General features: G+C 60.3%; 53 protein-coding genes (2 of these 53 cut by a window edge). 20 read left to right on the top strand and 33 right to left on the bottom strand.

Annotated elements, in window-relative coordinates:
- The 6 genes from MON38_RS15745 to MON38_RS15720 form a co-directional block, all read right to left on the bottom strand.
- Nucleotides 1-262, bottom strand: the start of a protein-coding gene (locus MON38_RS15745; protein ID WP_241937104.1) for a PAS domain S-box protein. 2,954 nt of this gene lie to the left of the window's left edge; 262 of the gene's 3,216 nt are visible here — the first part of the coding sequence; its start codon is at nt 260-262; the stop codon falls past the left edge of the window.
- Nucleotides 263-393: 131 nt separating this feature from the next.
- On the bottom strand, nt 394-1,209 hold the full coding sequence (locus MON38_RS15740) for a mechanosensitive ion channel family protein (protein ID WP_241937103.1): 816 nt from the start codon (nt 1,207-1,209) through the stop codon (nt 394-396).
- A 153-nt stretch (nt 1,210-1,362) separates the two neighbouring features.
- Complete coding sequence (locus MON38_RS15735; RefSeq protein ID WP_241937102.1) at nt 1,363-3,453, bottom strand: peptidylprolyl isomerase; 2,091 nt, start codon at nt 3,451-3,453, stop codon at nt 1,363-1,365.
- Between the two features lie 142 nt (nt 3,454-3,595).
- Entirely contained in the window at nt 3,596-4,705 is a 1,110-nt protein-coding gene (locus MON38_RS15730; protein WP_241937101.1) for a glycosyltransferase family protein, read from the bottom strand.
- Between the two features lie 184 nt (nt 4,706-4,889).
- Entirely contained in the window at nt 4,890-6,464 is a 1,575-nt protein-coding gene (locus MON38_RS15725; RefSeq protein WP_241937100.1) for a T9SS type A sorting domain-containing protein, read from the bottom strand.
- Between the two features lie 140 nt (nt 6,465-6,604).
- On the bottom strand, nt 6,605-7,075 hold the full coding sequence (locus tag MON38_RS15720; RefSeq protein ID WP_241937099.1) for a redoxin domain-containing protein: 471 nt from the start codon (nt 7,073-7,075) through the stop codon (nt 6,605-6,607).
- Between the two features lie 252 nt (nt 7,076-7,327).
- On the opposite strand from MON38_RS15720, the gene MON38_RS15715 reads away from it, so the two are divergent.
- The 8 genes from MON38_RS15715 (at nt 7,328) to MON38_RS15680 (ending at nt 18,052) form a co-directional block, all read left to right on the top strand.
- The gene (locus MON38_RS15715; RefSeq protein WP_241937098.1) at nt 7,328-8,263 is read left to right on the top strand and encodes a hypothetical protein; all 936 of its coding nucleotides are present in this window, start codon (nt 7,328-7,330) and stop codon (nt 8,261-8,263) included.
- 214 nt (nt 8,264-8,477) lie between these two features.
- On the top strand, nt 8,478-8,954 hold the full coding sequence (locus tag MON38_RS15710; protein WP_241937097.1) for a nucleoside deaminase: 477 nt from the start codon (nt 8,478-8,480) through the stop codon (nt 8,952-8,954).
- Between the two features lie 96 nt (nt 8,955-9,050).
- A complete protein-coding gene (locus tag MON38_RS15705; protein ID WP_241937096.1) occupies nt 9,051-10,595 on the top strand; it encodes an FAD binding domain-containing protein in 1,545 nt (514 codons plus the stop codon).
- Nucleotides 10,596-10,606: 11 nt separating this feature from the next.
- The gene (locus MON38_RS15700; RefSeq protein ID WP_241937095.1) at nt 10,607-11,098 is read left to right on the top strand and encodes a hypothetical protein; all 492 of its coding nucleotides are present in this window, start codon (nt 10,607-10,609) and stop codon (nt 11,096-11,098) included.
- Nucleotides 11,099-11,111: 13 nt separating this feature from the next.
- Nucleotides 11,112-13,403 carry a xanthine dehydrogenase molybdopterin binding subunit gene (locus tag MON38_RS15695; protein WP_241937094.1) on the top strand — a complete coding sequence of 764 codons (2,292 nt, stop codon included), beginning with the start codon at nt 11,112-11,114 and terminating at the stop codon, nt 13,401-13,403.
- 223 nt (nt 13,404-13,626) lie between these two features.
- Nucleotides 13,627-16,635: an HsdM family class I SAM-dependent methyltransferase gene (locus MON38_RS15690; RefSeq protein ID WP_241937093.1), complete on the top strand. Its 3,009-nt coding sequence runs from the start codon at nt 13,627-13,629 to the stop codon at nt 16,633-16,635.
- Entirely contained in the window at nt 16,635-17,342 is a 708-nt protein-coding gene (locus MON38_RS15685) for a hypothetical protein (protein ID WP_241937092.1), read from the top strand. Before MON38_RS15690 ends, MON38_RS15685 begins: the two co-directional genes overlap by 1 nt.
- A 212-nt stretch (nt 17,343-17,554) precedes the next feature.
- On the top strand, nt 17,555-18,052 hold the full coding sequence (locus tag MON38_RS15680) for a hypothetical protein (RefSeq protein WP_241937091.1): 498 nt from the start codon (nt 17,555-17,557) through the stop codon (nt 18,050-18,052).
- A 164-nt stretch (nt 18,053-18,216) separates the two neighbouring features.
- Here MON38_RS15680 and MON38_RS15675 read toward each other — a convergent pair whose 3' ends face one another.
- The 7 genes from MON38_RS15675 to allB all read right to left on the bottom strand — a co-directional run bounded on the left by MON38_RS15675 (nt 18,217) and on the right by allB (nt 24,565).
- Complete coding sequence (locus tag MON38_RS15675; RefSeq protein WP_241937090.1) at nt 18,217-19,656, bottom strand: DUF6986 family protein; 1,440 nt, start codon at nt 19,654-19,656, stop codon at nt 18,217-18,219.
- 140 nt (nt 19,657-19,796) lie between these two features.
- Nucleotides 19,797-20,135: a hydroxyisourate hydrolase gene (gene uraH, locus MON38_RS15670; protein WP_241937089.1), complete on the bottom strand. Its 339-nt coding sequence runs from the start codon at nt 20,133-20,135 to the stop codon at nt 19,797-19,799.
- On the bottom strand, nt 20,132-20,641 hold the full coding sequence (uraD, locus tag MON38_RS15665; protein WP_241937088.1) for a 2-oxo-4-hydroxy-4-carboxy-5-ureidoimidazoline decarboxylase: 510 nt from the start codon (nt 20,639-20,641) through the stop codon (nt 20,132-20,134). The genes uraH and uraD overlap by 4 nt, the downstream gene beginning before the upstream one ends.
- 2 nt (nt 20,642-20,643) lie before the next feature.
- Entirely contained in the window at nt 20,644-20,904 is a 261-nt protein-coding gene (locus MON38_RS15660; protein WP_241937087.1) for a hypothetical protein, read from the bottom strand.
- Between the two features lie 76 nt (nt 20,905-20,980).
- Entirely contained in the window at nt 20,981-21,727 is a 747-nt protein-coding gene (gene allE / locus MON38_RS15655; RefSeq protein ID WP_241937086.1) for a (S)-ureidoglycine aminohydrolase, read from the bottom strand.
- A gap of 209 nt (nt 21,728-21,936) precedes the next feature.
- The gene (locus tag MON38_RS15650) at nt 21,937-23,220 is read right to left on the bottom strand and encodes a Zn-dependent hydrolase (RefSeq protein WP_241937085.1); all 1,284 of its coding nucleotides are present in this window, start codon (nt 23,218-23,220) and stop codon (nt 21,937-21,939) included.
- A gap of 4 nt (nt 23,221-23,224) precedes the next feature.
- A complete protein-coding gene (gene allB / locus MON38_RS15645) occupies nt 23,225-24,565 on the bottom strand; it encodes an allantoinase AllB (protein WP_241937084.1) in 1,341 nt (446 codons plus the stop codon).
- A gap of 262 nt (nt 24,566-24,827) precedes the next feature.
- Here allB and MON38_RS15640 point away from each other — a divergent pair, with 262 nt between their 5' ends.
- Both MON38_RS15640 and MON38_RS15635 read left to right on the top strand, forming a co-directional pair.
- Nucleotides 24,828-26,246 carry a urate hydroxylase PuuD gene (locus tag MON38_RS15640; RefSeq protein WP_241937083.1) on the top strand — a complete coding sequence of 473 codons (1,419 nt, stop codon included), beginning with the start codon at nt 24,828-24,830 and terminating at the stop codon, nt 26,244-26,246.
- A 414-nt stretch (nt 26,247-26,660) separates the two neighbouring features.
- Nucleotides 26,661-27,689, top strand: a complete 1,029-nt coding sequence (locus MON38_RS15635; protein ID WP_241937082.1) for an XdhC family protein — start codon at nt 26,661-26,663, stop codon at nt 27,687-27,689.
- Between the two features lie 64 nt (nt 27,690-27,753).
- Here the strand turns inward: MON38_RS15635 and MON38_RS15630 are convergent, their stop codons facing one another.
- The 4 genes from MON38_RS15630 to MON38_RS15615 form a co-directional block, all read right to left on the bottom strand.
- Nucleotides 27,754-28,305, bottom strand: a complete 552-nt coding sequence (locus MON38_RS15630) for a DUF4136 domain-containing protein (RefSeq protein WP_241937081.1) — start codon at nt 28,303-28,305, stop codon at nt 27,754-27,756.
- Nucleotides 28,306-28,508: 203 nt separating this feature from the next.
- Entirely contained in the window at nt 28,509-29,108 is a 600-nt protein-coding gene (locus MON38_RS15625) for a histidine phosphatase family protein (protein WP_241937080.1), read from the bottom strand.
- Nucleotides 29,109-29,293: 185 nt separating this feature from the next.
- Nucleotides 29,294-31,177 (bottom strand): ABC transporter ATP-binding protein, encoded by a 1,884-nt coding sequence (locus tag MON38_RS15620; RefSeq protein WP_241937079.1) that lies wholly within the window; start codon nt 31,175-31,177, stop codon nt 29,294-29,296.
- Nucleotides 31,178-31,306: 129 nt separating this feature from the next.
- On the bottom strand, nt 31,307-31,822 hold the full coding sequence (locus MON38_RS15615) for a HEAT repeat domain-containing protein (protein ID WP_241937078.1): 516 nt from the start codon (nt 31,820-31,822) through the stop codon (nt 31,307-31,309).
- Nucleotides 31,823-32,069: 247 nt separating this feature from the next.
- Here MON38_RS15615 and MON38_RS15610 point away from each other — a divergent pair, with 247 nt between their 5' ends.
- On the top strand, nt 32,070-32,696 hold the full coding sequence (locus MON38_RS15610) for a DUF1349 domain-containing protein (protein WP_241937077.1): 627 nt from the start codon (nt 32,070-32,072) through the stop codon (nt 32,694-32,696).
- A gap of 11 nt (nt 32,697-32,707) precedes the next feature.
- Nucleotides 32,708-33,286 (top strand): sugar O-acetyltransferase, encoded by a 579-nt coding sequence (locus MON38_RS15605; protein ID WP_241937076.1) that lies wholly within the window; start codon nt 32,708-32,710, stop codon nt 33,284-33,286.
- A 198-nt stretch (nt 33,287-33,484) separates the two neighbouring features.
- Here the strand turns inward: MON38_RS15605 and MON38_RS15600 are convergent, their stop codons facing one another.
- Complete coding sequence (locus MON38_RS15600) at nt 33,485-33,763, bottom strand: DUF1294 domain-containing protein (RefSeq protein ID WP_241937075.1); 279 nt, start codon at nt 33,761-33,763, stop codon at nt 33,485-33,487.
- Between the two features lie 525 nt (nt 33,764-34,288).
- Complete coding sequence (locus MON38_RS15595) at nt 34,289-34,717, bottom strand: hypothetical protein (RefSeq protein ID WP_241937074.1); 429 nt, start codon at nt 34,715-34,717, stop codon at nt 34,289-34,291.
- Nucleotides 34,718-34,874: 157 nt separating this feature from the next.
- Here MON38_RS15595 and MON38_RS15590 point away from each other — a divergent pair, with 157 nt between their 5' ends.
- Nucleotides 34,875-36,119, top strand: coding sequence for an MFS transporter (locus MON38_RS15590; RefSeq protein ID WP_241937073.1), 1,245 nt, complete (start codon nt 34,875-34,877; stop codon nt 36,117-36,119).
- A 54-nt stretch (nt 36,120-36,173) separates the two neighbouring features.
- On the opposite strand, the gene MON38_RS15585 is transcribed toward MON38_RS15590, so the two are convergent.
- The gene (locus MON38_RS15585; protein ID WP_241937072.1) at nt 36,174-36,821 is read right to left on the bottom strand and encodes a hypothetical protein; all 648 of its coding nucleotides are present in this window, start codon (nt 36,819-36,821) and stop codon (nt 36,174-36,176) included.
- A gap of 229 nt (nt 36,822-37,050) precedes the next feature.
- Between MON38_RS15585 and MON38_RS15580 the strand changes: the two genes are divergently transcribed.
- The 4 genes from MON38_RS15580 to MON38_RS15565 all read left to right on the top strand — a co-directional run bounded on the left by MON38_RS15580 (nt 37,051) and on the right by MON38_RS15565 (nt 44,607).
- Nucleotides 37,051-39,126 (top strand): DUF3857 domain-containing protein, encoded by a 2,076-nt coding sequence (locus MON38_RS15580; RefSeq protein WP_241937071.1) that lies wholly within the window; start codon nt 37,051-37,053, stop codon nt 39,124-39,126.
- A gap of 67 nt (nt 39,127-39,193) precedes the next feature.
- Nucleotides 39,194-41,215: a transglutaminase family protein gene (locus MON38_RS15575; RefSeq protein WP_241937070.1), complete on the top strand. Its 2,022-nt coding sequence runs from the start codon at nt 39,194-39,196 to the stop codon at nt 41,213-41,215.
- Nucleotides 41,216-41,237: 22 nt separating this feature from the next.
- Nucleotides 41,238-43,178 carry a DUF3857 domain-containing protein gene (locus MON38_RS15570; RefSeq protein ID WP_241937069.1) on the top strand — a complete coding sequence of 647 codons (1,941 nt, stop codon included), beginning with the start codon at nt 41,238-41,240 and terminating at the stop codon, nt 43,176-43,178.
- A 97-nt stretch (nt 43,179-43,275) separates the two neighbouring features.
- Entirely contained in the window at nt 43,276-44,607 is a 1,332-nt protein-coding gene (locus tag MON38_RS15565; protein ID WP_241937068.1) for a WD40/YVTN/BNR-like repeat-containing protein, read from the top strand.
- Between the two features lie 35 nt (nt 44,608-44,642).
- Here the strand turns inward: MON38_RS15565 and MON38_RS22735 are convergent, their stop codons facing one another.
- Nucleotides 44,643-46,784, bottom strand: coding sequence for a ComEA family DNA-binding protein (locus tag MON38_RS22735; protein ID WP_277881522.1), 2,142 nt, complete (start codon nt 46,782-46,784; stop codon nt 44,643-44,645).
- A complete protein-coding gene (locus tag MON38_RS15555; protein WP_241937067.1) occupies nt 46,781-47,728 on the bottom strand; it encodes a PorV/PorQ family protein in 948 nt (315 codons plus the stop codon). Before MON38_RS15555 ends, MON38_RS22735 begins: the two co-directional genes overlap by 4 nt.
- Before the next feature lie 152 nt (nt 47,729-47,880).
- On the opposite strand from MON38_RS15555, the gene MON38_RS15550 reads away from it, so the two are divergent.
- From MON38_RS15550 to MON38_RS15540, 3 genes are all read left to right on the top strand, one after another.
- Nucleotides 47,881-48,615: a M48 family metallopeptidase gene (locus MON38_RS15550; RefSeq protein ID WP_241937066.1), complete on the top strand. Its 735-nt coding sequence runs from the start codon at nt 47,881-47,883 to the stop codon at nt 48,613-48,615.
- A 52-nt stretch (nt 48,616-48,667) separates the two neighbouring features.
- Nucleotides 48,668-48,892, top strand: a complete 225-nt coding sequence (gene yidD, locus MON38_RS15545; protein WP_241937065.1) for a membrane protein insertion efficiency factor YidD — start codon at nt 48,668-48,670, stop codon at nt 48,890-48,892.
- Between the two features lie 62 nt (nt 48,893-48,954).
- Nucleotides 48,955-49,860: a hypothetical protein gene (locus MON38_RS15540; protein WP_241937064.1), complete on the top strand. Its 906-nt coding sequence runs from the start codon at nt 48,955-48,957 to the stop codon at nt 49,858-49,860.
- 113 nt (nt 49,861-49,973) lie between these two features.
- On the opposite strand, the gene rplQ is transcribed toward MON38_RS15540, so the two are convergent.
- The 11 genes from rplQ to rpmD all read right to left on the bottom strand — a co-directional run.
- The gene (rplQ, locus tag MON38_RS15535) at nt 49,974-50,576 is read right to left on the bottom strand and encodes a 50S ribosomal protein L17 (protein ID WP_241937063.1); all 603 of its coding nucleotides are present in this window, start codon (nt 50,574-50,576) and stop codon (nt 49,974-49,976) included.
- Nucleotides 50,577-50,746: 170 nt separating this feature from the next.
- Nucleotides 50,747-51,736, bottom strand: coding sequence for a DNA-directed RNA polymerase subunit alpha (locus tag MON38_RS15530; protein WP_241937062.1), 990 nt, complete (start codon nt 51,734-51,736; stop codon nt 50,747-50,749).
- A 90-nt stretch (nt 51,737-51,826) separates the two neighbouring features.
- Nucleotides 51,827-52,432 carry a 30S ribosomal protein S4 gene (gene rpsD / locus MON38_RS15525; RefSeq protein ID WP_196291021.1) on the bottom strand — a complete coding sequence of 202 codons (606 nt, stop codon included), beginning with the start codon at nt 52,430-52,432 and terminating at the stop codon, nt 51,827-51,829.
- Nucleotides 52,433-52,458: 26 nt separating this feature from the next.
- The gene (gene rpsK / locus MON38_RS15520; RefSeq protein WP_035567868.1) at nt 52,459-52,851 is read right to left on the bottom strand and encodes a 30S ribosomal protein S11; all 393 of its coding nucleotides are present in this window, start codon (nt 52,849-52,851) and stop codon (nt 52,459-52,461) included.
- Between the two features lie 87 nt (nt 52,852-52,938).
- Nucleotides 52,939-53,316, bottom strand: coding sequence for a 30S ribosomal protein S13 (rpsM, locus tag MON38_RS15515; protein WP_196291020.1), 378 nt, complete (start codon nt 53,314-53,316; stop codon nt 52,939-52,941).
- 111 nt (nt 53,317-53,427) lie between these two features.
- On the bottom strand, nt 53,428-53,544 hold the full coding sequence (gene rpmJ, locus MON38_RS15510; protein WP_046246595.1) for a 50S ribosomal protein L36: 117 nt from the start codon (nt 53,542-53,544) through the stop codon (nt 53,428-53,430).
- A gap of 21 nt (nt 53,545-53,565) precedes the next feature.
- Entirely contained in the window at nt 53,566-53,784 is a 219-nt protein-coding gene (gene infA, locus MON38_RS15505; RefSeq protein ID WP_035567874.1) for a translation initiation factor IF-1, read from the bottom strand.
- A 5-nt stretch (nt 53,785-53,789) separates the two neighbouring features.
- Nucleotides 53,790-54,575, bottom strand: coding sequence for a type I methionyl aminopeptidase (gene map, locus MON38_RS15500; protein ID WP_241937061.1), 786 nt, complete (start codon nt 54,573-54,575; stop codon nt 53,790-53,792).
- 8 nt (nt 54,576-54,583) lie between these two features.
- On the bottom strand, nt 54,584-55,903 hold the full coding sequence (gene secY / locus MON38_RS15495; protein ID WP_196286032.1) for a preprotein translocase subunit SecY: 1,320 nt from the start codon (nt 55,901-55,903) through the stop codon (nt 54,584-54,586).
- Nucleotides 55,904-55,918: 15 nt separating this feature from the next.
- Nucleotides 55,919-56,368 (bottom strand): 50S ribosomal protein L15, encoded by a 450-nt coding sequence (gene rplO, locus MON38_RS15490; protein WP_241937060.1) that lies wholly within the window; start codon nt 56,366-56,368, stop codon nt 55,919-55,921.
- A gap of 13 nt (nt 56,369-56,381) precedes the next feature.
- Nucleotides 56,382-56,526 carry the 3' portion of a 50S ribosomal protein L30 gene (gene rpmD / locus MON38_RS15485; protein WP_190925707.1) on the bottom strand. It continues 35 nt past the right edge of the window, so 145 of the gene's 180 nt are visible here — the last part of the coding sequence; its start codon lies beyond the right edge, outside the window; its stop codon occupies nt 56,382-56,384.

The raw sequence follows: 56,526 nt of genomic DNA, 5'->3' as shown, positions 1-56,526 counted from the left end.
GCTGCTGGCCCAGCACCGCCGCCGCCGGCAGTCCCAGCAGAGCCGTGAAACCGGCATTCACCCACTGCACCCGGTAGTCGGCATCGGCCAGAATTACGCCCGTATGCGTTTCGGCAAACAGGTAGCGCCACAGGCTGGCCGAAGCAAACGCGGGCGTGTCCGTCGTCAGCGCCGACTCGTTGAGCGCGTCCAGTTGCGCCCGTAGCGCTTGGTTTTCGGCCTGTTGCCGGGCCAGCTCGGCTTGTAGTTCGGCATTCGTCATACGGCAGCGGGAAAGGCTGATGGCGCAATACGTAATTCCTCGGGCCCGCCCAAGTCAGTGGCAATCACCAGCTAACGGCCCGCCCAGCTAATGGTTAGCTCCGAAGCCGGTCTGGCGTCGGACGGCCTCCCTTAGCCCGGCAGCTGGCGCACGTAGCTGTGCGACACCGGCACCGGCCCGTGCACGCCGTGCTGCGCAAACGCCAGCTGCAGCGCCTCCGTGAGGCGCGCCGTGGCCGGGCCGCCGCGCCCGGCCAGCGTGTAGGCCCGGAACGATACCGCCAGGCTGCCTGGCCGCAGCGCCGTGACGACCACCTGCGGAGCCGGCGCGGGCAGCACGTCGGCATCGGCGGCCAGTAGCGGCACGGCCCAGGCGCGCAGGGCTTCGAGGTCGGTAGGGCCTTCGAGCTCGGCGGCAATGTCGACCAGCGACTTGTTCTGGGTGGTTTTGTTTACGATGACGTTGTTCGAGGTGGCGCCGTTGGGCAGAATCACGGTGTCGCCCTGCGGCGTAAGGAGGATGGTGTTAAAAATCTGGATTTCGCTCACCTCACCGCTTTTGCCCTGGGCTTCAATGGTATCGCCCACCACGTAGGGCTTGAACACCAGAATAAGTACCCCGCCCGCGAAGTTGGCCAGCGTGCCCTGCAAAGCCAGCCCCACCGCCAGCCCCGCCGCCCCCAGAATGGCCACGAACGACGTGGTTTCAAAACCCACCATGCCGGCCACCGAAATCAGCAGCAATACCTTTAGCACGATGTTGACCAGACTGCGCAGAAACGAGCTCAGCGACACATCGAGCCGGGCCGTGGCGCGGCCCAGCAGCTGGCTGGCGCGTCCAATCAGCCACCAGCCGATTATCAGGGCCAGGCCCGCCATCAGCACGCGGGGCAGGTAGAGCACGGCCAGGTTCTGGAGCTGCTGGGCGTAGGAAGTGAGTTGGTTCATTGGGGAAAGGGGACTTGGGGACATGAAAGAACGTCATGCTGAGCTTGTCGAAGCATCTCTACCGTGCAAGTAACTCAATCGATTGGATTAGTTACGCGGTAGAGATGCTTCGGCAAGCTCAGCATGACGTTCTATAAAACTTGCTCCCCGCTCCTACTTCACCAATTCCACGCCCAGAATCTGGTCGCCGATATCGAGCTTGTGCACCACGTCCATGCCGCCCACTACCTGGGCAAAAATGGGGTAGCGGCCATCGAGGTGGGGTGTGGGCGTGTGGGTGATGAAGAACTGGCAGCTCTCGGTGTCCTTGCCGGCCGAGGCCAGGCCCACGCTGCCTTCCTCGTAGCGCAGGTCGCCGAACTCGGAGCGCAGGTTGTAGGGCGCGCTGCCGTTGCCGTCGCCGCGCGGGTCGCCGCCCTGGGCCACGAAATTGGGCACCACGCGGTGGAAATACAGGTTGTCGTAGAACTTTTGATTGAGCAACGTGACGAAGCTAGCCACCGCGCCGGGCGCTTCGTTGGGCTTCAATTCGAGCAAAATAATGCCCTTGCTGGTGCGCAGCCGCACCTGCTGGCCCAGCGGCACGCCCTGCACCACAGCCCAATCGATGGGGTGCTGCGCGGCCGTGGCCAGCGGCGAAGGCGTGGGTTTCGGCGCTTTGGTCAGCTTGTCGATGGCCACCTGCAGGCCCTGCCAGGCTTCGATTTCGGTGGGCAGCTGCAGCTTGGCCTGAGCCGCGCGCAGGGCCGCCAGGTCGGCGGGCTGGGCTTCGGGATAAAGTTTGGCATCGGCCAGGGCCTCGGCGGCGGTGCCGAGCTGGGCCACGTCGCCACTGGCCAAGCCCTGGCGCATGGCGGCGGCAAAATCGGCCTGGCGGGCCGCCGGAAAATCGGCCAACCGGCGCATGGTCAGCAACGAAGCCAGCGCGTAGCCTGCCACCACCGGCGACTGCCCCGTGGCAAACGCCTCGCCGCGCACGAAGTCGAACGCGGCCGGGTCTTCGCCCAAGGCTTCCAGCAAAAAGCCTTTCTCGTACACCGAGCCCGCCACCGGGTAGCGCTTCTGAATAGTTTCAATCAGGCTGGGCCGGGCCGCCGGGCTAGCGTGGCGCACGGCGGCGCGCAGCAAGGCCGCCCGCACCCGCACCGAGGCTTGCTTATTACCATCGGCCAGGGCGGCTAGCGACGGGCCGGCCTCGCCCCGGGCGTGGGCCAGCAGCCACTCGGCCGCCGTGAGCGCCACCGGGGTCCGGTCGCGGCGCAGGGCCTCAAAAACCGCCGCCCGGCTGGCCGGGTACGCCTCGGCGCCGAACGGCAGCGCCCGAATGGCACTCAACCGTACACGATAGTCGGAATCCTTCGTCGCCAGTCGCGCCAGCAAAGCGGCCGGGCTGGTGGCTGATGGAGAGGTAGCGGGCGGCAAAGCGGCAGCGGGGGAAGTCGGCGCAGTTGGAGCGGCTTCGGCGGTAGTTACCGGCACGGGCACCGGGGCTTTATCGGCCAGCGCGGCGATTTTGCCCAGCGTGCTGGCAGCGGCGGCGCGCACGGCGTAGCTGCGGTCTTTCTGGGCCACGCGCAGCAAGGTGGTTTCGGCCAGTCTTTTCAAGTCGGCATCGAGGCCGCGGGTGCGGGCCAGGGTCGATACCGCCGCCAGCCGGCCGCGAGCAGGCAGCTTGGGTTCGTTCAGCAGCAACACGGTGCGGCGGATGCTCTCGGGTGAGGTGTAGCCGCGCAGGGCGGCCCGACTCAGGCCCCAGGCCAGGGCGGCGGCGCGGGCCGTGTCGTTCAGGGTTTCGACACGCCAGAGTTCGGGCAGCGAGCGGCGCGTGACGGTGCGGCCCAGCGCCTCGTGCACGTAGCGGCGCACCACGTCGTCGTTTTCCTTGAGGACGCGCACGCGCAGGCTGTCTACGGCGGTGCTGTCGCCGGTTTGGCCGAGGGCGTAGGCGGCGGCGCGGCGCACGCTGGGCTCGCGGTCGCGCAGCAGGGGCAGCAGGGCGGGCACGGCGGCCGGGGCCTGCACCGAGGCCAGCGCCAGGGCAGCCTCGCGGCGGTAGATGGGGTTGCCGTTGCTGAGCCAAGGCAGCAGCGCGGCCGTGTTGCGCTCGTCCTGAGCCGTGCCGATTTGGCGCATGGTGGCGTCCTGGTACTTGTTGGCCGGGCCGCTGGCGCTGGGCTGCGGGGTGCGGGCGCAGGCCGCCAGCAACAGCAGCAGCGCCCAGCTAAAACGGGTACGAATGGGCATGGGAAAGGGCTCTAGTAATCGTTCAAAAACAAATGAGTTGTCAGTTGCTCGTTGTCCGTTGTTAGTCCGGCTCTATTTCGCAATCTGACTAACAACGGACAACAAGCAACTGACAACAAGCAACTGACAACTAAAAACGGTCCTACTCGCCGCCCCAGGCGTCGGATTGCGGGGCACTTTCCGACGGTGCTTCCTCCCGAATTTCGCGCAGCTGCTCATCCAGAAGCCCAAACAGCACTTCGTTGCCCGTTTGCTGATAGCCGGCCAGCGCGGCCTCGTAGTTGGGCAGACCAGCGAGGAAGGCGCGCAGATTATCGGCCGTGATGGCCTCGAAATGCCGCCCGAAGCCCATTTGCTGCACTTCGGCGGCGTTCAGCCACTGCTCGAACTGCGCCGGAATGGGAATGGCGCAGATGGGCTTGTGCAGGTACACGGCCTCCGAAATCAGCGAGAAGCCGCCGTTGGTAACTACGGCGCGGGCACTGGCCAAATCGGCAATGAAGCCGGCCTCCGAAAACGCGCAGAGCTGCACGTTGCCGTGGTTTTCCTGCTTGTTGAAGCCGTAGACGCGGAATTCCTGGTCGGGCATCTGTTGCAGCAGCGGCACCAGATTCTGCTGCGTGGTGGCCGACTGGTACACCAGCACGTGCCGGCCGGCGCTGGGCGCGGCGGCCAGAATCTCGGGCCGGATGATGGGCGGCACCAGCGTGGTGCGCTTCTTTTTGAGCGGCAGCGGGAAGAAGGTGCTGATGAAATAATGGCGGCTGCGCGGCAGCTTGGCCCGCACAATGCCCTTGGCTACCTGATAGTTGCCGCGCTCCTCGTCGGGAATCGCCACATCGAGCCGGGCCCGGCTGATAATCTGCATATTATCAATGCTGACTACCGGCAACCGGTGCAGCTTGGCAAACAGGTAGCTGAACGACTCGAAATCGGAAATCACCACGTCGGGGTCGAAGCCGCCGAGCAGGTCGCGGTAGCGGGCAAAATTCACGCGCAAATCTTCCGGGGCGGTGCGCAACGTGAGCACCGCCGTACGCAGCTTGCTCACGGCCAAACCATCATAGGCCAGGTGGAAGCCCCGGATTTCGAGCACGCGCTGCGGGCCGAAAGCAGCCGCCAGCATGGTGTAGGCGCGGCTGCTGCTCACCACGCGCACCTCGTGGCCCTGGGCCAATAGGTGGCCCACCACGACTTTGCTGCGGGTGGCGTGGCCCAGGCCCTCGCCGGGCACTCCATATAGAATTTTCATGGACGCAAAGATGCGCAGCGGCGGGTTGGGAGCGGTATGTTGGTGTAGTTGGGTTGAAGGAATAAAAAGTCTGTCATCCTGAGCGGAGCGAAGGACCTTATCACCGCTGGTTGAGGAATGCTCAGCCGTGATAAGGTCCTTCGCTCCGCTCAGGATGACAGACTTTTTAAACAGTGCCCGCTCCCTACTTCACCACCAGCTTTTCGGTGCGGGAGCCCTCCTGCGAATCGAGCCGCACCAGATACAGGCCGGCCCCGAGGCCCGCCAGCGGCACCGGCAGCTGCTGCGGGCCGGCGGGGTACAGCTTGTCGCGCACCAGCGTGCGCACCAGCCGCCCAGTGCCATCAAGCAGCGTAGCGGTGATGGGGCCGGGCCGTTCCTGCTGGAAGTTGAGGGCGGTGGCGCCGGTAGCCGGGTTGGGATAGAGCGCGACCTGGACGGTACCGGGCGCGGTGGACTGGCCGGGGCTGGTGCTTAGCACGATGTTTTCGTCGCCGGGGCGGTAGGGCAATAGCTCGAAATACGTGAGCAGCATCTCATCAAGGGTGCTTTCGCCCCAGGTGGTGGTGCGGGGCGGGCTGCTGGGGTTGCGCGGGTTCTGGGCGGTGTTGTCGTAGGTGGCATCGGCAATGAGGCGCGAGCCGGCCGGCACCTTCAGCATATTGGGGAAGCGGAACGTGCCCTGCCAGCGGAAGTCCCAGTCGCCGATTTTTATCATCCGAATGGTATCGCCGGTGGGCTTCACGGCGGCCACTTTCCAGCCTTTGCTGAGCAGGTGGGCGTGGGGCGACACGCTCAGCACCGTCACATCGAAGGGCACAGTGAGCTGGGCATGAAAAGATTTCACCTGATTGGCCGGAATCACGAAAGGGCCGTTGGTAAGCGTTTGGGGCGAGATGACGGGCAAGGTCTGCACGTAACGGGTGACGGGCTGCCGGGCGAAGAAAATGTTCACCACCGACGAGTCCTTCTGCGTCACGAAATTGGGGCCGTAGTGCACCTGCACCAGCAGCGAGGCGCGGCGGTAGAGCTTCTTGCCCATGCCGGCGGGGTAGAACCGATGGTTCATGCCCGGCACCCAGGCGCCGTACACACCCTCCACGGGGTCGAAGCCGAAGCCGCCGAACTTGGTGTAGCCGTAGCCGGGGTCGGCCGCGTCGAGGGCCTGGGCCTGCTGGGTGGTATCGAGGGCAATGATGCAGTGATGCACGATGCGCTTATTGCCGGGCCGGAATTCGATGGCCGCGATGTCGCGGTCGGTGGGCAGGTTCACGGGCAGCACGAAAATGCGGTACATGTCCTGCCCGTTGCCTTGGTGCGTGAAGGCGTGCGCCATCGGAATCACCAAATCGGGCGTGCCCAGCTGCGAGCCGGTCGGGTACGTGGGCACCGGCGGCGTGGCGGCGGGGTTGCCCTGCGGCGCGCCGGCATCAACCCAAGCTGCGATTTTGGCGATTTCCGCGTCGGTCAGCGTGTTTTCGTCGAGGTAGTGGCGGTAGCGCGGGTCGGGCTTCCACGGCGGCATGTAGCGCGTGCCGGTCACGTACTTAATGGTTTGGGCGTGGCTGGAAACCTCGGCGAAATTGGTGAGCGGAAACGGCGCCACCTCGCCGGTGCGGTGGCAGGGCGTGCAGTGCTGGTACACCAGCGGCGCAATGTCCTGGCTGAACGTGTACTGGGGCGTGGTCTGGGCCTGCGCCGTGAGGACCGAAACCGCCAGGGCGAAGGCCGCGGTGAGGGAAGAGAAAACGTGCTTCATATATTATTTTTCGCAGCGGAACGTCATGCAGAGCGTAGCGAAGCATCTTGCTAGCCCCCTCTAATCTCGTTTAATTAAATGCGTTGCGCGGACAAGATGCTTCGCTGCGCTCTGCATGACAGGCTTTTCCAATCTTAAAGTTACTCAATAAAACAGCCTACCGGCTCGGTGCGGGGCACGGCTACGGACCGGCCGGCCGCCACGGCCGCCAGCGCCTCGGCCAACTCGTGGTGGCGCACCACGGCGCGGTGCTGGCCCAGCCCGGCGTAGGCATCATCGAGGCGGCCCTGGTAGAGAACGGTGCGGCCATCGGCCCCCACCACCACGGCTTCGGGCGTGACGCGGGCGTGCAGCTTTTTGGTGAGCTGGTGGCCGGCATCGGCTTGCAGCGGGAAGGCCAGCTGGTAGGTTTTGGCGAAATCGGCCAGCCCGGCGGGCGTGGTTTCGCGGGCCGGAAACACGCCCACAAAGCGCACCCCCTGCGCCCCGTAGCGGGCGTGCAGCTCGCGCAGCGGGAGCGTGGCCGCCTGGCTGATGGGGCAGGTTTCGGCCAGAAACACGTAGACCGTGGCCCGCGGTGCGGGTGCCAACCAGCCGAGTAGGTGCAACACAAGTAGCAGTAGGGGCATTAGCAGCTCAAGGAAAAACCGGTTTATTTGTTGCCTCAGACCTTCCTGGGCCCGCCGCGCAGCTTTGGGCTTTTGGATGCACCAGCCATGCAAAGGTTACATCGCAGCATGGCAATATCTTAACCCCGTCGGCCTCACCGAGGTGTTTTTCAGACACCGTTTTGGCGGCCCTGGTTCCGGCTTTTTCGGCCCGGTTTTCGTTAACGGCCCACCACCACTCTTTTTTCGATGCTCATGACTTCTCCGCTGCTCCGTTCTGTGGCCCGGCCGCTCCTGGCCACGGTGGCCGCCGTTGCCGGCCTGCTGGCCGCTTCCTGCACCGCCCCGCGCGCCATTGTGGCCACCGGTAAAGTCACGCCGCAGGGCGAGTTTCGGGTGGGCTACAACCAGGGCCTGAACCTGGCCAGCGCGCCCATTGCCAAAGCCACCGGCGCCCTAAAAGAAGCCGCCAGCCAGGCCGCCAGCTCCAGCAAAGTCGACTACACCGACGCCACCACCCAACTGCAGGCCGCCGCCCTGGCTTACGTGCTCGACCCGGTGCAAACCACCGCCGACATCAACGTGCGCTACGGCATCGTGCCGCACCTTGATGCGGGCTTCAAGTACACGTTCGGCTCCTACGTGTTCGATACGCAGTACCAGTTTCTGGGCCCCGTGGGCACACCCGAAAACCCCGACCGCGGCGCCGCCACCGGCACCATGTATGGCAGCATCGGCCTGCAGTTTGCCACCCAGCGCGCCAAGCTGCCCAGCTTCGCCTTCCTGTCCGACATTAACTCGGTGCTGAACCTGCGCGCCACCCGCAACGATTTGCTCATCCCGCTCATTTTCAGCAATTCGCTGGGGCCGGAAGAAGAAATCGGAGCCATCAGCTACGGCCTGGTGTACGCCCACAGCTGGGTGAGCTACGGCTTCGCGCCCGACAAAATATACTCCGGCTCGGTGAAGGTGCCCGAACTGCCGCTGCAGCGCCGCAACTTCTCGTCGTTCGGCGGCTTCCTCAACTTGAAAATCGGCTACCGCTATTTCTACGTCATTCCGGCCGTGTCGGTGTTCTACCAGAACTACGGCGATTTTGCCCTGCTCAACAACCAGAGCACCTCGCTCAGCGGCGTCACGTTTGTGCCCTCCATTGGCGTGCAGCTGCGTATTCCCAAGTTCACGAATTAGCAAGCGGGCTGGATAGCCCGGTGTCTGGCAGTGCCGCTTCCCCTCGGGAGGCGGCACTGTTTTTTTGGGCGGAAGCGAAACGGTTACTGGCTCTCGTCGCCCGGGTCGAATCGTTTGCCGCGGATTCCACAAATGTGGGTTTCCGTCGCTTTCTTTGTTGCCCGTTTTTCAAAACTTTACGCCGCCGCGGCCGCTCACCTTTTCCGCCCCACCCATGGAAGCTCCCAACCCCGAATTCATGCGCGAAGCCATTCGCCTGTCCATCGACCAAATGAAGGCCGGCTTCGGCGGCCCGTTTGGCGCAGTGGTAGTGAAGGACGGCCAAATCATTGCCCGCGGCTTCAACCAAGTCACCACCACCCACGACCCCACCTGCCACGCCGAAGTCGACGCCATCCGCAAAGCCTGCAAGGAACTCGGCACTTTTCAGCTCGACGGCTGCGACCTCTACACCAGCTGCGAACCCTGCCCCATGTGCCTCGGGGCCATTTATTGGGCGCGCCCTCGGCGCGTATTCTACGGCAACACCAAGGCCGACGCAGCCGCTATCGGCTTCGACGACCAGTTCATTTACGAAGAGCTGGACCGGCCCATGGAAAGCCGTAAATTGCCGATGACGCAGCTACTGCGCGACGAGGCGTTGGCCGGTTTCCGCGCCTGGACGGAACTGGAAGGCAAGACCGAGTATTAATATTTAGCTGTTAGCTTATGGCTATTAGCTGTTAGCAGTTGCTGGCAGCCTGATGGAGAGCTAACCGCTATCAGCTACTAGCTAACGGCTAAAACAATGATTGAATTTCTCCTCAACGACCAGCCCATCCGCACCAGCGAGGCGCCAGCCAGCGCGCTGCTCGATTTCGTGCGCTACCACGAGCAGCTGAAGGGCACCAAAATCGGCTGCCGCGAGGGCGACTGCGGCGCCTGCACCGTGCTGGTGGGCGAGCTGGCGGCCGACGGCCAGACGGTGAACTACCAGAGCATGACCAGCTGCCTCACGCCGCTGGGCAACGCCGCGGGCAAGCACATCGTGACGGTGGAAGGCATCAACGCGGCCGGCAGCCAACTCACGCCCGTGCAACAGGCCATTGTGGATGAAGGCGGCTCGCAGTGCGGCTTCTGCACAGTGGGCTTCGTGATGTCGCTCACCGGCCACAGCCTGAGCAGCCAGCCGGCCACCGAGAAAAGCACTATTGCTGCGATTGATGGCAACATCTGCCGCTGCACGGGTTACAAATCGTTGGAGCGTGCCGCCGCCAAACTCACCGCCGAACTGGAGCAGCGCCCGGCCGAAAACGCCCTGGCCTGGCTCAGCGAGAAGCAATATGTGCCCGGCTACTTCGCCGAAATCCCGGCCCAGCTCGCCAAGCTGCGGCCCGATGAAGTGAAAGCAACTGAAGCATCTTCAGCGACCGGAGCAGCTTCGGCTACGGCCCACGCCAACGGCGGTAGCTCGGCTTCAACCTCGCCCAACGGCCACGCCCAAAACCAGAACGACCACGGCCACTCATCCAACCAGCCGTTTACGCATGCCCTGCTGGGTGGTGGCACCGATTTGCTGGTGCAGCGCCTGGAAGAATTGCGCGAACAGCCCGGCGTGCGCCTGATTTTCGACCAGCCCGGCCGGCGCGGCATCCGCCGCGAAACCACCGGCCGCGTGGTGCTGGGCGCCGCCACCACCGCCAGCCAGCTGCTCGAATCGGACCTGATGCGCGGCCTGCTACCCAACCTGCCGCAGTACCTGAAGCTGGTATCGAGCACGCCCATCCGCAACATGGGCACGGTGGCCGGCAATTTCATTAACGGCTCGCCCATCGGCGACCTTACCATCATGTTTCTGGCATTGGGCGCGTCCGTCACGCTGCTCGATGCGGCCGGCGGCACCCGCGAGCTAGCCCTGCCCGACCTCTACCGTGGCTACAAAAAGCTAGCGAAGGCCGCCGATGAGCAGGTCATCGAAATCAGTTTCCCCGCCCCGCTGGCCGGCGACTTCTTCCACTTCGAGAAAGTCTCCAAGCGCACCCACCTCGACATTGCTAGCGTTAATTCTGCCGCTTGGCTGCGGGTCGAAAACGGCCTTATCCAGGCGGCTCGCATCTCAGCGGGCGGCGTGGGGCCGGTGCCGCTGTACCTAGCGCGCACCAGCGAGTTTCTGCAGGGCCGCGAGCTGACGGCCGAAACCGTGAGCGCCGCCAACGAGGTGATGCAGTCGGAAATAAGCCCGATTTCGGATGTGCGCGGCACCAGCGACTACAAGCGACTGTTGCTTCGGCAGTTGCTGTGGGCGCACTTCCTGCAGTTTGCGCCGGCGCTGGCTGAGCATATTATGCTTTAGCCAATAAACTTATGCGGTATTTTCTGCTGATTTTTTCTATATTTTTATTTCAATTGGTTTTGGCGCAAAGCAGCCATCGTTTGAAAATTGTTTCGCATAAAAAACACACTGCGGAAGAAAAGAAATTTGTAGAGTTCTGCCTCAGCAACAAGTACGGAGATGACCTGCTTCCTGATTATGCCGGGTTAGACACTGTAAAGCATATTTCTGCCCTTATTCGAGCCAAGCCAGCTATTCATTTCGACGGCGATTGTAACGGTATCTACTACTATTTACTGAGGTCCGAATATTGGCCAACGCCAACGCTTAGCGGAACAAATGGCGCTTTTTACGAATACGAATATCTCGTTTTACTAAACGAAAAAGCTATTCCTTTCAAGGCCAACGACCCTGCCAATTCAGCCAAATTTGCAGGTATTCGCAAAGACTTGATAAAATATATAGGTGTTCAAAAAACGGACTCTATTAAACAACATTTAATACGCGGTTACGCACAGCTTTAGCAGGCTTTTCCCCATGAACCACCTCGACCCTAACCGCCACGTGCGCGGCGAATCGCAGTACCTCGACGACGTGCCTGTGCAGCAGGGCACGCTCTACGCGGCCGTGTTTGAAAGCCCGCTGGCCCACGGCGTGCTCCGCAGCCTCGATTTCAGTGCCGCGCTGACGGCGCCCGGCGTGGCCCGCGTGCTCACGGCCGCCGACATTCCCGGCATCAACCAGATTGGCGGCATTGTGGCTGATGAGCCGCTGCTGGCCGAGGGGCACGTGCATTTCCGGGGGCAGCCGGTGGCGCTGGTGCTGGCCCGCACCGAGGCGCAGGCCCACGCCGCCCTCAAACTGATTAAGGTCGAAATTGACCCGCTGCCCATCATCACCGACCCTCGCGTGGCGGCGGCGCAGGGCGAGTTCATCGTCCCGCCGCGCACCTTCAAAATCGGCGATTCGGCGGCGGCTTGGGCTGCTTGCGCGCACGTATTTGAGGGCGTGGCCGAGAACGGCGGGCAAGAGCACCTCTACATCGAAACGCAGGGCGCCTACGCCTTCCCCACCGAGATGGGCGGGGTGCGCATGATTTCCTCCACGCAAGGGCCCACGGCCGTACAGCGCCACACCGCGCACGTACTGGGCCTGGGCATGCACCAGGTCGAAGTGGACGTGACGCGCCTCGGGGGCGGTTTTGGGGGCAAGGAAGACCAGGCCACGCCCTGGGGCGCGCTGGCCGCGCTGGGGGCCTTCGTCACCAAGAAGCCCGTGAAGCTGGTGCTCGACCGCATGGCCGACATGCGCATGACCGGCAAGCGCCACCCCTACTCGTCCGATTTCAAAATCGGCTTCGATGCCGACCTGAAAATCGTGGCCTACGAAGTCACCTTCTACCAGAATGCGGGCGCGGCGGCCGACCTCTCGCCGGCCGTGATGGAGCGCACACTCTTCCACGCCACCAACGCCTATTTCGTGCCCAACGTGACGGCTACGGCCTTTTCGTGCCGGACCAACCTGCCGCCCAACACGGCCTTCCGGGGCTTCGGCGGGCCGCAGGGCATGTTCGTGATAGAGTCGGCCCTGGCCAAAGCGGCCGAGGAATTGGGCCTGCCGACCTATGAGCTGCAGCGCCGCAATTTGCTGCGCGAGGGCGACCTGTTCTCGTACCGGCAGGCGGCCGAAATGTGCCACGCCGAGCAGGCCTGGGACACGGCCGCCCGCGAGTTCGACCTGGCCGGCATGCGGGCCGAAGTTGAGCAGTTCAACCAAACCAATAAGCTGAAGAAGAAGGGCTTCGCGGTGATGCCCATCTGCTTCGGCATCTCGTTCACCAAAACGCCCATGAACCAGACGCGGGCGCTGGTGCACATCTACTCCGACGGCTCGGTGGGCATCAGCACGGGCGCGGTGGAGATGGGCCAGGGCGTGAACACGAAAATCGCGCAGGTGGCGGCCCGCACGCTGGGCATTTCGATTAATCGTATCAAAATCGAAACCACCAACACCACGCGCGTCGCCAACACCTCGCCCAGTGCCGCCAGCGCCACCGCCGACCTCAACGGCAAGGCCACCGAAATGGCCTGCGCCGCCCTGCGCAAGCGCCTGCTCGAGCACGCCAGCACCGAATACACGCTCAATTACGAAGGCCTCGAAATCCATGACGAGCAGGTGCTGGCCGCCGGCGTGCCCGCCGATACCAACTGGGAGAAGCTGGTGTCGTCGGCCTTCTGGAAGCGCGTGGCCCTCACCGAAAACGCCCACTACGCCACCCCCGACCTGCATTTCGACGCCACCGTGAACCAGGGCCACCCCTTCGCCTACCACGTGTACGGCACGGCCCTGACCAGCGTGACGGTGGACTGCCTGCGCGGCACCTACACCGTGGATGCCCTGCGCATTGCCCACGATTTCGGCCAGAGCTTCAACGAAGTCATCGACCGGGGCCAGATTGAGGGCGGCGCGGTGCAGGGCATCGGCTGGATGACCATGGAAGAAGTGGCCTACAACGCCGAGGGCCGCCTGCTCAGCAACTCGCTCAATAGCTACAAAATCCCCGACATCTACGCCGCGCCCAAGGTGCTCGACGTGCATTTCCTCGACACGCCGGGCCACCCCAAGGCCATCCTGCGCTCCAAGGCCGTGGGCGAGCCGCCGCTCATGTACGGCATCGGCACCTACTTCGCCCTGCGCGACGCGGTGCGGGCCTTCCAGGGGCATACGGCCCTCCCCTTCTCGGCCCCGATGACGCCGGAAAAGGTGCTGGTGAGCTTGTATCCGGAGTTTGTGGGGGCGAGCGAAACGGCTGCGATGGCGCGGGTTTAGGGGGGATTGTGAGTATAATGGAATATATGGCGACGGTACATAAAGCCCATTTTATCACACAGTTAGCTCATACTACCTAACGTAGAAGCCATTCTCAAATAACCAAACTTTCCTAAATTCATTAGCAAATTGTTCGTAAGTTTGAACGATTACACAAGAAAGTTATGGTTGAGCAGACACGCTTATCGGCAACACTAAACGCAAATTAGTCAAGATGAGCAATATGGAAAACACATTGCAATACGGGCTTTCACAGCTCGACATGGTCAATGATGGCAATGGTGTAACGGGCCTCGTTCCTGTTAATTCAATATTTAAAAATGAATCAACAGGTATTTCCCCAGAAGAATTTCTTGCCCTTGAAGACGCTTTTAAATATGAAGCTGATTATATATATTTTAGAAGATTCGAAAATCGGCCTTCTGTTGCACAAGTATATATTTATGATTTTACAAACGATATTGAAGCGGATGAAGAAAGACTAATAGAGTTACATAAAAGGCTCTATAACTCCGGCTCCGTGCCGATGTTTTTTGTTTTTACAAAATCTAAAGTCACCATTTTTAACTGCTTCGAAAAACCTGCTGACGGAAATAAATTAAAATACAAGCCATTAAAAACTATTGAGTTAGCATCCAAAGCTTCGCGCGCTTTATCAGAACTGGCAATTGAAGAGTTACAAAGTTTTTCTGGAAAATCATTCGATAATGGTTCATTCTGGGAGAATTCTAAGTTTAGCAACAGCTTCAATGCTAACAATAGTGCGTATGAAAAATTATTGTCTGAACTTAAACTAGCATTAAGAGACATAGTAAAAGAGAGGATACTACCTGAAAATATTGCAAAAAAACTTATTGTAGTATCAATACTGATAAAATATCTCGAAGACCGCACCGATAAAAACGGTGATTCAGTTTTCCCAAAGGATTTTTTTGCACAATTTATGATTGGGGCTGAAAAATTCACAGATGTTTTACATGATTCAATTGCAACCCTAGACTTATTAGATGCATTAGCTCGCCATTTTAATGGAGGAGTTTTTGAAATCAGTGATGAGGAAAGAATTATTATTTCAGAAACTGATATAAGTCGATTTGCACAGTTTTTGGAAGGCAAATTAGACGGTGTTCAATTTGTTTTTTGGAAGCTTTACTCATTCAACGACTTACCGGTAGAACTGATTAGTAATATTTATGAGGAATTTCTAGGAAAACAACCTGGGGTAGTTTACACACCACCATACCTCGTAAACTTCCTATTAGATGAAGCAATGCCTTTGTCTAATGACAATACTGACTTCAAAATATTGGACCCCGCTTGTGGGTCAGGTGTATTTCTAGTGGGGGCTTACAGAAGATTGATTCAACGCTGGAGAAAAAAGAATCAATGGAAATTGCCCAGCTTGGCAGTTCTGAAAAAAATTCTGATAGACAATATCTATGGAATTGACAAAGATTCCGATGCCACTAATCTCACTGTATTCAGCTTGAGTTTGGCTCTATGCGATGAACTAACACCAATACAAATATGGAAAGAATTGCGCTTCGATGACCTTCGAAAAAACAATATCTTGTCCGAAGATTTTTTTGATGTTGTACTAGGGCGTACCTCTTTTAATGAAAATGATTTTGATTTAATAATTGGAAACCCGCCTTTTGAATCGGTGCTTAGTGCTCCAGCTAGTGTAATTGAAAGAAATGTCCACCGCAAGAGGGTTATTGCTAATTTACTAAAAGATGGTTCAAAAAAAGATGGCACTAGGATTCCATTGCCAGACAACCAAATTGCATTACTGTTTTTGGAACAGTGCATCCCACTTTGCAAGAGTGGTGGCTTAGTCTGTCTTGTGCAACCTTCTGGCCCCTTACTTTATAACAAATCATCTGCTGAATTCAGAAGGCATTTGCTTCTAAATTATTTTGTTCCTCAAATAGTTGATTTCACTCACATAAATCGGATTCTTTTCGGAGAGAGGGGTGATGTTGCCACTGCTGCCATATTTGTTAAAAATGAAGCAGCTAAGGAGAAGGGTTTGCTGCACATCACTGTTCGCAGGTCTAAGATTCACAAGGAGAAGCTTTATTTTGAACTTGATAATTACGATTTTCATTTCGTACCACGCAGTTTAGCGCTTAATGACCCTTACATATGGAAAGCTAATTTCCTAGGAGGAAGCAGGTACCATCAATTGATATCAAAGCTATCGAATCACAGAACAATAGGAGAATACATAAGTGAGAAAGAAGAATTTAGTGGTTGGGCCATGAGTGAAGGCTACACCCTTGCTACTAAAACTGACAAACAGAAGCTTCTAGGACTTCAAGCTAGTGGAGACGCAATAAAAGCCGATGATTTTGAACAAAAGATATCGGCACAATTTCTAACTGACAAGGACCATATTCCTGTAAAGGCATTTACGATAAAGGGAATTGATAGAAACAAAATCTCTTTACTAAGAGACAACTATTTCCATAGTAAAGGAAAGGAATTAGTATACAATAAACCCCATATTCTTATCAAGGAAATAATAACCAATGGGGAATTGCCTACCATTCTTCTAAACGAAGATTTAGTGTTTCAAAGAAGGATAGTTGGCATCCACGCTCCCGATGAGCAATACGCAGATTTACATAAACTTGCTAATCACATCAGCAATAACAAACTGTGTGGATTTTATATCGCTGGAACAAGTGGCCAGTACCTGATTAATAAATCATCTGCGATTTACAAGCAAGACATCGATAACATACCTTACCCTGAAGACTTATCTCTTCTGGAAATAAATCCATCGGAGCAGATACTTATCGATGATTTCAACGACTACTTGCTTGAGTTCAGAAGAAAAGGAGAAAATTCGAAGGCGGCCAAAAAAGATGCTTCTCAAACCATTCTAACCAAATTTGGCCAAGTGTACTGCAACGCCTTAAATACTGTTTACAAGTCTATCAAGGCGCACAAACCATTTGAAACGAACACATTTATTTGTTTCCCATTCTATTTTGGAGAAAAACCAAACATAGAATTCCCTGATAGCCAGCATATAGAGCATCATATAGCGCAACTTGTAGAAAAGGACTATGGCACAAGCCTTAGACTGATACGAATGGTGCGTTTGTATGAACAAAACATTATTTATATTATCAAGCCAAAAAAGACAAGGTATTGGTTGCGCTCAATCGCTCTGCGTGATTCTGATGAAACATTTTCGGACTTAAGAAAACAAGGTTACTAATGTTAGCAGACAATACAGCAGCCTCAGGAAGTGGCAAATTCGTCGCGGATATAAAACCTGATAGTTCGATAAAATCTGTTGTTACTTTGATTGAAAACAGCCTCTACGAGTTTTCAATCAAAGTAACAGGGCATTTAACGGAAAATGAGAAAGCACTAACTAGCAAGCTTTGTATATTTCTGAATAACAAAGTAGACAGTCACCCATTTCGTTTCCACCATGAATTCCCAGAGGATTATTCATCTGGCACAAGTGCTCAAGTTGATATCGGAACTATCTCACGCTTCGACCAACTAATAGTTGAAGACAGAATTTATGGAGAATTTGACTCATTCTTTTCAATTGAAGCAAAGCGGCTACCTACTCCAGGTAATAAACGGGAAAAAGAATATGTGATTGGGCATGGCAAATCATGCGGAGGTATTGAACGTTTTAAAAAAGGAATTCACGGCAGCAGACTTAAACACGCTGCAATTGTTGGTTATATTCAGGAGCATGATACTGTATATTGGCACTCACAAATAAACAATTGGATTGACGAATTAATTATTGTAGATAGTAAATTATGGAAGCTTGCTGATAAGCTAATAGTTCGCAAAAGCATTAATCACTCGAAAATAGTTAAATTAGTTTCTAAGAACCTTCGATTGATAAAGAATAAATCTGACATAATTAAATTAACTCACTTTTGGATAAATATTACTTAAGAGACAGAATCATTATTAAATTCAATAAAAAGAGGCTGAAGCTCCCGTAGCTTCAGCCTCTTTTTGTTTCTGCCGCAGCGCAGGGCTTTGGGGAAGGAGTTGGGCCGGCGCGGGCTTCCCAACCCCACCCGCCATTTTCTTTCGCCGCCCCTATGACGCCGGAAAGGATTTTCGTAATTTTGCACCCCGATTTTTACGGCCCTATCCGTTCCGTGCAACTTACTCGCCCTATTCCCCTCGGTACCCACGTCCAGGGCTTCCTGATTTACGCCGCCGGCGACACGGCCGCCGCGCTGTTGCTGCAGCAGTTTAGCTGGCTGCGGCTGCTGGGCATGGCCTTGGTGGGCGGCCTGCTCTACTCCACGGAGGTGCCGGCCTACTTCCGCTGGCTCGACGCCCGGGTGCCCACCCGCCCCGACGGCAGCCAACTGCGCAAAACCGGCCGCGCGGCCCTCACCCTGCTCTACTTCAACCCGCTCTGGATTGCCCGGCATTACGTGTTTCTGGGCGTGTTCGGAGGCGCCGCCGAAACGCTGTCGCTGGCGCTGCTGCCCGTCGCCGGCCGCTCCTTCCTGCTGAACGCCCCGGTTTCGCTGGCGGCCAACTACTACATTCAGAACCGCGTGGCTATCGGCCGACGCTTCATGGCCAGCGCCGTGTTCTCGGGAGTCATGGCCGTGTCGTACGCCCTCAGCGCCGCCTGGCTGTAGGGTGGCGGGGCCGCTTGCTGCTTCGCTTACTGGCGATTCATAAACCAACAAAAAAGACCCAGTGCTGAATGCAGTGGGTCTTTTTTGTTAGAACTCGTTAGGCTCCCCGCTTTTTTGGAAAGGAGCCGCCCCAAAGTGTTCCCGTAAGGTTTCGCGGGACCGCGCTACTTCGCAGCCTTCGCGCGCCGCCCTTCCAGGATGCGGAAGAACGAGCGGGTCTGCACCTCTTCCAGCGTCAAACCCGTCGCCAGAATCTCATCTTCCGAAATCGCGCCGCAGTTCAGGGCTTTGAGGAAGAAGTTGAGCAGGCCCTGGCCGGTGGCGGCGTCGTCGAAGATGTCGCCGGTGAGGGTGGAGATGGCGGCGCGTTCCACGAAGGTTTTCAGGCGGAAAACCGCGTCGTCGTAGCTGCTGAGGAAGAAGTTGTAGGTGGCCGCGTAGCGCATGGGCAGCTGCGCGGGGTTCAAATCCCAGCCCTGGTAGAAGCCGTTGATGAGCGAGTGCGTGCTGTGGTGGTACGCTTGCCGCCACGCATTATGCACCGACTCGCGGTTTTCGCGCAGCTGGGCAAACGTCAGGTTGTCGCCGCGGTGCGGGCCGATGGGCATCACGTTGGTGGCGCCATCGGAGAGGAAGATGCCGGTGCCGCCCAGCGCTACTTTGGTCATGTGGTGGGCGAAGTCGCACACCGGATGCGCCATCGTCTGATACTTGGCCGTGATGCCGCAGCTGGCCGTGTAGTCGTAGGTTCCGAAGTGGGCCGCCACGCAGCGCCCCTCGCTGGCCCGGATGATGCGCATGAGCGGGTTGCGCCCCTCTTCATCCATGATGATTTGGGTGGCCTCCACCATCGTCTCCATTTTGAGGGTGCCGGGGGCCAGACCGTTGGCCTTTTCCAGCAACTCAAACAGGCGCACCATCGTCGTCATCTGTTCCGGAATGGTCACTTTGGGCAGCATTACCACGAAATTGTCGGGCAATTTGCCGCCGGTTTCAGCCAGCAGCGTAGTCAGGAAAATGTCGAGCGTGCGCACGCCACGCTGCTTGAGGTCTTCGGTGAAGGGCTTGATGCGGATGCCGATAAACGGCGACAGCGTGCCCTGCTGCATGCCCTTGGCCACTTCCTTGGCGGCACGCACGGCGGTTTCGTCCTCCTCCGCATCGGGCCGGTTGCCAAAGCCGTCTTCAAAATCGACGCGGAAGTCTTCCACGGCCTCGCGCTTCAGCTTCGCCACAATCTTGTTGTACACCGAATAAGCTAGCCAGGCGGGCTCCTGCTTGCGGTCCTCCGGGCTCATAGCATCGAGCTTGGCCGTTAGGGCGGCCACGTCGGCTTCGAGGTGCGGCAGGTGCTCGTGGTTTTTGAACTGCAGCGCGCGGGCCAGCTCCACGAAGTTGGGCGCGTAGGTGAGCAGGTTGTTAAGGGCGATTTCGCCCATCTTCACGCAGGTGTCGGCCTTGAAGAGGTTGGCACCGCCGTACACGGTGTGCACGGGCTGGCGGTCGGGCCGGTCGCCGGGGTAGGTTTTCTGGAATTTGATATTGGCTTCGCCGAGCTGGTCGAGCAGAACGGCTTTGTCGGAATCTTGTAAGCTGAGTTTCATGGTGGGAATTGATGTTGCGATGTAGAGACGCGACACTTCGCGTCTCGGCGTTGCTGATGTTGTTATTGCTGGTTGTGGTAGCGTCGTTCAACGAGGAGACGCGATGTGTCGCGTCTATACAATCGTTCTGGCCACCAAAATCACGACCCGCGATAAGTGGAATACCCGAACGGATTCAGCAGCAGCGGCACGTGGTAGTGCGCGTTTTCGGCCACGTTGAATACAATTTCCACGAAGGGATAAAAATTGGCCGTGCCGTCCTGCGCGAAATATTCCTGGGTGTAGAATTTCATTTTATACACGCCCAATTCCACCTGTTTTTCTTTCGGCAATAAGTCGGGAATGCGGCCGTCGGCGTTGGTTTTGCCGCGGGCGATTTCCTGCCATTCCTCCCCTACTTGTTGCAGTAGCGCGATGCTGACATTGGCCGCCGGCTTGCCCTTGGTCGTATCGAGAATATGGGTAGTTATCTGGCTCATGCGGCGAGGAGTTTTTCGAGGCGGAGGCGGGTGATTTTGTTCTGCTCGGCGGCGGCGATGAGGATTTCGTCGGCGGGGTCGTTGGTGAGGCGGGCTTGCAGCAGAGCCAGCATTTCGTCGGCCGTTTTGCCGGTGGCGCACACAATGAAGATGTAGCCGAACTTGCGCTCGTAGTCCTCATTGCCAGTTGCCAACGCCTCCAGCGTTTCCTGTGAAGCCTGTTTCACGGCGGCCTGCTCGCCCTCGGCCCAGGTGCTGGTGCTGGCGAATTTGGCACGCAGGGCTTCCACATCGCCGCCAATTTTGGGGTGGTGGGTGAAGGCTTCGCGCCAGTCGGCTTCGTCCAGCTTATTCCACGCGGTGTTGGCCTCGTCCATCAGCGTTTCGGCGTCAGACACGGGGAAGGCGGCGAGCATATTTTCTACCCAAGCGGTCGAGCCACAGCACTTTTGCAGGGCTTCGGCGAGGGCGGGTTTGGGGAGATGGTTGAGTTTTTCGACGGTCATTATTAATTCTCTTTTTCGCGCAGTTCCGGATGAGCAATATTGCGGGACATGAATTCAATCGTGCCTTTGCGTCGCCGGACTTTTTCAGCGAAAGCAGCACCTGCACCGCAGCCGATTAGCACAGCGATTATTGCCGCACTCAAGCCCCAGACATTGCGCGTATTCAGCCATATAATTACCCCGAGAAATGCGCCAATAATTGCCGGGGATATAAATATCTGGAACCACGCCAGCGACGAAAGTAACCATTCGATGATTTTCATCTGGGCAATTAATTACTTACTGCGGTAGAGATGCTTCGACTGCGCTCAGCATGACTTTCTATTTTGAACTGACGTGCTACTTCACCGTCGGAAACCGGTTCATATTTTTGTAGTAGATATAAACCGACGGCTCCTGGCCCATGGCCGTGGCCCACTGCTGGCAATACGGGGCCATCCAGATGGAATCGCCTTTTTTCACCGGGTACCAGCACTGGTCGAGCATGTAGATGGCCTGGCCTTCGAGGTACATCAGGCCGTGCTCCATGATGTGGGTTTCCACCATCGGCAGATTGCCGCCGAGGCCGTAGGTGAAGATGTTCACGGCCATGTCGAAGCCCGGCTCGTTCGGTAGCAACTCCTGGATGCGCAGGGCCTCATCGTTCATGTACACGGGCGCTTTGCTGTAGTCGCGCTCGCCCCAGAAGATGCCCGGCGTGGCGTGGCCTGACAGCGGTTCGTACACTTTATGGAAGGTCAAAAGCTGCGTACCGGCGCTGGGCTGACTGAATTCGTAGCTCTGGCCCACCGGCACATACACGTATTCGCCCACTTTCAGCGCCCGGGTTTCGCCGCCCACGGTGGCCGTGCAGCCGCCCTGCACCACGTAGAAGAAAATCTGCGACGCCTCGGTTTCGCCCTTGATGTTACCGACCTCGGTGAGGGTGATGAGCGTCTGGCACAGGTTCGCTCCCATCTGCTCGTTGATGATGACGTTGGTGGTGCAGCCGGTCCAGCCGGGCACGTTGCTGTTGATGTAGCCGTCGGGGGCGATGATGGCGTGGTTGCGCTTCACAACCGAGCGCGTCAGGGCGGACATTTCCATGTTCTGGGTGGGATAAATCGGGAGAAACAAACCGTCATGCTGAGCTTGTCGAAGCATCTCTGCCCAAGAAGTAACTAATTACTCTCGCGGTAGAGATGCTTCGACAAGCTCAGCATGACGGTCTCGAATGGGCTTACCAGCGCAAAAAAACCGGCAAAGCGGGCGGCAATTTAGGACATCCGCACCTTTCTTGCGTCACTGCAAAAAAATTAGCCGCGCAGGCCCGCCGTTGCTTCGGCCTGCTGCCGGGCCACGTCCACGGCCAGCCGCGCCAGAAACCGGTCGGCGACTTCAATGGCGGCGGCCAAATCGGCGATTTCCACGTTTTCCAGCGGGTTGTGGCTGATGCCTTTGTAGCAGCGAATGAACATCATCGTGACCGGGGCCACGGCCGAAATTGGCACCGCATCGTGGCCCGCGCCGCTCACCAGCGCCACCACTTCGTGGCCGGCATCGGCGATGGCTTCGGCCAGGGTTTCGTTCAGGCCGGCGTCGCAGGCGGCGGGAGCGGTTTCCTGCACCAGGTTCCAGCCCAGGGCCACGTTGCGCTGGGCGGCCAGGGCTTCGGTGTATTCTTTCAGGGCCGCGTAGGCATCGGCGAGTTGGCCGGCATCGGGGCTGCGCAGGTCGAGGCTGCACACCACTTCGCCGGGGATGACGTTGCTGGCGGCGTGGCTCAGCGCGAGCTTGCCCACAGTGGCCACCAGCCCGCGGCCGTGCGTGAGAGCAAACTGCTCGGCGATGAGGATGAACTCGGCGGCGGCGCAGAGGGCGTCCTGGCGCATGTCCATCGGCACGGTGCCGGCGTGGCCAGCCATGCCGGTGAAGGTGAGCTCGACGCGCATCTGGCCGGCAATGGCCGTGACGAGGGCCACCGGCAGCTGCCGCTCCCAGAGTACCGGGCCCTGCTCGATGTGCATCTCGAAATAGCCCAGCCAGTCGTCGGCCGGAATCGCATCGTCGGCGATGCGGGCGGCGTCCGCTTCCATCATTTCCAGGGCGCGGGCCAGGGTGATGCCGCCGGCGTCGGCGCGGGTCAGCCAGCCGTGGTCGAAGGAGCCGGCCACCACTTTGCTGCCCAGATACGTGGTGTGGAAACGCACACCTTCCTCGTCGCTGAAGGCAATAAGCTCGACGTGGAAGGGCAGCGCGGCCTGGCGCTCGCGCAGGGTTTCGAGCAAATCGAGGCCCATGAGCACGCCCAGCGGGCCGTCGAACTTGCCGGCATTCACCACGGTGTCGATGTGCGAGGCCAGCACGAAAGTTTTGGCCCGCGGGTTGGCACTCACGAGGCGCGCGCGCAGGTTGCCGATGCCATCGAGGCGGGTGGCCAGGCCGGCGGCTTCGCACCAGCTTTGCACCAGGGCGCGGCCCTGCAAAAACGCGGGCGTGCCGAAGGTGCGCGTCACGCCGTCGGCGTCTTCGCTGATGGCGGCCAGTTCGTGGATGCGCGCCATGATGCGCGCGGCGCGGGAAGAATAATCGGGCTGCATGCGGTTAGCGGGTTAGGAACGTACCGTGGTCGAGCTGAAGGAAATCGGGGTGGCGGAAAACCAGCTCACCGGCCAAGAAAGTTAATTCTACCACGCCCGTCAATTCCTGCCAAAGGTAAGGCGACACTTTGTGTTTGTGCTGAATCATTTCCTCGCGCACCACGAAGGTTTTTTCGTCATCGAACACGATTAAATCGGCATCGAATCCGGGCGCAATCTGCCCTTTTTTGCCGGTTTGCCCAGCCAGCTTCGCGGGGTTCTGGCTCAGCCAACGGGCAATGTCTTTAAGGTCGGCGCCGCGCTGGCGGGCGGCCGTCCAGAGCACCGGAAGAGCCAGCTGCAGCGACGCAATGCCGCCCCAGGCCGTGGTGAAATCGCCGCTTTCGAGCTGCTTGAGGTCGGGCGGCGCGGGCGAGTGGTCGGTGGCTACGAAGTCGATGATGCCGGTTTGCAGCGCGGCCCACAGCTGGTCGTTGTTTTCCTTCTCGCGGATGGGCGGCGCGCACTTGAACTGCGTCTGGCCATCGGCAATGTCCTCGGCGTTGAAGTAGAGGTAGTGCTGGCCGGTTTCCACCGTTAGCGGCAGACCCTTTGCTTTCGCCGCCGCAATGGGCGCGATGGAATCGGCCGACGACAAATGCACGATGTGGACCCAGCAGTCCAACTCTTCGCACAGGCGAATCATCATGGCAATGGCGTCGTCCTCCCACTTTTTGGGACGCGAGGCCAGGTAGTTCGGGTATGAGCGGTGGTGGTTCTGCTTCCAGTCGTTGTTGTCTTCCGATAGTTCGCAGTGCACCAGCAGCGGCAACTGGTACCGGGCCAGTATCGGCATCACGCGCCGCAAATCATCCTCCGTAGCGTTCGGGAAATCATCAATGCCCGAGTGCGTGAGAAAGGCTTTGAAGCCGAGCACGCCGGCCGCAATCAGCGGCTCAATCTCGGCCGCATTGCCTGGCACCACGCCGCCCCAGAACCCCACGTTGCAATGCAGCTGGCCCTTGGTAGCGGCTTTTTTCAGCTCCAGGTTGGCCACTGAAGTCGTGACCGGCGCGGAGTTCAGCGGCATATCCACCAGCGAAGTGAGGCCGCCCATCAGGGCCGCTTTAGTGGCCGTGTTGAAGCCTTCCCAGTCGGTGCGGCCGGGCTCGTTGATGTGCACGTGCGGGTCAATCACGCCGGGCAGAATGGCGCGGTGGCCCACGTCGGTCACTTCCGCGCTGGCCGCGACTTCGGCCTCATAAGGCAGCAGGGCGCTGATGCGGCCGTTTTCGATGAGAATGGTGGCGGCGCGCTCGCCCTCGGGCGTGACCACGCGCTGGCTGCGCAAAGCAAGAGTTGACATGATAGCAGAATTTGGCGCTAAATTGGGGGCTTTTTCCCGGTTTAATTAATTGGCGGGGACGGAAGAACGGTAACGTTCCGATGAAAGGCCGTCATGCAGAGCGCAGCGAAGCATCTTTACCGCGCAATGCAATCCAATCGCAGGTAAGAAAAGATTAGTGGTGGCGGTAAAGATGCTTCGCTGCGCTCTGCATGACGTTCTGAATAATTTGTTCCCTGCCTCTACCCCTCTACCCGAAATTCCCCCATTACCGCTTACCCCCATGATTCAATACGTTACCCTGTTTGCCCTGCTGCTCACGTTTCTGCTGCTGCTGGGCGTTATTTTCGCGTTGCAGCGCGCGGCCAAAAACCGGCCCGGCGGCGGCGAAATCGGCCAGAGCGGCACCACGCTGGCCGGCTACTCCTACTTGCTGATGCTGCTGGCCGTCATAGCGGCGGTGGGCATCGGCTATGTGCTGGCCCGCGACACGCCCTGGGCCGGCCACATTCTGGAGTGGCTCAATATTGTGGTGCGCCTCATGCACATCACCTTCGGCATCGCCTGGATTGGGGCTTCATTCTACTTCGTGTTCCTCGAAAATGCCCTCAACCGCACCGACAACGTGCGCGAGGAGCTGGCCGGCAACCTCTGGGCCGTGCACGGCGGCGGCTTTTATTACCTGGAGAAGTATAAGTCCGCCCCGCCCGTGATTCCCAAAAGCCTGCATTGGTTCAAATACGAAGCGTATTTCACCTGGCTGTCGGGCTTCAGCCTGCTGTTTGTGGTGTACTACTTCAACGCCAGTTCGATGCTGATTGACCCGCGCGTGCTCGACATCTCGCCGCTGGCGGGCGTGGGCATCGGCGTGGGTTCGTTCGTGGCCGCGTGGCTGATTTACGACGGATTGTGCCGCACCGAATTTGTGCGCAGCCCCTGGTTCAAAGTGGTGGGCTTCCTCATTGCCACGGGGTTTGCGTTTTTCTACGCGCAGGTGTTCAGCGCACGGGCGGCCTACATCCACTTCGGGGCCATGCTGGGCACGCTCATGGTGGGCAACGTGTTTTTCACCATCATTCCGGCCCAGAAGGCCATGGTGAAAGCGGCCACCGAAGGCACGCCGCTCGACCCGACGCTGGGCAAAAACGCCCTGGCGCGCTCGCTGCACAACAACTACTTCACGCTGCCGGTGCTGTTTGTGATGGTCAGCAACCACTTCCCCAGCACGTTTGGGCACTCGTATCCGTGGGCCATTCTGGCGGCCATCACGCTGGGCACGGCCGGCGTGAAGCACTGGCTGAACCTGCGCGAGAAGCACCAGACCGACACGGCCGTGTGGGTGCTGCCCGCCGCCGTGGCCGTGCTGCTGGGCGTAGTGTTCGTGACGGCTCCACCGGCCCAGTCGGGCGGCGCGGGCGCGGCCAGCACCTGCACCCAGGAAGTCGGCATCAGCCAGGTGAACCTGATTGTGCAGAAGCGCTGCATTCAGTGCCACTCGGCCCACCCAACGGACGACGTGTTCAAGTCGCCGCCCAACGGCGTGGTGTACGACACGCCGGAAGACATTATCCGTCTCAAGGACAAAATCATGCAACGCGTGGTGGTGACCAAAACCATGCCCCAGAACAACAAAACCCAGATTACGCAGGAGGAGCGCGACCTGATTCGCTGCTGGATTGAGCAGGGCGCGCAGAATAAGTAAGGTTGCCGGCCGCCATTGGGCGCTGGCCGTAGTTGCCGCTGGCCGCAGTTTAGCGCGCAGCGCGCAACTGCTGGCCTTCGTAACGCGAGTTTGTAACTCGCTGCTGCGTAGCAGCAATTTTAGCCGTAGGGCGCGCCAGCGTATTGTCAAAATGGCGAGTTGCAAACTCGCCGCACCTTAGGCCAGCAGTTACGCGCTGCGCGCTAAACTGCGGCCAGTGCACAATTCTTCATTCTTTTTTCTTAATTAAGCAATGAGGCACAAGAAACACCTGTCATCCTGAGCGGAGCGAAGGACCTTATCATCGAGGAACGATTTGCAGTAATCCCAAATGAAGCAGTCGTTATAAGGTCCTTCGCTCCGCTCAGGATGACAGGCTTCCAACATTGCTCATTCCTAAATTAAGTGAAGCGTATGCCCGCCTCTCCCCGCGACCTGCCCGTTTGGGCGCTTGCTGCTGCCTGCCTGCGCGTCGGCGCGCCCGTGGCCCTGCTGGCCGTGCTGCGCAGCGAGGGCAGCAGTCCCGGCCGCCAGGGCTTCAAAATGGCTGTGACGGCCGACACCGTGGCCGGCTCCATCGGCGGGGGCATTATGGAACACAAATGGGTGGAGCTGGCCCGCCAGCGCCTGCGCGAGGCCGACGCGGCGCCGCTGCTGCGCCCGCAGGTGCACCGCCGCGAGGCCCCGGCCGACCGCTCGGGCATGATGTGCTCGGGCGAGCAGGACGTGCTGCTGTGGCCGCTGCTGCCCGCCGACCTACCGGCCGTGGCCGCCATCGAAAACAGCCTCCAAACCCTCCGGGGCGGCTGGCTGGAATTGAGCCCGGCCGCCAGCCTGCACTTTCTGCCGCCCACTGAAACCTTAGCTCCCGCAGCTGCTGCCGCCACTGCAGCGGCCGAGCATTCACCGGCGCAACCGGCGTTCTACGAATACCAGCCCGGCCCGGCGTGGCGTTACCGCGAGCGGCTGGGCTTCCGCGACCAGCTCACCATCGTGGGTGGTGGGCACGTGAGCCTGGCTTTATCAAGCGTGGCGGCGGCGCTCGACTTTGAGCTGACCGTGCTCGATGACCGTGCCGACCTGCCCACTTTCGACCTCAATCACGCCGCCCACCACCGCCAGCGCATCGACTACGAAAACGTGGCCGCCGCCGTGCCGCCCGGCCCGCACCGCTACGTGGTGGTAATGACCGTGGGCTACCGCACCGATGCCGTGGTGCTACGCCAGCTGCTCAACATGCCCTGCCGCTACCTGGGCGTGATGGGCAGCGTGGCCAAAGTGGCCGAGCTGCGCCGCGGTCTGCGCGAAGAGGGTTTTTCGGAAGCCGCCATTGCCCGCCTGCGCGGGCCCATCGGGGTACCCATTCAGAGCCAGACGCCGGAGGAAATTGCCATCAGCATCGCGGCCGAGTTGATTCAGGTACGACGTAGCGCGGGCTTGTAGTCCGCGAGTCAGCCAGTCAATTCGCGGACTAACAGTCCGCGCTACAGCAGGCTACCGGTCCAGGCTACCGGTCCGATTCGCTGGCCGCGTCGCCGTTGTTGCTCTTGGCAAACTCCTCGGTGAAAATGCGGTAGCGGTCGAGAATGGAGCGGACGGAGCGTTTGAGCACGATTTCGCCCATCGGGCCATCGGGCACGGTCACGCCCGAAGCATACCCGTTCCACACGGCGCGGTTGCTTTTCACGTCGATGAGGGTAACGAGCAGCGTGCCTTCGGCCAGCAGCAGGCGCACGGGCTGGTAGCCGTGGCGCTGGTCTGCGGGCGTGTCATCGTTTTCCTCCACGTTGCGCTTTATCCACTGGCTCAGGTCTTCCTGGTCGAAGCCGTGGAAGCGCATATCCCCTTCGTACACCCGAAAATTCACCAGCATGTCGGGCCGCCGGTTGGCACGGCGGTAGCCCTGGGCCCGGAAACGCTGCTCGATGGCCTCGCGTAGCGACTGGCCCAGGCGGCTGGTATCGGCCACGATGCCAGCGCCGGTGACAAAATCGTAGGTGCGGTAGCGGCGAAAATTGCCCCGGTAGCTGTAGTCCGAATCAACGCGTGCTTCGCGCATTGAGGCACAACCGCTCAACGCCAAGGCTGCACCTAGTAAAATCGTAATAATTGGTTTCATACCGACGGGTGTATTTGGCAGGAATTGGGACTACCAATCTACGAAATACTAAGCACTTAGGCTCTACCCGTCAGCAGGAAATCTGCCCCAACCAATAAACCGCCACCCTGGGCCTCTTTATTCGAGCTGCGGCAGCAAGCCGACTACCCGGGGCAGGTGGCCGAGGGGCGAATATGCTGCCGGCTTTTGGCCAGCACCGGGCGCTTGGCCTTGCCCCGCGCCCCGCCGCCACTGAAGCTGATGGTCCAGATGCTATCGAAATCGGCATCGGGCCATTCCGGCGCCTCTGTAATGCCCAGCGCCTGCGCGATTTCTACGATGCAGTGGTGCTCCCACACCACCAGCACCGTGCCGCGCAGCCGGCGCAGCTGCCGGGCAAAGGCCTTGGTATTGGCCACCATAAAGTCGCTGTTGATGGTGAGGTTGTGCTGCACGGCGTAGGGCATCACGGTTTGCAGCATCCGCACGCGGGTCGTGTTTTTGTCGTCGGTGCCGATGACGGGTACGAAGGTGAGGTTGGGCGGCGAGGGCATCAGCTCGTTGAGCACGGCGGGCAGGGCCAGCGCCCGGTTCAGGCCGGCGCAGGATAGGTTGTCGCCCTCGGGCGGCTTCTCGCCGTGCCGGATGATGACCACCCGCAGCACGGGCGCGGGCGGCACCACCGGCGCTTTGGGCGCAAACGGCGGCAGTTTGGAAATCAGGTACAGCCGGGCCTTATCGGAGGTAGTGAGTTTGGGAGTCATGGGGGCGATACGGGGAAACGGCCGGGCCGGCGGGCTTTGTGCTGGAAGAGACGAAGTAATTCAAAACGCCTGCTGTCATCCTGAGCGCAGCGAAGGACCTTATGACGTGTGTAGTCGTCAGTAATTACTACAAACTGTTGTTGCGTGAGAAGGTCCTTCGCTGCGCTCAGGATGACAGGCGTTCCCTACCGGTACCCGGCGGCCTGCAGCTGGAACAGCTCGGCGTAGCGCCCGCCTTTGCCTAACAGCTCCTCATGCGAGCCGATTTCCACAAACTGGCCGTTTTCGATGACCAGGATGCGGTCGGCCATGCGGACGGTGCTGAAGCGGTGGCTGATGAGCACGGCGGTTTTGCCCTGGGTGAGCTCCTTGAAGCGCTGGAAGACTTCGTACTCGGCGCGGGCGTCGAGGGCGGCGGTGGGCTCGTCGAGGATGAGGAGCTGGGCGTCGCGCATGTAGGCGCGGCCGAGGGCGATTTTCTGCCACTCGCCGCCGCTCAGGTCCACGCCGCCGTTGAAGCGGCGGCCAATCATCTGGTCGTAGCCGCCGGGCAGCTTGGCGATGACGGTATCGGCGAGGCTCTGGTGGGCGGCGGTTTCGATGCGGGGCTGGTTGTGGCGCTCTTCGATGCGGCCGACGGCGAGGTTTTGGCCGGCGGGGAGCTGGAAGCGCACGAAATCCTGGAAGATGACGCCGATTTCCTGGCGCAGCTCGGCGGGGTCGTACTCGCGCAGGTCGTAGCCGTCGAGCAGGATGCGGCCTTCAGTGGGGTCGTAGAGGCGGGCCAGGAGCTTGACGAGGGTGGTTTTGCCGGCGCCGTTTTCACCTACCAGCGCCAGCTTTTCGCCGGCTTGCAGGGTGAAGCTGAGGTTCCGAATGGCCCATTTTGTACCATTCTTGTACTGGAAGCCGACGTTTTCAAACTGAAAACCCTGCTGAATGGGCCGGGGAAAGGGAATGGGCCGCTCGCCGGTGAGTTCCTGGCGCACGATGCGCGGCCGGAGCGCAAAGAAGTCGAAGAAATCCTGGAGATACAAGGCGCCGTCGGCCACGGAGCTGAAGCGGCTGAGGATGCCTTCGAGCAGGGCGCGCAGGCGGGCGAAGGAGCCGGCCAGGAAGGTGAGCTGGCCGAGCGAGATGCTGCCGGCCGCGGTGCGGGCGATGATGTAGACGTAGGCGCCGTAGTAGCCGGCGGCGCCGATGGCGGCGAAGAGGGTGCCCCAGCCGGCGCGGCGCAGCACGAGGGATTTGTTTTGGCGGTAGAAGTCGTCGGAGAGGGTGCGGAAGCGGCCGATGAGGAAATCGGAGAGGCCGAAAATCTTGACTTCCTTGGCGGTTTCGTCGGAGGCGCCGGTTTGGCGGAGGTAATCGAGCTCGCGGCGCTCGGGCGTCCAGGAGTGCGAGAGGGAGTAGCTGCGCTCGTTGAAGTGCGACTCGCCGAGGAAGGCGGGCACCACGGCCAGCAGCAGCAGCCCCAGCAGCCAGGGCTGGAAGGCGACGAGGCCGCCGGCGAGGAGCACGAGGGTGATGAAATCCTGGCCCTGGCTGAGCACCTGGCTCATGAGCACGGTGCGGGAGAGGGTTTGGCGGCGGGCGCGCTCGAGCTTGTCGTAGAAGGTGCTGTCTTCGAACTGGTCGAGGTCGAGGCGGGCGGCGTGCTCCATGAGGCGGATGGAGGACTGGTTGGCGAAGAGGTCGCCGAGCAGCGAATCGAGCAGGGCCACGCCGCGGCCCAGGGCATCGGCGAGCAGCACGAGGCCGAACTCGAGGCCCACGAGGGTGAGCACGGGCGTGAGCTGGCGCGCAGCCGCGGGCAGTTTGGTGAGGGCCACCACGTCGTCGATAATCAGGCGGCCGACGTAGAGCGTGGCCAGCGGCAGAAACGCGCGCAGCAGGCGCAGCACGAGGTTGGCGGAGGCCAGCGCGGGGCTGGTGGCCCAGATGAGTTTCAGGAAGGCGGGCAGGTGGCGCAGGGCCGATACCCGCTCGCGCACGCTCACGGCGGGCTTTTCGGGGCCGCGCCCGGCGTTGGGGTTCTTGGCGGAGATGGATTTCAGGAAGTCAAACATTGCCGGGGCGTGGGCAAGGTTGGGGCCGGGTTTGGGGGGCGGCCGTTTTGGCAGGGGGTGGGGGCTTATTACAGCAGCTTGATGGCCGCTCGGTTTTGATTACCTGCCAGCAGTGTATTAAAATGAGCCTTATAATTCTTCTAACACTTCTCGCAAGGCTTTTATGACTTCCTCATCGTCTTCTACTGCTAACTGTCGTTGCAGCACGGGAGCCACGCGCTTCGCTTCTTGTAGGCCCAGCGCATAGACTACGGCATGCCGAATGTCGGCGAGAGGGTGATTGAGCAGTACGACCAATGGGTCAAACAAACGCGCATTAGAAAACGTGGTGCATAGGTCCACGTGCCAGTAAAGCGTGCCGGGGTTCAACCAGTTGGGCGGTTCTAACTCCTGCAACAACGCCGCCACTACTAATTGCTCATTGAATTGGTACAGCACGTCTTCTACCGTTTGGTAGAGACCGAATCCGTTCCAGCCCCCAAAGGACCGCAGTAACAAGGGAATACACTGCGGGTCCGGGTATTCGCGCAGGTGTTGTAGCACCTCGTGGTACGTTTGCATCAGGTCGGGCCGTTGTCCTAGCCCGTCGTCATCAGGTAAAGGTTGATGGGCTTGCAGGAAAGCTAAAGCGTCTAGAGTAGTCATTAAGCTACAAAGTTGCGACTGTTCACTATAACGGAAGTTTTCAAAAAAAGGCGCTCAAATTACTCCCCAGAAAAGCCTTCCACTGGCGTAGGGTCCTCACTCATCCAATGAAGTAGCTTAAGAAGCCCCCGCCCCGCCAGCGGCTGGGGCTGCTTGCGGTTCTGGCTGCTGGCTACCTTGGTTTCGTACGCGGCTCATCACCCGTCCGGCTTCTGCTCCTTTTCATTCTTTTTTCCCGCTTCCTTTGATGAAATTCCTTCCCCTTTTGGCAGCCGCCTGTCTGGCCGCCCCCGCTGCAATGGCCCAATCCTTTACCACCATGCACTGGCTGCACGCGCCGGCCAAGGTCACCAGCACCCCCACCACGCTCCAGGTGCAGGTGCAGGGCGGCACCGACTTCTGGCGCGTGACCCACTACGGCTTCATCCGCGACAACGGCCACTTCTTCTACCAGGAGCAGCCGGGCGATTTTATCGCCAAGGTGAAGGTGGTGGGCCAGTACAAGGACCTCTATGACCAGGCCGGGCTCATGATTCGGCTCGACGAGAAGAACTGGATTAAGACCGGCATCGAGTACGTGAAAGGGGTGCAGAACGTGAGCGCCGTGGTGACCCGCGAGGTGTCGGACTGGTCGGTGGTGCCCCGGCAGGACAGCCCGGCCGCCGTGTGGCTGACGCTGCTGCGCAAGGGCGACTACGTGGAAATTCAGTATTCCTTCGACAACCAGGACTTCAAAATGCTGCGCCTGGCCTACTTCCCGCCCACGCCCGGCCGGAAGGTCCAAATCGGCGTGATGTGCGCCGCCCCCGACGGCAAAGGTTTCCCCGTCGAGTTCACCGACTTCTCCGTGACGCCCCTCGCCGCCGCCAAATAACGCCCGCCCCGATGCCCACCGAAAAAGAGAAGATGCTCGCCGGCGAGCTCTATGATGCCCAGGACCCGCAGCTGCTGGCCGAGCGCCTGCGTACCCAAGGGCTCCTGCAAGCCCTGAACGCGGCCCCGGCTGAGCAGCCCGCTGAGCGCACCCGCCTGCTGCGCGCCCTGCTGCCCCACGCGGGCCCGGCGCCGGGCGTGACGCCGCCCTTCTACTGCGACTACGGCACCAACATCACCCTGGGCGACCAGGTGTTTTTCAACTTCAACTGCACCATTCTCGACGTGGCCGCCGTGACCATCGGCAGCCGCACCCTGTTTGGGCCGGGCGTGCAGGTGTACACGGCCACCCACCCGCTCGACTACCAGGAACGGGCCAGCGGGCTGGAATACGCGAAACCCATCCGCATCGGCGCGGACGTGTGGGTGGGCGGCGGGGCCATCCTCTGCCCCGGCGTCAGCATCGGCGACCGGACCGTGATTGGAGCGGGCAGCGTGGTGACCAAAGATATTCCGGCCGATGTGCTGGCCGCCGGCAATCCCTGTCGGGTCCTGCGCGTGCTCCGGCCACCCCGTGTGCCGGGTGACTAGGCTAAGGAAAGGGCAGGCTTTCTGAAAGGCGAATACATTCAAATTCTACTTGAAGAAAGGCTCCCCGCCAGCGTACGTCTGCGAGTGGCACGCATTCATCCAACAGAGTAGCTTAAGGAGCCCTGGCCCCAACCGCTGCTAGGGCTGCTTTCGGTTCTGGCCGGCGCAAATCTCGACCGCGGCAGCTGGTCGCTCCGGTTAAAACGATGCCGGCAAATAGGGCCAGGTGAAATAGAGCACCGCGCCTTGCAGCAGCGTCAGCGCCAGGGTAACGCCCCAGAAAGCGGCTTTGCGGTTTTTGTGGTGCAGTAGGAAAATGGCGGCCCACGCACCGGGGGCCGCGCCAGGCAGCGTGGCGAGGTGCAGCGTTTTTTCGGGGATGCGCCGCTGGCCCCGTTGGGCTTTGCGCTTATCGAGGGCGAAGAGCAGGAAACACAGCAAATTGAGAAACAACAGGCAGCTCAGGAGGATGGTCATGGGGCGGGCGGCGGGCCGGGCAGCTTGGGCGGGGCGGGGTGTGGGGCGGGTCTGAACCGGTTGGGCAATTTCAAAAAGAGCGAGGAAGACGCGACGCCAGCAGCCTGACCGACGCAGTTGGCGCCAGCGGGGCCGCAAGTTATGGCGTTGCGGTTAAGGGGAGGATGGGGTATCTCTCGGCAGTCCCAGCTCCACCAGCTACGTGGGCTTCTTCGTGTCGGCCGGCCCGCCAGAAACTGTTGCCGCGATTGCACCCTGGGTTAGTTCCGCACGACAGCCAAGTACTAGCAGCTGCCCTGTGTTGGCAGCAGTCGTCGTTCGGCCGAACGATACTGGCACAGTCGAGAAAAGAGGTAGTAAAACCGCGCGGAAAGCACTAAATCAAGCTGAGACTGGCAGTAGAGGTGGCCATTTGACATCCTGTAAACACGAAGGATATTCCTCCTTTTCATACCAAAAGGCCCCGACATAACTGCCGGGGCCTTTTGGTAGGCACTAAACGAATGATATAGGCGCAGATAGAGCTTATTTTTTGCCGTGGCCGTTGTCTTTGTCCATCAGAGTGAGTTTGACGGAGCCATCGGGCATGGTAACAGCTACCGTATTATAGGTGCGCGTTACGCCATCGTTGTTGGCTTCCGTCCAGGTAGCATTGTATACCAGCCGCTGCGTGGGCCGCGCCGTAGCCGGTACTACTCCCTTCCATACCGACATGGCGCTGCCCGAAGGGGTTACCATAAATTTCTCCTGCGACATTGGGAGGCAGCGACCTATGCCGGGCACGCCCAGCAACGTATTGGTGATGCACTCTGTGCGGTCGGTTTTCTGCACATAAGCGCCTTTGCCCTGTTGCACAGCGCCTTCGATGTGGGCCTGCGCGCGTACGCTGCTATTGCCTAGCACGAGGCCGGTTAAAAAGAAGCCACCGATGATTTTGTGCAAAAAGCTTTTCATAAAAGTGAAGAAGGAGTGAGATGAAAGTCGGAATCTATTGGGCTTTTGCAAATAGGGTGCCACCGTTCAACCGTTCGTTGGATGCTCCTGCGTCAGGGATTGGGACTTTGTTCCCATAGCCGGCACCCACTCATTCCTACCGACCTTTGCGGCTTCTATGCCCGCACCCCTCGCTGCTTCCTCGCGCCCCTACTCCATTGGCTTCTGGCTGATGTGCCTGTCGTCGTTCCTGTTTTTTCTCAGTTTCAACCTGCTGCTACCCGAATTGCCCGACCACCTCACCCGGCTGGGCGGGGGCGAGTACAAGGGCTTCATTATTGCGTTGTTCACCCTCACGGCGGGGCTTAGCCGGCCGTTTTCGGGCAAGCTGGCCGATACCGTGGGGCGAATTCCGGTGATGATATTTGGCTCGCTGGTGTGCTTTGTGTGCGGCTTTGTGTATCCCTGGGCCCTCACGGTCACGGGGTTTCTGGGGCTGCGGCTGCTGCACGGCTTCAGCACGGGCTTCAAGCCCACGGGCACGGCCGCCTTCATTGCCGACATTGTGCCCGTAGAGCGGCGCGGCGAGGCCATGGGCCTGCTCGGCGTGACGGGTAGCCTGGGCATGGCCGCCGGGCCGGCGTTTGGCTCGTGGGTGGCCACCCATTTTTCCATGAACGTGATGTTTTACTGCTCCAGTGCGGCGGCTCTGCTCTCGCTGTTGGTGCAGGGCACCCTCACCGAAACGCTGGCCCCGGCCCAGCGCCAGCGCTTTAGCTGGGGGTTGCTGAAGCTGAACTGGGGCGAGGTGTTGGAGCCGCGGGTGCTGCCGGCGGCCCTGGTCACGCTGCTGTGCCTGTTTCCGTTCGGAGCCGTGCTTACGGTGATACCCGACCAGAGCCGCCTGCTGGGCCTCACGGGCACGAGCAAGGGCTGGTTTTACCTGTGCTACACGGTGGCTTCGCTGGCCGTGCGCCTGGTGGCGGGCAAGTCGTCGGACACCTACGGGCGGGTGCGGGTGCTGCGCTGGTCGTCGGGCCTGCTGGCGCTGGGGCTGGCGCTGCTGGTTTTCACGCCCTCGGTGCCGGTGTTTCTGCTGGGAGCTGTGGTTTTTGGGCTGGGCACGGGCCTGAACTCGCCCACGCTTTACGCCTGGACCATCGACCTGAGCGACGAACAGCGCCGGGGCCGGGCCGTGGCCACCATGTACATCGCCCTCGAAGCCGGCATCGGGCTGGGCGCACTGGCGGCGGGCTGGATTTTCAGCAACCAAGCCGCCCACCTGCCCTACGTGCACGGCCTCAGCCTGGCGTGCGTGCTGGCGGCCCTGGCCTACCTGCTGCGCGTGCCCGTGGATGCGCCCGCCGGCCACCGCCCCGCTGCCGACACCACACCCGAACCGCTGGCCGAGGAAGTAGTGTAACAGGGAAAAGTGCCCGGGTTGAGCAGGACGTCCCCCATACCAACCCCAACGCTGCTAATCGAGGCCGAAGGCAACGCCGAACGACAATTCTACTCCGCCGGGTGCGAGCAGGTTGGCGAAGTTGCGCACCGACTGGCTGTTGAAGTTGCCTGACACATATTGCACGGGTTCGCCGCCCAGCACAACGCCGTAGCCCAGCGCGCCCAGCATGGCAAACCGCCGGATGGGCTGCCAGCGCACGCCCCCGCGCAGGTGCAGCAGCTGGGTGGGCAGGTAATTCACCACGGCATCGTCGCCCGAAGCATAGTAGGTGCTGCCGCCATTGCTCGAAGTGGTGTTGGTGGTGATGTGAATATCGTGCAGACCCGTGCTGTACACCAGGTTGCCGCCCACAAAGGCCGAAACCTTGCGCTCGGGGTGGAAAAAGTAGCGCGTGCCAATCCCAAACTTGCCGCCGGTGATGGTGAAACCCACGCCGGCATTCACGTCGAGGTTCGTGGTGGCCAGGTACGCCAGCTCGACGCCCCAGCCATAGGGGGCGCCCCAGCCAAGGCCCAGGCCGAGCGTCGTGGTTGGGTAGCGGCTCGCGGCCAACGGCTTAAGCGCGGGAGCAACATCGGCCGCAGGCGCGTTTTGCGCGTGGGCAGCGGCAGTAGTCAGCAGCAGGCCCAGGCCAGCCAGCAGAGTAGGCAATGAATTCATACGTGGAAATGAAACAGGGAAGAACGACCACAAAGAAACGCAGCCCGGCCCCAACATTGCACCACCCGCCAGCACCATAGCGGGCGTCGCCACTGAACATCGCACTATCAGCCAAGCGGTTTCATTGCAGCCGAAAAAATATTCGGCAATTTCCCGGCATGAACTGCGCATGAAGTTTCGCAATATTTCAGTATGTTTAAGGGTTGAAGATTGTCTACTCCATTCTTTTATGTTGCTATGTTATTTGCAGCGCGTGGCGCTGATGACGCTGTTGGCCCTTGGGGGGCTGTGGCGGCCGGTGCGGGCCCAGACTGCGGCTAAGTTCCCGGCCGACCCCATCAAGTTCGGGCAGGTAGAGGCGCAAGACCTTACGGCGGCGCCATTCGTGGCCGACAGCGCTGCTGCCGCCGTGGTGCTGTGCGACTACGGCCGCTCGCAGATGAAAGGGCACGGCAGTGGCCTGCAGGTGATATTCGAACGAATTACCCGCATCAAAATCCTGAAAAAAGCGGGCTTCGACGAAGCGTCGGTGGAAATTCCGCTGTACCACCGCGAGGAGAACTCGGAGAAGGTGAGCAACCTGCGCGGCCTGACCTACAACCTGGTGAACGGCAAGGTGGAGAAAACCCGCCTCGAAACCAGCGGCGTATTTCTGGAGAAGCGCACGCCCACCGTGAACGTGCAGAAATTTACCCTGCCCAACGTGCGCGAAGGCTCGGTGGTGGAATTTGCCTACACCCTCACGTCGGATTATCTCTTCAATTTTCAGGACTGGACTTTTCAGCGCGCCATTCCGGTGCGCTGGAGCGAATACCGGGTGAGCATTCCCGGCTTCTACCGCTACAACATCAACTACCAGACGAGCCGGCCCTTCGACGTGCAGGAAGTGCACGTGGGCCAGACGACGCTGACGGTTGACAACAAAGTGGGCGACGGCGGCGGGCTGGGAGCGGGCATGACCAATGGCATACTCAGCATTTCGGCCCCGACCGAAGAGCACCGCTGGGTGCTGCAAAACCTGCCCGGCCTCCGCCCCGAACCCTACATGACGACGCTGGCCGACTATGCTGCCCGCCTCGATTTTGAGCTGGCCGGCGAGCAGTGGCCCAACGAGCCCTACCGCGACCTGGCCGGTACCTGGCCCAAAATCAATGCCCGCCTGCTGGCCGACGAGGACTTTGGCGGCCGCATGAGCCACACCGGCTTTCTGAAAGACCAGGTGCTGGCCCTGGCCGCCCAGCACCCCGACCCGGCCGCCCGCGCCGCCGCCGTGCGCGCCCTGGTGCTGAACAGCGTGCGCTACGACGGCACCAACCGCTACTTCGCCCCCGAGCCGTTGCGCAAGGCCTACGACGCCCACCGCGGCTCGGCGGCCGATGTGAACCTGCTGCTGGTTGGCGCCCTGCGCGATGCCGGCCTCGTGGCGCACCCCCTGCTGCTCAGCACGCGCGACCACGGGGCGGTCAGCAAGGAGTTTCCGCTGCTTGAATATTTCAACTACGTGGCCGCCGTGGTGACGCTGCCCGATGGGCACGACCTGCTGCTTGATGCCACCAACCCCCATTTGCCGAGCGGCGTGCTGCCCGACTACTGCCTGAACCGCGTGGGCCGGCTGGTGGGCCCCACGCCGGCCACCAGCCGCTGGCTCGACCTTACGCCTACCCAGCGGCGCGTGCACTACCAGCAGGTGAGCCTGACGCTTGATGCGCAGGGCGGCCTCAGCGGCAAGGTGCACACCGAACACGGCGGCTATGCCGCCGCCGAAGAGCGCAGCCACGTAGCCGAGCTGGGCGAAAAGAAATACCTGGCTGCGGTGGTGCAGCACCACGAAGCCCTGACGCTAAGCAAGCTCTCCCTCGCCCATAGCAACGACCCCGACAAACCCCTGGCGTTGGACTACGAGGTGCACCAGCCCGAGGAGGGCGCGCCCGGCAGCGCGCTGCACCTCAGCCCCCTGCGCGAGTTCGGCAACACGCTCAATCCCTTCCGGCACGAAACCCGGTCTTTCGCCGTCGATTTTGGCATGGCTCAGGAAGAAACGCTGGTGGTGAACCTGGCCCTGCCGGCGGGCTACGAGCTGGCCGCCCTGCCAACGGCGGTGGTCATGGAGCTGCCCGGCAACGGGGGGCGTTACGTGTGCAGCGCCGCCACGCCCACCCCGGGCACCGTGACGCTCACCAGCCGCCTCAGCCTGAACCAGGCCGTGTATCCCGCCGCACAGTATCCGCAGCTGCGCGAGTTCTATCGCCGGCTGCTCGAAAAGCAGGCCGAGCAGCTGGTGGTGCAAAAAAAGGCGGGCAGCTGAGCCAGTCATTCATCCCAACAACCATCTATTCATTAACAGCATACCTCCCTCCTTTCCCTTTTATTCAATGAAAAAACTACTGCCCTGGCTGGCCGTGGCGCTGGCTCCGACGCTGTTCGCTACCCGGGCCAACGCGCAGGCGGCGCCCATCAAATTTGGCCAAATCGACCCCAAGGACCTGACGGCCGCGCCCTTCGTGGGCGACAGCGCGGCGGCGGCTGTGGTGCTGTGCGACTTCGGCACGAGCAGCTTCCAGTACAACCACGACAACTTCCAACTGATGTCGGAGCGCACGACGCGCATCAAAATCCTGAAAAAAGCGGGATATGAGGCGGCTAAGGTCGAAATACCCCTCTACCACCATGGAGACCGCACGGAGAAAATTACGGCCCTGCGCGGAGTCACGTACAACCTGGTGGACGGCAAGGTGGTGAAAACCAAGCTCGAGACGGGTACCAACGCCTTCACCGAAGAGCGCACGCCCAACGTGCGGGTGCGCAAGTTCACGCTACCCGATGTGCGCGAGGGCACCGTCATTGAATACACATACGCCGTAACATCGGACTTTTTCTTTAATTTCCAGAACTGGACGTTTCAGAGCGAATACCCCGTGCGCTGGAGCGAGTTCCGGGCCAGCATCCCGGAGTATTTTCACTACTCTAAACAGTTGCAGGGATACCATAACTTGGATATAAGCACCGAGGACAATAGCAGTCAGGCGCTCATGGTATCTCCGGTTGTTGGGCCGCCAACCCCCCACATGGTGAACGTACAGACCACCAACTCGCGCTGGGTGATGAAGGACCTGCCGGCTTTCCGTGACGAGCCGTTTATGACGACGGCGACCGATTACGTCGACCGCATCAGCTTTCAGCTCGATGGCGTGCAATTTCCCGGGCAGGTCTATCAGGCTATGGCGGGCACCTGGGCCAAGGTTGAAAGCGAGTTACTCAACGATGACGACTTCGGCCAGCAGCTTGGCCGGGGCAACTTTCTGAAAGAGCAGGTGCTGCCCCTGGTGGCCAAGTACCCCGACGTGCGCGAGCGCGCCGCGGCCGTGCGCGCCCTGGTGATGGGCAGCGTGCGCTACGATGGCACCAACCGCTACTCGACCACCGCTTCGCTGCGCAAGGCCTATGATGCCCACCACGGCACCGCCGCCGACGTGAACCTGCTGCTGATTGCCGCGCTGCGCGACGCCGGCATTCCGGCCCACCCGCTGCTGCTGAGCACCCGCGCCCACGGCCGCCTCAACCAGAGCACGCCCCTGCTCGACAACTTCAACTACGTGGTGGGGCTGGTGCCGCTGGGAGCTGGCCAGGACCTGCTCGTGGACGCCACCGAGCCGCTACTGCCCTGCGGCGTGCTGCCCGAGCGCTGCCTCAACCAGGCCGGCCGCCTCATCATGAAAAATCCGGCCGAAAGCCGCTGGGTCGACCTGACCCCCGCCCAGCGCTACGTGCACTACCAGCAGGTAGCTCTCACGCTCGACGCCCAGGGCGGCCTCAGCGGCAAGGTGCACGAGGAGCACGGCGGCTACTCCGGAGTGGATGCCCGCAAGGAGTTGGTGAGCCTGGGCGAGAAGAAATACCTGACCGAGCTGGCCCGCCCCCACAGCGGCTGGACCATTCCCAAGCTGGCCGTGGCCAACCGCGAAGAGGTAGCCAAGCCCCTGGCGCTCGACTACGAGTTTAGCCAGCCCGCCGATGATGCGGCCGTGGCCGGCACCCTGTACCTGAGCCCGCTGCGCTATTTTGGGACCGAGCAAAACCCCTTCCGGCACGACGACCGCCTGTTTCCGGTAGACTTTGGCGCCGCCCAGGACGAAACCACGCTGATAACGCTGACCCTGCCCGAGGGCTACGAACTGGCCGAGCTGCCCAAGCCCGCCGCCGTAGCGCTGCCCGACGATGGTGGCCGCTTCATGTACAGCGTTACCGCTGCCGCCCCCGGCACCGTGCAAATCATGAGCCGCCTGAACCTGCGCAAAACGGTGTACGCGGCCAACGAATACGTGAGCCTGCGCGAGTTTTACCGCCTGATGCTGGAAAAGCAGGGCGAGAAGCTGGTGATTAAAAAGAAAGCGTAGCCTTCGGGCTCCTTCTCCTGTTATGAAAGCTCTGCTACCCATTTTGTTTGCCCTGCCGCTGGGCACCCCGCTGGCCGCCGCGCCCGCGCCGAAATACGCGGTGGCTGCTATTCCGGCATCGCTGCGCGAGGGGGCCCACGCCGTCATTCGCGCCGATGACGAAGTGGTGACCGTGAAATCGGCCAGCCGGCTGGTGCACACCGTGCACCGCGTGGTAACCGTGCTCGACAATGCTGGCGACGACCTGGGCCGCTTTGGGGTGAGCTACGATGCCCTGCGCACACTCAGCTACCTGCGCGGGGCCGTGTACGATGCCGAGGGCCGCCTCCTGCACCAGCTGCGGGCCGCCGAAATCAAGGACGAGGGCGTGGGCAACGACGGCGTGAATTTCATGACCGACGTGCGCGTGCGCTACGCCGACCTGCGCCAGCCCCAGGGCCCCTACACGGTGGAATTCGACTACGAAATTGTGTCGGACAACACCTTGTTCTATCCCGATTTCCAGCCCCAGGCAGAAGAAGGCGTGGCCGTGCAGGCAGCTAGCCTGCGCGTGAGCACGCCCGCCGCGCTGCCCCTGCGCTACCAGGAGCGGCAACTGCCCGCTGGCCTGGCCGTGGGCCACACCACCGCCGGCAGCCAGGAAGTGTACGAATGGAAGCTGGCTGACCTGGCCGCCATCGACGACGAGGAAGCGGCCCCGCCCCTCACCGACCGCACGCCGGCCGTGGTGCTGGCCCCGGGCAGCTTCGAGGTGCAGGGCCACGCCGGCACCGCCGGCACCTGGCAGGGCCTGGGCCAGTGGACCTACGACCTGAACGCCGGCCGCGACCAGCTGCCGCCGGCCACCGTGGCCAAAGTGCAGGCCCTGACCAAGGACCTGCCCGATGCCCGCGCCCGCGCCCGCCGTGTGTACGAGCTGCTGCAGGGCAGCACCCGTTACATCTCGGTGCAGCTGGGCCTGGGTGGCTGGCAAACGTTTCCGGCCAGCACCGTGGCCAGCAGCGGCTACGGCGACTGCAAAGCCCTGAGCAACTACACCCGGGCCCTGCTGGCCGCCGCCGGCGTGCCCGCCTACCAGGCCCTGGTGGGCGCCGGCTCCGACCACGCCGACCTGCGCGCCGACTTCCCCAGCTCGCAGTTCAACCACGTGGTGCTGTGCGCGCCGCTCGTCACGGCCGGGCGGCCCGATACGCTGTGGCTGGAGTGCACCAGCCAAACGGAAGCCTTTGGCTACATGGGCAGCTTCACGGGCAACCGCCACGCGCTGCTGCTCACGCCCGAGGGCGGCAAGCTGGTGGCCACACCGCGCTACGGCACCGCCGAAAACCGCCGCGTACGCCGCCTCGACTTGTTTCTGGATGCCGCGGGCAGCGCCACCGCCACGGCCCGCACCCTGCGCACCGGCCAGGAACAGGACCTATATGCCCAACTGCTGCACGAGCTCGGCCCGCCCGACCAGAAAAAGTACATCGTAGAGCACCTGCGCCTGCCCACCTTCACGCTCACCCGGTGCAACCTGGCGGCCACACCGGCCGGCCCGCTGCCGGGCGTGGTCGAAACCCTGGCCCTCACGCTACCGGGCTTCGCCCCGCCCAGCGGCAAGCGCGTGTTCATCAACCCCAACCTGCTAAGCCGCCTGCCGGCCCTGCCGGCCCAAGTGGGCGAGCGCCAGGCCGACCTATGGCTGCCCCAGGCCAGCCTGCACGCCGACACCGTGCGCCTGCACCTGCCCGCCGGCTTTCAGCCCGAAAATCTGCCTGCCCCGGTGCAGCTCAGCACGGCCTACGGCACCTACGCCACGCAATATGCCACCCTGCCCGACGGTACCATCCAGTACATTCGCCGGCTGGAGCTGAAGCGCGGCCGCCTGCCCAAAACCGCCTATCAAGGCTATCTGGAGTTTCGCCGCAAAATCAACAGTGCCGATAAAGCGCAGGTGGTGCTGGTGAAAACGGAAAGCTGAGAGGCTCCTGCTTTGCTACGCCTGGCAGACAATATTTACCTGCATAACCAAACCATTCTTCGGCGGCGGCTTTTGTCCGGCCTCATTTTTCAAGCTGATGCTGCATTCATCTACCCCGGCGGTTTGTGTTCGACTACTTATGGCCGTGGGCGTGCTGGTGAGTGCGGGCTGTGCCAAGGAAAAGCCAACGCCCGCCCCGCCTGTCGATAAAACCATTAAAATCAACATGGTTCGGGGCAACAACCAGCGCGATACCGTGGGGCATGTTGCCCCGGATACCATTGTAGTGAAAGTGTTGCGTGGCAGTCGGCCGGCCGTTGGCTACCAGGTGCAGTTCGATAAGCCGTCGTGCAATGTTGAGCCCAGCGTCCTGTCGCAGGTGTACACCGATGCCAAAGGCCAGGCCTACTACCGCTGGCGGCTGAGCGGCGACGTGGGAACGCAAACCTTAACGGTGCACGCCATCGACTCGCTGGGAACCGAACAAGCCAAAACGCTGGCGGTGGCCACGGCCGTGCGGCCCACCTCGGGCTGGCACCCGGGCGCGTGCCTGCCGTTGGGCATCAACGCGTTGTGCCAGCTGCCCAACGGGCGGGTGCTGGCCGGGCTGAATTACAACGCCGGGGTTACCAATGGCTTCCTCTACTACTCCGACAACGAGGGCCTGACCTGGCAGCGTCAACCCAATTTTCCGGGCCCGGACGTGGTTTCGGCTATCAAGGCCACACCGCAGGGCGAATTGTTTGTGGCCACCGGGGCTACTAATGCGCCTGGGGCGCTTTATTATTCGGCCGATAACGGCCAGACCTGGCAGAACCGCACCGCCGGCATCAGCGACCCGCGCATGTTCCAGGATATTTCCTACACCGCCAGCGGCCGGCTGTTTGTGAGCACCTATTTTGGAGGACTCTCCATGTCGACCGACAACGGCAAAACCTGGACTGCGGCCAATGGCCTTTCTAATTCCGACCGGTTTCGCAATGTAGTCGAGCTCGCCAATGGCGACCTGCTGGTGGTTGACGAAGGTAGCTACCTCTACAAGTCCACCAACGGCGGCCTCAACTGGAACCGCACCAGCAACACGCCGCTGTACAGCGTGTACAACCTGCTTGCCGATGCCAACGGTGACCTGTATGCCAGCGTGGACCAATGCAACGGCAACATTTACAAATCGACGGACAGTGGTGCCAGCTGGCAAAAAATTTACACTGCTCCGCCCGTGCAGTCCACCTGCCTGAAGGTAACCAACCTCAGCAAAGTGGGCAATACCCTTTACTTCATGGTAGGCGGCATTGGCATTGTTAAGACGACTGATTTCACCACGTACACCTACTTCCGGCGGCGGCCGCGCGGCTTTATATTCATGCCCACGCGCAACCACACCCTGCTGCTGGAAGATACCGGCGAATTGCTATACCACCTGAATTAAGTCGTCGGCTCAGCCAACACCCGGCCGTTCCGGCCCTAAAACTTCACCCGCAGTTGCGCTTTCACTTCGCTGCGCAACGAACCCTGAATGGACTCCAGGCCTGAGCCCACCACATCCTGGTGGCGGTAGCGGGTTTCGGCGTAGCGCAGCCAGAGCGTGAGGTTGCGGTTGAAGCGAATTTCGGCGATGCCGTACGTGCGCGTACCCTGCCCGTAAAGAGCTGGCACCGACACGGCCAGCAACACGTCCTGCTCGTATACGTACTGGCGGGTATCGTAGTCGTCGGCATCGAAAATGGCGTAGCGCGCCGTGAGCTTAAGGTAGCGGTTGAGCTGGTAGCCCACGTCCTGGGCCAGCGCGAAGCCACTGCGCCAGGCCAGGCCGGTGTCGTCGCGCAGGCGCATGGCTTGCAGGCGGGTGCGCAGCTCCAGCACGGTGCTGGGGGCGGTGTTGTAGTACACCAGAATGCTTTGGCGCAGCTGCTCGCCGGGCAGCGGCACGGCTCGGCCGAAGCTCACATTGGCCAGGTCGGCGGTGGCGAGGTCGCGCGGCTTGAGGCGCTGGCGCAGCTGCACGTAGAGCAGGCTGGTTTTGGTGGGCGAATAAGCCAGGCGCAGCAGCGCATCGTGGCCGTCAGTAGGCGCGCCGGCCCGGTAGCGCAGCCAAGGGAAGCGGAACTGGTCGTAGTAGGCCGAGATTTCCCACTTGGCCACGGGCCGCACCTTCAGGCCAATGTACACGCCGGTTTCGTTGATGTTGCGCGTGTTTTCGCTGAACGCGTTGCCGTAAAGCGTGTGGAAAGTGGGGTCGTAGTGGCGCACCAGCAGGGCCGCGTCCACGCTGCTGCCCAGGCTGGCCAGCAGGCCGTTCACGGTGCCCAGGCCGCCGCCGGTGCTGCGCGCCGTTTCGCCAAACAGCAGGAAGTTGCGGTACACGTAGCTGTAATTCAGGCTCAGGGCCAGGTTTTCCTTGCCCGTAAATTCGAAGTGGTTGTAGGGTTCGGGCCGCTTGAGAATGGCCGTGCCGTAGTGCGTGAACACGCCCGTGGCCCCGATGGCCAGGTTGCCATTGCGGCTGGTGTAGGTGGCGTTGCCGCCGCCCACGGTTTCGGCCAGCCGGTGCCGGTTGGCCAGTTCCGAAGCCGTGCGGTGGAAACCCGTGTAAAGCAGCCCCGACGTAAACTCATCAAACTGCGCCAGCGAATCGAGGCTTTGCTGCAGGTTGGCATCCACGTTTTTGTGCGATACAAACGCCGTGGCTTGCACCGTGGGTGCCACCTGGTAGGTAGCCGCGCCGCCCCGAAAAAACGTGTTTTCGAGCAGCGACGAATACGCCCGCACGCCCACCGACGAGCGCCGCAGCGTGGTAATCGTCTCCGCACCCTTGCCCACGCCCAGCCCCGACGACAGCAGCAGCCCCTGCCCAAACTGCAGCTGGTAGTCGCCCAGCGCCAGCGCCTTCAGCTTACCCCGCTCCTGCAGCAGCAAATGCGCCGACACGTAATCTGCCCCGAATTGTCCGTTCCGTGGGTTCCAGATGAGCTGTTCGCCGGCATCCTTCTCCATCGAAAAGCCCAGGCTGAAATCCTTGGTGTGGCTCACCCGGTAGCGTATCAGCATCTTGTCGGCCGAGCCCAGGTAGCGCGTGGTGGGCTGGCCCTGGTAGATGGTGGGCGGCGTGTAGCCCTGCCGCTGCTGCAGCACCCGCTCGTAGCGCAGATACAGGGCGTTGTTATCCTCGTGGGCAATGCGCTGCCACAGGTTGCCGCGGCTCGCATTAGCATTGCTGCTCTGCACGCCCACGAAGGGCAGAATGCGCGTAATCGTGCGCAGGTCATAGCCCTCGATGCTTTGCAGCTCATACACGCTCAGCAGGTCGCCGTTGGCCTCGCGGTGCTTGAGCAGCGTGGTTATCTGGTTCTCGTTCAGCAGCAGCAGCGAGCGCAGCTCCTCGCGGGTGGCGGTATTGAGGTTGATGGGCGTCTGGTAGTACTGCAGCAGCGTTTCGTACAGGTCCTCGTACGGCACCTCGTCGCTCTGAATCTCGGCAAACAGCTCCTGCGTAAGGCGGTCCAAATCGGGTGCGCGCCGCACGTACTCCTGCGCCTTTGCCAGGTGCGTGAGCAATAGCAAGCCACAAAACATCAGAGCCGCCGGTAAGCGTAGCAGTTTCTTCATTGCTTCCCACCCCACGCTTTACTGATGCTCAGATGCTGGCTAAAACCCAGCGCCTGCTGAAAAGCCGCCGCGTAGTCAATCTGAAACGCGCCGGCCTGCACCCCAATGCCCGCGCTGGCCTGCTCCGTGAGCGAGGCCAACCCCAGCCGCGCGGCCAGCACCGGCACCGGCCGGTACTCCAGCCCCACTTTGAAGTTGGCATCGCGCTCCACGTCCTTTTCGGCCTCTACCAGCAGCAGCACCTGCGTGCCCGGCCGGTAAGCCAGCCCCGCTTTCAGAATGGTGGGCACTCGCTCGTCCTGGTAGCTTGCCAGCTTGGTCTGGCTGATGTTATAGAGCGCCGCGCCAAAGCTGAGCTTGCGTGGCAGCACCTCAATCTGTCCACCCAGCGTGCCCATGGCCACGCGCCGGCTGCCCAGCCCTTCGATGCTTACCTGCAGCACATCAACCCGCGCGCCCAAACTGATTTGCCCGAACCGGTAGCCGTAGCCCAGGCCCACCCGCGTTTCGTTGTAGAGTTGCCCACCGAAGCGCTGCGCCTCCAGTCCCACCACGCCGTGCCGCGCCCACGGCCGCGGGGCTGGCGCATCAGAGCCTCCTTCCGCGCCCGGCATCACGGCCGGCGCGCCGGCGGTGGCGGCGGGCTGCCGGCCCAGCGGCAGCGCCAGATTAAGCGCCGCCACGTTCAGCGCCGTGCTGAAATAGCGGTTTTCGCCATAGAAGCCCACGGTGGGGCGCTGCACCTCGCCCAAGCCGGCCACGTTGTTGCCCATGCTCCACACGTCGCCGCCAATAGCTACCGAGGCGTTCCCCAGCGCTGCCGCCCGGGCTCCTCGTACACCCGGCCCGCTGCCCTGCGCCCACGCCCCGCCAGCTGGCAACAACGCCACCAGACTCAAAACAACGCCCAGAATAGAAAGATACCGAGGTAAACAGTGTTCCATAGCGGTAAGGTAGCACGTTGGCGGCGATTGCCGGAAGCCCGGCCGAAATTAATTTCTTCGCTTACCGGTTACTTCCCATTGCCCTCGTTGTAAATGCGCCCACGCGCCGAATTTTGCAGCTCATTTCCCTGATTATTCCTTCGCTTCCTCGTATGCCCCGCCCCTTTTCTGCCCCGATTCGTCGCGAAACCATTGCTTACCAGAACCAGTCGCTGCACTACACCTTGGTGTTTCGCTCGCGGCGCACCCTCGGCTTCGCCGTGCGGCCCGATAGCAGTGTGCACATCAGCGCGCCCGCCGGCACCTCGCCTGAGTGGGTGGCCCAGCAGGTCCTCAAAAAAGCCGACTGGATTCTCAAGCACCAGCAGACATTTGCCAGCCGCCCGGCCCCCGCGCCCACCCGCCGCTTCGAGGCTAGCAGCCTACACTACTATCAGGGCCAGCCATACCCGCTGCGTTTTGTAGAAGCTCCGCGCCAAACCGTAGCGCTAGTGGCGGATGAAATCGTTGTTTCTGCTCCCCAGCCACTAAGCGCCGCCCATACCGAAGCATTGCTGCACGCCTGGTACGCGCACGAAGCCAAGCCGATTTTCGCTGCCTCGCTAGTCCGCGTGTGGCCCCGTTTCGCCGAGTTCAACCTCACCCGCCCCACCCTATCGGTGCGCCAGATGCGCACCCGCTGGGGCAGCTGCACGCCCCGCTCGGCCCGTATCCGCCTCTCGCCCGAGCTCGTGCGCGCCCGCCCCGAGTGCCTCGACTATGTGCTGCTGCACGAATGCTGCCACCTGCTGGTCGGCGACCATTCCAAAGCTTTCTACGACCTGCAAACGCGCCTACTGCCCGACTGGGAACGGTGGAAGCAGGAGCTGAACGCGCTGCCGAAATAGCGACTACATGCAGTTGCTGCTGGCCGGCGACCTTTACGTTTTCCTTACTTCTATGCTATCCCGCTTATTCCGCGCGCTTTTTCTCGGCCTCGTCTGGTTCTATCAGCGCTTCATTTCGCCGCTCACCGCACCGAGTTGCCGCTTCGCACCCACGTGCTCAGTATATGCGGCGCAGGCCATTGGCAAATACGGCCCCTGGCGCGGCGGCCGGCTGGCGTTGCGGCGCATTGCCAGCTGCCACCCCTGGGGCGGCCATGGCTACGACCCCGTACCCTGAGCGTTGGACTCCGTATAGCCGGGTTCACTGTCCAGCTATAGTTGATGCGATTTATCCCCTTTTTGCCCCTTGCGGCAGCGTTACTACTCACCGCTTCCTGCTCCGAAGCACAGTCCGACAAATCGAAGTCCGGTAAAAACAAAACCGCAAAATCCGCCAGCAAAAGCGGCCCGCAGAAGGGTGGCGACCGCCGCAAAGACAAAGCCGCCGCTGCCGAAATCACCGGCCTGCAACGCGTAGGTTCTCTCAAAGGCGTTGTGCCCGAAAGCTCAGGCCTGGCCCCCGGCTCTACCGCCCAGAGCTACTACAGCTTCGGCGATGGCGGCAATTCGGCCACCCTCTATGAAATCAGCGGTGCAGGCAAGCTGGTGCGCACCCTCGAAATCGGCGAGCCCAACAACGACTGGGAAAGCCTCAGCCGCGACCCGCAGGGCAATTACTACATCGGCAACTGCGGCAATAACGAAAGCACCCGCCGCAACCTGTCCATTTACCGCGTGCGCCTCGACAACCCGCAGCAGGCAGGTAAAATCAACTTCTCCTACCCCGACCAAACCGAGTTTCCACCCAACAAAAAGGCCCGCAATTTCGATTGCGAAGCCACTCTGTGGAATGAGGGCAAGGTGTGGCTTTTCACGAAAGACCGCGGCCAGAGCAGCACCAGCAACGTATACACCGTACCCGAGCAGCCCGGCACCTACACCGCCAAAAAAGTAACTTCCCTAGCCATTCCCGGCCAGGTAACCGATGCCGCCCTGCGCCCCGATGGCCACCGCCTTGTGCTGTTAGGCCGCGGTGAGCTATTCATCCTCGACGGCAACACCTGGGCCGACATCCTGAAAGCTACTCCCCGTCAGGTATCGTTGGAAGGCGCCGGCCAAACTGAAGGAGCCGTTTTTAAAGACAGCAATACGCTACTCATCAGCACCGAGCAAGGTGAGTTGTACGAGTACACCTTCGCGCAATAAATCCAGGCTTCCACCTTACTGGAAGGGCGCTGGGGGTGAAGCCTAAAGTCGGCACAAAAAAAAGGACGCCCCTCTCGAAGCGTCCCTTTCAACTTAGCAGCAAATGCTACGAATTAAGCACCAGCTTCATCAGCTTTAGCTTCTTCGCGGCTCTCGCCGTTGTGCAGCGTTTCGGTAGCCGTGTCAGCCGGAGCCGACTGCTCAACTACTGCGTTAGGAGCAACAGCTTCGCCGGTTACTTCGGTAGCCGAAGTAGCAGCGTCGCCAGCAGCCTTCTTGCCACCACGACGCGAACGACGGGTAGTGCCAGCAGCAGCCTTGTCCGAAGCAGCCTGCTTCGACTCAATCAGGGTCTCGTTGAAGTCAACCAACTCGATGATGCACATCTCAGCGTTGTCACCCAGACGAGTATCGCTCAGCTTCAGGATGCGGGTATAGCCACCGGGACGGTTAGCAATTTTGCCCGAAATGTTGCCAAACAGCTCCTTAATCGACTCTTTGTCCTGCAGCGCGGCGAACACCATACGACGCGAGTGCGTCGTGTCTTCCTTCGACTTGGTCAGCATCGGCTCTACATACTTGCGGAGAGCTTTCGCTTTCGCCACGGTCGTGGTGATGCGCTTGTGCAGGATGAGCGACGAAGCCATGTTCGACAACATGGCGTGGCGGTGGGCGGTGGTCCGGCCCAGGTGGTTGATTTTTCTTCCGTGACGCATTGGTCGTTTGAAAAAGTGTGTACTTGCGGGCGGCGACCACGGCGGGCTCTGAAAGCCTCATTAGAACCGCTGCCCCTGGGGCACACTGGTGAAATAGTAAATGGATAAAAAAGAAGATGTGCTAACCCGCCGGACAAGTCCAGCCAATCAGCACATCTTTAATCGATATTCTAGTCTTCGTCCAGGCGATACTTGCCCAGGTCCATGCCGAACTCCAAACCACGCTCTTCCACGAGGTTTTCCAGTTCGGTCAGGCTCTTTTTGCCGAAGTTGCGGAACTTCATCATGTCGGCAATTTCGAGCTGCACCAATTCGCCCATCGTCTTGATGTCGGCAGCCTTGAGGCAGTTCTTGGCGCGTACGCTGAGCTCCATATCCTCCAGGGGAGTCTTGAGCATCTTGCGCATCTGCATGGTTTCCTCATCAATGGGCTCGTCTTCGGTCACGCGCGGACCTTCGAGTGTCATCGTGTTGTCCGAGAACAGCATGAAGTGCTGAATGAGGATGTTGGCCGCACCTTTCAGCGCGTCCTCCGGGTGAATCGAACCGTCGGTCTGAATCTCAATAACGAGCTTCTCGTAGTCGGTTTTCTGCTCCACGCGGGTGTTCTCGATGCTGTACTTCACGTTCTTGATGGGCGTGTAGATAGCGTCGATGGCAATCTGACCGAAAACCTGGTCAGCCGGCTTGTTCTCGTCGGCGGGCACATAGCCACGGCCACGGGCAATCGTCAGCTCCAACTCCAGCTCCACGCTGGGGTCGAGGTGGGCAATTACGTGGTCAGGGTTCAGTACTTCGAAACCGCTGGCGAACTTGGCAATATCAGCGCCCGAGAAGGTTTCCTGGCCTTTCACGCGCACCGTAATTTTATCCGAGATGGCATCGCTCACTTTCTTGAAGCGGACCATCTTCAGGTTCAGGATGATTTCGGACATGTCCTCAATCACCCCTTCGATGGTCGAAAACTCGTGCAGCACGCTGTTGGTGCGCACCGACGTGATGGCGAAACCCTCCAGCGACGACAACAGAATGCGACGCAGCGCATTGCCGATGGTGACGCCGTAGCCCTTCTCGAGCGGCTTAAATTCAAACGTCCCGGTGAAGTCGTCGGATTTCTCCATCACCACTTTCTCCGGCATCTGAAAAGCTAAGATTGACATATGTGGGGCGTAAAAAATTTGAAAAAAATTGGTGAAGTATAAGCACAAGTGCGGCCCGACAAACTGCCGGGCCGCTACCAGTAGCGTTATTTACTTCGAATACAGTTCGACGATGAGCTGCTCGGTGATTTTCTCCGGAATCAGCTCACGGGCGGGGGCGTTGAGGAACTTGCCAGCCAACTCCTTGCCGTCCCACTCCAGCCACGAGAACTGGCGCGAGTTGCGAACCGACAGGCTCGTGGTGATGGCTTCCAGCGACTTCGACTTCTCACGCACAGCCACGATGTCGCCGGGACGGAGGTGGTACGAAGGGATGTTCACCACTTCACCGTTCACGGTGATGTGCTTGTGACCAACGAGCTGGCGAGCAGCGCGACGCGTCGAGGCAATGCCCAAACGGTACACGGCGTTGTCCAGACGGGCTTCCAGCAGGGCGAGCAGGTTGTCACCGGTAATGCCGGGGAGCGCTGCTGCTTTGTGGAACAGGTTTTCGAATTGCTTCTCCAACATGCCGTACATGTACTTCACCTTCTGCTTCTCCATCAGCTGGACAGCGTACTCCGACTGCTTCTTGCGACGGCCGCGGCCGTGCTGGCCCGGAGGATAGGCTTTCTTGTTGAGCGCTTTGCTCGGGCCGAAAATCGGCTCGTTGAAGCGACGGGCAATTTTTGAGGTAGGGCCGGTATAACGTGCCATTGTAATCTAATTTCTGAAGTGGAAAACTAAACGCGACGACGCTTGGGGGGGCGGCAGCCGTTGTGCGGCAGCGGCGTTACGTCGCGGATGGTGGTCACCTCAATGCCCACGTTGCCGAGGGCGCGGATGGCCGACTCACGGCCCGAGCCTGGACCTTTCACGAATACTTCGGCTTTGCGCATGCCCAGGTCGTGGGCCACTTTGCCGCAGTCGCTCATCGCCATTTGAGCGGCGTAGGGCGTGTTTTTCTTCGAACCACGGAAGCCCATTTTGCCGGCCGAAGCCCACGAAATAACTTGACCGTTGTTGTTGGTGATGGAGATGATGATGTTGTTGAACGAGGCACGGATGTGTACCTGGCCCACCTGCTCCACCACGACAACGCGCTTCTTGGCTTTGTCTTTTCTTTTTTGTGCCATTTGGTTATCGCAAAAAATGCGGGAGGTGTTGGCGCTGGCTGCGCGAGTAAGTTACTCGCCAGAGCCAACGCCGATTCCCGTGTGAATTTATTTGGTTGCCTTCTTCTTGCCGGCCACCGTTTTGCGCTTGCCCTTACGGGTACGCGAGTTGTTCTTGGTGCGCTGACCACGAACCGGCAGGCCTTTGCGGTGACGCAGACCACGGTAGCAGCCGATGTCCATCAAACGCTTGATGTTCGTCGTTACTTCCGAGCGCAGCACGCCCTCAGTCTTGTGCTCGGCGGCAATGATGGCGCGAACCGCACCCGACTCCTCGTCGGTCCAGTCCTTCACCTTCTTGTTGACGTCGACGCCAGCTTTTACCAGAATCTTGCTGGCGTTGCTCCGGCCAATGCCGAAAATGTAAGTCAGCGAAATTTCGCCGCGCTTGTTGTCCGGGATATCAACCCCTGCGATACGAGCCATTGTGTGTGGTTATGTGTTTGCGGACAGAAACCCGGCAACTACTTGGAAGGCGGGCCGAAGGCTAACAACCAACGACCCAGTACCCAAGGTTCCGGGGTTCTAAAAATTGAATTAACCCTGACGCTGCTTGAAGCGCGGGTTTTTCTTGTTGATGACGTAGAGCTTGCCATTACGGCGGACCAATTTGCAGTCCACGCTACGCTTTTTCACCGAGGTTTTTACTTTCATGACCTGTGAAGGGAAACGGGTTTATTTATAACGATACTTAATCCGGCCCTTCGACAAGTCGTAGGGCGACATTTCCAGTTTCACCTTGTCGCCGGGCAGAATCTTGATGTAGTGCATCCGCATCTTGCCCGAAATGTGGGCAATCAGCTGGTGACCATTCTCCAGCTCCACGCGGAACATGGCGTTGGAGAGGGCTTCCAGGATGGTTCCGTCCTGCTCAATCGAGGCTTGTTTTGCCATAAGGGCTACTGCTGCAATGCTTTTTCGATGTATTCAAAGGAGGTGAGAATCTCCGCCTTTTCTTTTCTAACTACTACGGTGTGCTCGAAGTGCGCCGAGGGCTTGCGGTCCTTGGTGCGGATAGTCCAACCATCCGCCTCCTGCACCACGTCCTTCTTGCCCAGGTTTATCATCGGTTCAATGGCGATGACCAACCCCGTTTGCAAGAGCGGCCCAGAACCCCGCTTGCCGTAGTTCGGCACATCGGGGCTTTCGTGCAGCTTCGCGCCAACTCCGTGGCCAACCAACTCGCGCACCACCCCGTAGCCCAACGGGCCTACATGGTTCTGGATAGCGTAGCTGATATCGCCCACGCGGTTGCCGCTCACGGCTTGTTCGATGCCTTTGTACAGCGATGCTTTGGTTTCCCGCAGCAGCGTCAGCACTTCCGGCGCCACTTCCCCGATTGGGTAAGTGTAAGCACTATCTGAATGAAAACCATTCAGGAAAACCCCGCAGTCCACCGATAGCACGTCGCCGCTTTTCAGCGGCTCGTCGGTGGCGAACCCGTGCACCACCACCGAGTTCGGCGAGAGGCACAGGCTGTAGGGAAACTTATTGTAGCCTTTGAAGGACGGTACCCCACCGTTGTCCCGGATGAATTCCTCCGCGCGCTTATCGAGCTGCCGCGTCGTCACTCCTTCCTTCACCATGCTCGCGACTTCGCCGTGAGCTTTGGCCAGCAGTTGGGCGCTGGCCCGGATGAGGTCAATCTCTTCTTCGGTTTTGTATTGTATCGGACCTTTTGCCATTGCGCTAATTACGAGGCGATGGAAATGGGCTGGGCCGTGCGACCGCGCAGCTTACCCGATTTCATCATGCCGTCGTAGTGCTGCATCAACAAGTAGCTCTGCACCTGGTTCACCGTGTCGAGCACCACACCCACCATGATGATGAGCGACGTGCCACCATAGAAAGCCGAGAACGGACGGGTTACGCCCAGCAACAGCGCCAGTGCGGGGAAGATGGCGATGAGGGCCAGCGCCACAGCACCCGGCAGGGTGATGCGCGTCAGAATCTCATCGATGTATTCCGAGGTATCGCGGCCAGGCTTCACACCGGGCACGAAACCACCGCTCCGCTTCAAGTCATCGGCAATCTGGTTAGGGTTAACGCTGATGGCCGTGTAGAAGTAAGTGAAGATGATAATCAGCAGGCCGAAGGTCAAATTGTACTGCCACGAGGTGTAGTCCGAAAACTTCACGCCGATGTAGCTGGCCGTATCGCTCTGATTCTGCCATACCGATGCCACGATGGCGGGTACAAACATCAACGACTGGGCGAAGATGATGGGCATTACGCCGGCAGCATTCACCTTGAGGGGAATGAACTGACGCTGCGCATCCAGCTGCGTGGTGCCGCCTACTTGCTTAGCGTACTGCACCGCGATGCGGCGAACCGCTTGCGTGAGCACGATAACCGCCATTACCACGAGGAACAGTACCACCATTTCCAGCAGGAAGATGAGGGACTTGTTCACGCCTTTGGCAGCGGCCTCACCGATGATGGCACCGGGGAGACGCGACACGATGCCAATCATGATAATCATGGAGATACCGTTGCCGATGCCTTTATCCGTGATTTTTTCGCCCAGCCACATGCAGAACAACGTGCCGGCCGTGATGATAATCATGGTCGAGACGGTGAAGAATGTGCCGGGGTTGATGATGGCTTCGGCGTTAATTGTGGCGATGAAGCCAACCGATTGGGCCAGCACAATCGGAATCGTCAGAATCCGGGTGTACTGGTTGATTTTCTTACGTCCCGACTCGCCTTCCTTCTGGAGCTTCTGGAAGTAGGGCACGGCGATGGTGAGCAGCTGCAACACAATCGACGCCGAGATGTACGGCATGATGCCCAGCGCGAAGATGGACGCGTGGCTGAATGCGCCGCCGAGCAGCGTATCCAGAATGCCAAACAAGCCTTGGGCGCCGGTCTTGAGCTGCGTGGGGTCAACGCCCGGCAACACCACGTAAACGCCTAGGCGATAGATGGCAATGAAGAAAAGCGTATTGAGGATTCGCGTACGCAAATCCTCAATCGCAAAAATGTTTTTTATCGACTCGATAAACTTATTCATTGCCGAAGGTAGCTATTAGAGCGTTACCGCTTTGCCGCCAGCTTTCTCGATGGCTTCAACAGCCGATTTCGAGAAGGCGTGAGCATGAACTTCCACAGCGGTAGTGATTTCACCACGGCCGAGAACTTTGATTTTGGCGTTTTTCGAAACCAGACCGGCGGCCACGAAGTAAGCGGCATCCAGGGTGGTGGCGCTGTTCTTCTCGAGGAGGCCAGCGAGCACATCGAGGTTGATGGCTTTGTACTCGACGCGGTTGATGTTCGTGAAGCCGAACTTGGGCACACGGCGCTGGAGGGGCATTTGGCCACCTTCGAAGCCGGACTTGCGCTTGTAGCCCGAACGCGACTTGGCGCCTTTGTGACCACGGGTCGACGTGCCACCGCGCGTGGAGCCTTCGCCCCGGCCAATCCGCTTCTCGTTTTTAGTCGAGCCGTAGGCGGGCGATAGATTGCTGAGATTAAGCATGACGATAATAGTCTTACAGTTCGGTTACTTGGAGCAGGTGCTGCACGCTCTTCACCATGCCCAGGATGGACGGGTTCGATTCGTGGGTAGCGGTGCTGTTGAGTTTGTTCAGGCCGAGGGACTGAACGGTGCGCTTCTGACGCTCGGGGCGGTCAATG

The sequence above is a fragment of the Hymenobacter cyanobacteriorum genome (assembly GCF_022631375.1).
GTDB classification, from domain to species: domain Bacteria; phylum Bacteroidota; class Bacteroidia; order Cytophagales; family Hymenobacteraceae; genus Hymenobacter; species Hymenobacter cyanobacteriorum.
This window is presented reverse-complemented; position numbering and strand designations above follow the sequence as displayed.

What these genes read in the sequence shown, in the direction of transcription:
- MON38_RS15740 (WP_241937103.1), bottom strand. Translation starts at nt 1,209, where the DNA reads ATGAACCAACTCACTTCCTACGCCCAGCAGCTCCAGAACCTGGCCGTG.
- MON38_RS15735 (WP_241937102.1), bottom strand. Translation starts at nt 3,453, where the DNA reads ATGCCCATTCGTACCCGTTTTAGCTGGGCGCTGCTGCTGTTGCTGGCG.
- MON38_RS15730 (WP_241937101.1), bottom strand. Translation starts at nt 4,705, where the DNA reads ATGAAAATTCTATATGGAGTGCCCGGCGAGGGCCTGGGCCACGCCACC.
- MON38_RS15725 (WP_241937100.1), bottom strand. Translation starts at nt 6,464, where the DNA reads ATGAAGCACGTTTTCTCTTCCCTCACCGCGGCCTTCGCCCTGGCGGTT.
- MON38_RS15715 (WP_241937098.1), top strand. Translation starts at nt 7,328, where the DNA reads ATGACTTCTCCGCTGCTCCGTTCTGTGGCCCGGCCGCTCCTGGCCACG.
- MON38_RS15710 (WP_241937097.1), top strand. Translation starts at nt 8,478, where the DNA reads ATGGAAGCTCCCAACCCCGAATTCATGCGCGAAGCCATTCGCCTGTCC.
- MON38_RS15705 (WP_241937096.1), top strand. Translation starts at nt 9,051, where the DNA reads ATGATTGAATTTCTCCTCAACGACCAGCCCATCCGCACCAGCGAGGCG.
- MON38_RS15700 (WP_241937095.1), top strand. Translation starts at nt 10,607, where the DNA reads ATGCGGTATTTTCTGCTGATTTTTTCTATATTTTTATTTCAATTGGTT.
- MON38_RS15695 (WP_241937094.1), top strand. Translation starts at nt 11,112, where the DNA reads ATGAACCACCTCGACCCTAACCGCCACGTGCGCGGCGAATCGCAGTAC.
- MON38_RS15690 (WP_241937093.1), top strand. Translation starts at nt 13,627, where the DNA reads ATGGAAAACACATTGCAATACGGGCTTTCACAGCTCGACATGGTCAAT.
- MON38_RS15685 (WP_241937092.1), top strand. Translation starts at nt 16,635, where the DNA reads ATGTTAGCAGACAATACAGCAGCCTCAGGAAGTGGCAAATTCGTCGCG.
- MON38_RS15675 (WP_241937090.1), bottom strand. Translation starts at nt 19,656, where the DNA reads ATGAAACTCAGCTTACAAGATTCCGACAAAGCCGTTCTGCTCGACCAG.
- uraH (WP_241937089.1), bottom strand. Translation starts at nt 20,135, where the DNA reads ATGAGCCAGATAACTACCCATATTCTCGATACGACCAAGGGCAAGCCG.
- uraD (WP_241937088.1), bottom strand. Translation starts at nt 20,641, where the DNA reads ATGACCGTCGAAAAACTCAACCATCTCCCCAAACCCGCCCTCGCCGAA.
- MON38_RS15660 (WP_241937087.1), bottom strand. Translation starts at nt 20,904, where the DNA reads ATGAAAATCATCGAATGGTTACTTTCGTCGCTGGCGTGGTTCCAGATA.
- allE (WP_241937086.1), bottom strand. Translation starts at nt 21,727, where the DNA reads ATGGAAATGTCCGCCCTGACGCGCTCGGTTGTGAAGCGCAACCACGCC.
- MON38_RS15650 (WP_241937085.1), bottom strand. Translation starts at nt 23,220, where the DNA reads ATGCAGCCCGATTATTCTTCCCGCGCCGCGCGCATCATGGCGCGCATC.
- allB (WP_241937084.1), bottom strand. Translation starts at nt 24,565, where the DNA reads ATGTCAACTCTTGCTTTGCGCAGCCAGCGCGTGGTCACGCCCGAGGGC.
- MON38_RS15640 (WP_241937083.1), top strand. Translation starts at nt 24,828, where the DNA reads ATGATTCAATACGTTACCCTGTTTGCCCTGCTGCTCACGTTTCTGCTG.
- MON38_RS15635 (WP_241937082.1), top strand. Translation starts at nt 26,661, where the DNA reads ATGCCCGCCTCTCCCCGCGACCTGCCCGTTTGGGCGCTTGCTGCTGCC.
- MON38_RS15630 (WP_241937081.1), bottom strand. Translation starts at nt 28,305, where the DNA reads ATGCGCGAAGCACGCGTTGATTCGGACTACAGCTACCGGGGCAATTTT.
- MON38_RS15625 (WP_241937080.1), bottom strand. Translation starts at nt 29,108, where the DNA reads ATGACTCCCAAACTCACTACCTCCGATAAGGCCCGGCTGTACCTGATT.
- MON38_RS15620 (WP_241937079.1), bottom strand. Translation starts at nt 31,177, where the DNA reads ATGTTTGACTTCCTGAAATCCATCTCCGCCAAGAACCCCAACGCCGGG.
- MON38_RS15615 (WP_241937078.1), bottom strand. Translation starts at nt 31,822, where the DNA reads ATGACTACTCTAGACGCTTTAGCTTTCCTGCAAGCCCATCAACCTTTA.
- MON38_RS15610 (WP_241937077.1), top strand. Translation starts at nt 32,070, where the DNA reads ATGAAATTCCTTCCCCTTTTGGCAGCCGCCTGTCTGGCCGCCCCCGCT.
- MON38_RS15605 (WP_241937076.1), top strand. Translation starts at nt 32,708, where the DNA reads ATGCCCACCGAAAAAGAGAAGATGCTCGCCGGCGAGCTCTATGATGCC.
- MON38_RS15600 (WP_241937075.1), bottom strand. Translation starts at nt 33,763, where the DNA reads ATGACCATCCTCCTGAGCTGCCTGTTGTTTCTCAATTTGCTGTGTTTC.
- MON38_RS15595 (WP_241937074.1), bottom strand. Translation starts at nt 34,717, where the DNA reads ATGAAAAGCTTTTTGCACAAAATCATCGGTGGCTTCTTTTTAACCGGC.
- MON38_RS15590 (WP_241937073.1), top strand. Translation starts at nt 34,875, where the DNA reads ATGCCCGCACCCCTCGCTGCTTCCTCGCGCCCCTACTCCATTGGCTTC.
- MON38_RS15585 (WP_241937072.1), bottom strand. Translation starts at nt 36,821, where the DNA reads ATGAATTCATTGCCTACTCTGCTGGCTGGCCTGGGCCTGCTGCTGACT.
- MON38_RS15580 (WP_241937071.1), top strand. Translation starts at nt 37,051, where the DNA reads ATGTTGCTATGTTATTTGCAGCGCGTGGCGCTGATGACGCTGTTGGCC.
- MON38_RS15575 (WP_241937070.1), top strand. Translation starts at nt 39,194, where the DNA reads ATGAAAAAACTACTGCCCTGGCTGGCCGTGGCGCTGGCTCCGACGCTG.
- MON38_RS15570 (WP_241937069.1), top strand. Translation starts at nt 41,238, where the DNA reads ATGAAAGCTCTGCTACCCATTTTGTTTGCCCTGCCGCTGGGCACCCCG.
- MON38_RS15565 (WP_241937068.1), top strand. Translation starts at nt 43,276, where the DNA reads ATGCTGCATTCATCTACCCCGGCGGTTTGTGTTCGACTACTTATGGCC.
- MON38_RS22735 (WP_277881522.1), bottom strand. Translation starts at nt 46,784, where the DNA reads ATGAAGAAACTGCTACGCTTACCGGCGGCTCTGATGTTTTGTGGCTTG.
- MON38_RS15555 (WP_241937067.1), bottom strand. Translation starts at nt 47,728, where the DNA reads ATGGAACACTGTTTACCTCGGTATCTTTCTATTCTGGGCGTTGTTTTG.
- MON38_RS15550 (WP_241937066.1), top strand. Translation starts at nt 47,881, where the DNA reads ATGCCCCGCCCCTTTTCTGCCCCGATTCGTCGCGAAACCATTGCTTAC.
- yidD (WP_241937065.1), top strand. Translation starts at nt 48,668, where the DNA reads ATGCTATCCCGCTTATTCCGCGCGCTTTTTCTCGGCCTCGTCTGGTTC.
- rplQ (WP_241937063.1), bottom strand. Translation starts at nt 50,576, where the DNA reads ATGCGTCACGGAAGAAAAATCAACCACCTGGGCCGGACCACCGCCCAC.
- MON38_RS15530 (WP_241937062.1), bottom strand. Translation starts at nt 51,736, where the DNA reads ATGTCAATCTTAGCTTTTCAGATGCCGGAGAAAGTGGTGATGGAGAAA.
- rpsD (WP_196291021.1), bottom strand. Translation starts at nt 52,432, where the DNA reads ATGGCACGTTATACCGGCCCTACCTCAAAAATTGCCCGTCGCTTCAAC.
- rpsK (WP_035567868.1), bottom strand. Translation starts at nt 52,851, where the DNA reads ATGGCACAAAAAAGAAAAGACAAAGCCAAGAAGCGCGTTGTCGTGGTG.
- rpsM (WP_196291020.1), bottom strand. Translation starts at nt 53,316, where the DNA reads ATGGCTCGTATCGCAGGGGTTGATATCCCGGACAACAAGCGCGGCGAA.
- rpmJ (WP_046246595.1), bottom strand. Translation starts at nt 53,544, where the DNA reads ATGAAAGTAAAAACCTCGGTGAAAAAGCGTAGCGTGGACTGCAAATTG.
- infA (WP_035567874.1), bottom strand. Translation starts at nt 53,784, where the DNA reads ATGGCAAAACAAGCCTCGATTGAGCAGGACGGAACCATCCTGGAAGCC.
- map (WP_241937061.1), bottom strand. Translation starts at nt 54,575, where the DNA reads ATGGCAAAAGGTCCGATACAATACAAAACCGAAGAAGAGATTGACCTC.
- secY (WP_196286032.1), bottom strand. Translation starts at nt 55,903, where the DNA reads ATGAATAAGTTTATCGAGTCGATAAAAAACATTTTTGCGATTGAGGAT.
- rplO (WP_241937060.1), bottom strand. Translation starts at nt 56,368, where the DNA reads ATGCTTAATCTCAGCAATCTATCGCCCGCCTACGGCTCGACTAAAAAC.